At 42.9% G+C, this 56,574-nt stretch carries 63 protein-coding genes, 2 riboswitches and 1 other annotated feature (2 of these 66 running past the window's edge); of the genes, 17 read left to right on the top strand and 46 right to left on the bottom strand.

Annotated features, from left to right (window positions below):
* Positions 1–195, bottom strand: the 5' portion of a protein-coding gene (locus tag MHI23_RS06405) for a response regulator transcription factor (protein ID WP_024424649.1). 492 nt of this gene lie to the left of the window's left edge; only the first 195 of its 687 coding nucleotides appear in the window; it begins with the start codon at positions 193–195; the stop codon falls past the left edge of the window.
* A 442-nt stretch (positions 196–637) separates the two neighbouring features.
* Here MHI23_RS06405 and MHI23_RS06400 point away from each other — a divergent pair, with 442 nt between their 5' ends.
* The 3 genes from MHI23_RS06400 (at position 638) to MHI23_RS06390 (ending at position 4,950) form a co-directional block, all read left to right on the top strand.
* On the top strand, positions 638–1,597 hold the full coding sequence (locus MHI23_RS06400; protein WP_024424648.1) for a S8 family peptidase: 960 nt from the start codon (positions 638–640) through the stop codon (positions 1,595–1,597).
* 113 nt (positions 1,598–1,710) lie between these two features.
* Positions 1,711–1,902: riboswitch (cobalamin riboswitch) on the top strand.
* Positions 1,903–2,051: 149 nt separating this feature from the next.
* On the top strand, positions 2,052–4,340 hold the full coding sequence (metE, locus tag MHI23_RS06395; RefSeq protein ID WP_103132213.1) for a 5-methyltetrahydropteroyltriglutamate--homocysteine S-methyltransferase: 2,289 nt from the start codon (positions 2,052–2,054) through the stop codon (positions 4,338–4,340).
* 139 nt (positions 4,341–4,479) lie between these two features.
* Complete coding sequence (locus MHI23_RS06390) at positions 4,480–4,950, top strand: nucleoside deaminase (protein WP_075622897.1); 471 nt, start codon at positions 4,480–4,482, stop codon at positions 4,948–4,950.
* 84 nt (positions 4,951–5,034) lie between these two features.
* Here MHI23_RS06390 and MHI23_RS06385 read toward each other — a convergent pair whose 3' ends face one another.
* Positions 5,035–5,451 (bottom strand): organic hydroperoxide resistance protein, encoded by a 417-nt coding sequence (locus MHI23_RS06385; protein WP_034281509.1) that lies wholly within the window; start codon positions 5,449–5,451, stop codon positions 5,035–5,037.
* Positions 5,452–5,612: 161 nt separating this feature from the next.
* Between MHI23_RS06385 and MHI23_RS06380 the strand changes: the two genes are divergently transcribed.
* Complete coding sequence (locus MHI23_RS06380) at positions 5,613–6,059, top strand: MarR family transcriptional regulator (RefSeq protein ID WP_024424644.1); 447 nt, start codon at positions 5,613–5,615, stop codon at positions 6,057–6,059.
* 32 nt (positions 6,060–6,091) lie between these two features.
* Here the strand turns inward: MHI23_RS06380 and MHI23_RS06375 are convergent, their stop codons facing one another.
* From MHI23_RS06375 to purU, 6 genes are all read right to left on the bottom strand, one after another.
* Complete coding sequence (locus MHI23_RS06375; RefSeq protein ID WP_024424643.1) at positions 6,092–6,520, bottom strand: organic hydroperoxide resistance protein; 429 nt, start codon at positions 6,518–6,520, stop codon at positions 6,092–6,094.
* Positions 6,521–6,690: 170 nt separating this feature from the next.
* On the bottom strand, positions 6,691–6,825 hold the full coding sequence (locus tag MHI23_RS06370; RefSeq protein WP_024424642.1) for a hypothetical protein: 135 nt from the start codon (positions 6,823–6,825) through the stop codon (positions 6,691–6,693).
* On the bottom strand, positions 6,815–7,951 hold the full coding sequence (locus MHI23_RS06365) for a Rap family tetratricopeptide repeat protein (protein ID WP_056766262.1): 1,137 nt from the start codon (positions 7,949–7,951) through the stop codon (positions 6,815–6,817). Before MHI23_RS06365 ends, MHI23_RS06370 begins: the two co-directional genes overlap by 11 nt.
* A gap of 124 nt (positions 7,952–8,075) precedes the next feature.
* The gene (locus MHI23_RS06360; RefSeq protein ID WP_342492386.1) at positions 8,076–9,323 is read right to left on the bottom strand and encodes a glutamate-5-semialdehyde dehydrogenase; all 1,248 of its coding nucleotides are present in this window, start codon (positions 9,321–9,323) and stop codon (positions 8,076–8,078) included.
* A gap of 12 nt (positions 9,324–9,335) precedes the next feature.
* Complete coding sequence (gene proB / locus MHI23_RS06355) at positions 9,336–10,433, bottom strand: glutamate 5-kinase (RefSeq protein ID WP_024424639.1); 1,098 nt, start codon at positions 10,431–10,433, stop codon at positions 9,336–9,338.
* 55 nt (positions 10,434–10,488) lie between these two features.
* Positions 10,489–10,707, bottom strand: a binding site (T-box leader).
* A 43-nt stretch (positions 10,708–10,750) separates the two neighbouring features.
* A complete protein-coding gene (gene purU / locus MHI23_RS06350; RefSeq protein ID WP_024424638.1) occupies positions 10,751–11,653 on the bottom strand; it encodes a formyltetrahydrofolate deformylase in 903 nt (300 codons plus the stop codon).
* A gap of 161 nt (positions 11,654–11,814) precedes the next feature.
* Between purU and MHI23_RS06345 the strand changes: the two genes are divergently transcribed.
* The gene (locus MHI23_RS06345; protein ID WP_024424637.1) at positions 11,815–12,000 is read left to right on the top strand and encodes a hypothetical protein; all 186 of its coding nucleotides are present in this window, start codon (positions 11,815–11,817) and stop codon (positions 11,998–12,000) included.
* 136 nt (positions 12,001–12,136) lie between these two features.
* Here MHI23_RS06345 and MHI23_RS06340 read toward each other — a convergent pair whose 3' ends face one another.
* Both MHI23_RS06340 and MHI23_RS06335 read right to left on the bottom strand, forming a co-directional pair.
* Complete coding sequence (locus MHI23_RS06340; RefSeq protein WP_024424636.1) at positions 12,137–12,451, bottom strand: multidrug efflux SMR transporter; 315 nt, start codon at positions 12,449–12,451, stop codon at positions 12,137–12,139.
* Entirely contained in the window at positions 12,448–12,777 is a 330-nt protein-coding gene (locus MHI23_RS06335) for a multidrug efflux SMR transporter (RefSeq protein WP_025092310.1), read from the bottom strand. The genes MHI23_RS06340 and MHI23_RS06335 overlap by 4 nt, the downstream gene beginning before the upstream one ends.
* 67 nt (positions 12,778–12,844) lie before the next feature.
* A riboswitch (guanidine-I (ykkC/yxkD leader) is annotated at positions 12,845–12,954 on the bottom strand.
* Between the two features lie 222 nt (positions 12,955–13,176).
* Between MHI23_RS06335 and MHI23_RS06330 the strand changes: the two genes are divergently transcribed.
* Positions 13,177–13,311, top strand: coding sequence for a YrzI family small protein (locus MHI23_RS06330; protein WP_073204910.1), 135 nt, complete (start codon positions 13,177–13,179; stop codon positions 13,309–13,311).
* Between the two features lie 209 nt (positions 13,312–13,520).
* Positions 13,521–14,564: a trifunctional transcriptional activator/DNA repair protein Ada/methylated-DNA--[protein]-cysteine S-methyltransferase gene (locus MHI23_RS06325; RefSeq protein WP_125586327.1), complete on the top strand. Its 1,044-nt coding sequence runs from the start codon at positions 13,521–13,523 to the stop codon at positions 14,562–14,564.
* Positions 14,565–14,578: 14 nt separating this feature from the next.
* Here MHI23_RS06325 and MHI23_RS06320 read toward each other — a convergent pair whose 3' ends face one another.
* The 5 genes from MHI23_RS06320 to MHI23_RS06300 form a co-directional block, all read right to left on the bottom strand.
* On the bottom strand, positions 14,579–15,124 hold the full coding sequence (locus MHI23_RS06320; protein ID WP_024424633.1) for a GNAT family N-acetyltransferase: 546 nt from the start codon (positions 15,122–15,124) through the stop codon (positions 14,579–14,581).
* A 17-nt stretch (positions 15,125–15,141) separates the two neighbouring features.
* Positions 15,142–15,630, bottom strand: a complete 489-nt coding sequence (locus tag MHI23_RS06315) for a small multi-drug export protein (RefSeq protein ID WP_025092307.1) — start codon at positions 15,628–15,630, stop codon at positions 15,142–15,144.
* A 105-nt stretch (positions 15,631–15,735) separates the two neighbouring features.
* On the bottom strand, positions 15,736–16,494 hold the full coding sequence (locus MHI23_RS06310) for an NADH dehydrogenase (RefSeq protein ID WP_025092306.1): 759 nt from the start codon (positions 16,492–16,494) through the stop codon (positions 15,736–15,738).
* Positions 16,495–16,498: 4 nt separating this feature from the next.
* A complete protein-coding gene (locus MHI23_RS06305; protein ID WP_024424630.1) occupies positions 16,499–16,825 on the bottom strand; it encodes a PadR family transcriptional regulator in 327 nt (108 codons plus the stop codon).
* Positions 16,826–16,939: 114 nt separating this feature from the next.
* Positions 16,940–17,461: an acyl-CoA thioesterase gene (locus MHI23_RS06300; protein ID WP_008346212.1), complete on the bottom strand. Its 522-nt coding sequence runs from the start codon at positions 17,459–17,461 to the stop codon at positions 16,940–16,942.
* A gap of 179 nt (positions 17,462–17,640) precedes the next feature.
* Between MHI23_RS06300 and MHI23_RS06295 the strand changes: the two genes are divergently transcribed.
* Entirely contained in the window at positions 17,641–18,522 is an 882-nt protein-coding gene (locus MHI23_RS06295; RefSeq protein WP_217008557.1) for a dimethylarginine dimethylaminohydrolase family protein, read from the top strand.
* Between the two features lie 38 nt (positions 18,523–18,560).
* Here MHI23_RS06295 and MHI23_RS06290 read toward each other — a convergent pair whose 3' ends face one another.
* From MHI23_RS06290 to proG, 10 genes are all read right to left on the bottom strand, one after another.
* Entirely contained in the window at positions 18,561–19,529 is a 969-nt protein-coding gene (locus MHI23_RS06290) for an oligopeptide/dipeptide ABC transporter ATP-binding protein (RefSeq protein WP_024426800.1), read from the bottom strand.
* Positions 19,519–20,436, bottom strand: a complete 918-nt coding sequence (locus MHI23_RS06285; RefSeq protein WP_125586331.1) for a C40 family peptidase — start codon at positions 20,434–20,436, stop codon at positions 19,519–19,521. The genes MHI23_RS06290 and MHI23_RS06285 overlap by 11 nt, the downstream gene beginning before the upstream one ends.
* Complete coding sequence (locus MHI23_RS06280) at positions 20,436–21,515, bottom strand: dipeptide epimerase (protein WP_163115236.1); 1,080 nt, start codon at positions 21,513–21,515, stop codon at positions 20,436–20,438. The genes MHI23_RS06285 and MHI23_RS06280 overlap by 1 nt, the downstream gene beginning before the upstream one ends.
* Positions 21,512–22,453 (bottom strand): LD-carboxypeptidase, encoded by a 942-nt coding sequence (locus tag MHI23_RS06275; protein ID WP_039177981.1) that lies wholly within the window; start codon positions 22,451–22,453, stop codon positions 21,512–21,514. The genes MHI23_RS06280 and MHI23_RS06275 overlap by 4 nt, the downstream gene beginning before the upstream one ends.
* A 316-nt stretch (positions 22,454–22,769) precedes the next feature.
* Complete coding sequence (locus MHI23_RS06270) at positions 22,770–24,392, bottom strand: peptide ABC transporter substrate-binding protein (RefSeq protein ID WP_024426796.1); 1,623 nt, start codon at positions 24,390–24,392, stop codon at positions 22,770–22,772.
* On the bottom strand, positions 24,392–25,402 hold the full coding sequence (locus MHI23_RS06265) for an ABC transporter ATP-binding protein (RefSeq protein WP_342492385.1): 1,011 nt from the start codon (positions 25,400–25,402) through the stop codon (positions 24,392–24,394). Before MHI23_RS06265 ends, MHI23_RS06270 begins: the two co-directional genes overlap by 1 nt.
* Positions 25,403–25,408: 6 nt before the next feature.
* Entirely contained in the window at positions 25,409–26,371 is a 963-nt protein-coding gene (locus MHI23_RS06260; RefSeq protein WP_041085074.1) for an ABC transporter permease, read from the bottom strand.
* Complete coding sequence (locus tag MHI23_RS06255) at positions 26,368–27,303, bottom strand: ABC transporter permease (RefSeq protein ID WP_342492384.1); 936 nt, start codon at positions 27,301–27,303, stop codon at positions 26,368–26,370. The genes MHI23_RS06260 and MHI23_RS06255 overlap by 4 nt, the downstream gene beginning before the upstream one ends.
* An 18-nt stretch (positions 27,304–27,321) precedes the next feature.
* The gene (locus MHI23_RS06250; protein ID WP_041085075.1) at positions 27,322–28,146 is read right to left on the bottom strand and encodes a M55 family metallopeptidase; all 825 of its coding nucleotides are present in this window, start codon (positions 28,144–28,146) and stop codon (positions 27,322–27,324) included.
* 189 nt (positions 28,147–28,335) lie between these two features.
* Positions 28,336–29,160, bottom strand: a complete 825-nt coding sequence (gene proG / locus MHI23_RS06245) for a pyrroline-5-carboxylate reductase ProG (protein WP_342492383.1) — start codon at positions 29,158–29,160, stop codon at positions 28,336–28,338.
* A gap of 168 nt (positions 29,161–29,328) precedes the next feature.
* Between proG and MHI23_RS06240 the strand changes: the two genes are divergently transcribed.
* Entirely contained in the window at positions 29,329–30,615 is a 1,287-nt protein-coding gene (locus tag MHI23_RS06240; RefSeq protein WP_342492382.1) for a trypsin-like peptidase domain-containing protein, read from the top strand.
* A 32-nt stretch (positions 30,616–30,647) separates the two neighbouring features.
* Here MHI23_RS06240 and MHI23_RS06235 read toward each other — a convergent pair whose 3' ends face one another.
* A complete protein-coding gene (locus tag MHI23_RS06235; protein ID WP_342492381.1) occupies positions 30,648–31,604 on the bottom strand; it encodes a ring-cleaving dioxygenase in 957 nt (318 codons plus the stop codon).
* A gap of 329 nt (positions 31,605–31,933) precedes the next feature.
* Here MHI23_RS06235 and MHI23_RS06230 point away from each other — a divergent pair, with 329 nt between their 5' ends.
* Entirely contained in the window at positions 31,934–33,259 is a 1,326-nt protein-coding gene (locus MHI23_RS06230) for an amino acid permease (RefSeq protein ID WP_041085079.1), read from the top strand.
* A gap of 174 nt (positions 33,260–33,433) precedes the next feature.
* Here MHI23_RS06230 and MHI23_RS06225 read toward each other — a convergent pair whose 3' ends face one another.
* The 18 genes from MHI23_RS06225 to ggt all read right to left on the bottom strand — a co-directional run bounded on the left by MHI23_RS06225 (position 33,434) and on the right by ggt (position 50,776).
* Complete coding sequence (locus MHI23_RS06225; RefSeq protein ID WP_024426788.1) at positions 33,434–33,763, bottom strand: hypothetical protein; 330 nt, start codon at positions 33,761–33,763, stop codon at positions 33,434–33,436.
* Between the two features lie 63 nt (positions 33,764–33,826).
* Complete coding sequence (locus MHI23_RS06220; RefSeq protein ID WP_024426787.1) at positions 33,827–34,783, bottom strand: sugar-binding transcriptional regulator; 957 nt, start codon at positions 34,781–34,783, stop codon at positions 33,827–33,829.
* Between the two features lie 93 nt (positions 34,784–34,876).
* Positions 34,877–35,662 (bottom strand): SDR family oxidoreductase, encoded by a 786-nt coding sequence (locus MHI23_RS06215; protein ID WP_087975559.1) that lies wholly within the window; start codon positions 35,660–35,662, stop codon positions 34,877–34,879.
* The gene (locus MHI23_RS06210; RefSeq protein ID WP_229137058.1) at positions 35,640–36,341 is read right to left on the bottom strand and encodes an SDR family NAD(P)-dependent oxidoreductase; all 702 of its coding nucleotides are present in this window, start codon (positions 36,339–36,341) and stop codon (positions 35,640–35,642) included. Before MHI23_RS06210 ends, MHI23_RS06215 begins: the two co-directional genes overlap by 23 nt.
* Before the next feature lie 25 nt (positions 36,342–36,366).
* Entirely contained in the window at positions 36,367–37,749 is a 1,383-nt protein-coding gene (gene lpdA / locus MHI23_RS06205; RefSeq protein WP_087975561.1) for a dihydrolipoyl dehydrogenase, read from the bottom strand.
* Between the two features lie 12 nt (positions 37,750–37,761).
* Positions 37,762–39,087 (bottom strand): dihydrolipoamide acetyltransferase family protein, encoded by a 1,326-nt coding sequence (locus MHI23_RS06200; RefSeq protein WP_342492380.1) that lies wholly within the window; start codon positions 39,085–39,087, stop codon positions 37,762–37,764.
* Between the two features lie 17 nt (positions 39,088–39,104).
* Positions 39,105–40,100, bottom strand: a complete 996-nt coding sequence (locus tag MHI23_RS06195; protein WP_342492379.1) for an alpha-ketoacid dehydrogenase subunit beta — start codon at positions 40,098–40,100, stop codon at positions 39,105–39,107.
* Between the two features lie 16 nt (positions 40,101–40,116).
* A complete protein-coding gene (gene pdhA / locus MHI23_RS06190) occupies positions 40,117–41,100 on the bottom strand; it encodes a pyruvate dehydrogenase (acetyl-transferring) E1 component subunit alpha (protein WP_024424949.1) in 984 nt (327 codons plus the stop codon).
* Positions 41,101–41,280: 180 nt separating this feature from the next.
* Positions 41,281–42,312: an alcohol dehydrogenase catalytic domain-containing protein gene (locus tag MHI23_RS06185; RefSeq protein WP_311165241.1), complete on the bottom strand. Its 1,032-nt coding sequence runs from the start codon at positions 42,310–42,312 to the stop codon at positions 41,281–41,283.
* Positions 42,309–42,755 carry a hypothetical protein gene (locus MHI23_RS06180; RefSeq protein WP_024426781.1) on the bottom strand — a complete coding sequence of 149 codons (447 nt, stop codon included), beginning with the start codon at positions 42,753–42,755 and terminating at the stop codon, positions 42,309–42,311. The genes MHI23_RS06185 and MHI23_RS06180 overlap by 4 nt, the downstream gene beginning before the upstream one ends.
* 60 nt (positions 42,756–42,815) lie before the next feature.
* Positions 42,816–43,094, bottom strand: a complete 279-nt coding sequence (locus MHI23_RS06175) for a PTS sugar transporter subunit IIB (RefSeq protein WP_003212259.1) — start codon at positions 43,092–43,094, stop codon at positions 42,816–42,818.
* Positions 43,095–43,113: 19 nt separating this feature from the next.
* Positions 43,114–44,487, bottom strand: a complete 1,374-nt coding sequence (locus tag MHI23_RS06170) for a PTS transporter subunit IIC (protein WP_024426780.1) — start codon at positions 44,485–44,487, stop codon at positions 43,114–43,116.
* A 53-nt stretch (positions 44,488–44,540) separates the two neighbouring features.
* Positions 44,541–45,008 carry a PTS sugar transporter subunit IIA gene (locus tag MHI23_RS06165; RefSeq protein ID WP_056766231.1) on the bottom strand — a complete coding sequence of 156 codons (468 nt, stop codon included), beginning with the start codon at positions 45,006–45,008 and terminating at the stop codon, positions 44,541–44,543.
* A 240-nt stretch (positions 45,009–45,248) separates the two neighbouring features.
* Positions 45,249–45,980 (bottom strand): sulfate ABC transporter ATP-binding protein, encoded by a 732-nt coding sequence (gene cysA / locus MHI23_RS06160; protein ID WP_024424953.1) that lies wholly within the window; start codon positions 45,978–45,980, stop codon positions 45,249–45,251.
* 15 nt (positions 45,981–45,995) lie between these two features.
* Positions 45,996–46,865 carry a sulfate ABC transporter permease subunit CysW gene (gene cysW / locus MHI23_RS06155; RefSeq protein WP_024426779.1) on the bottom strand — a complete coding sequence of 290 codons (870 nt, stop codon included), beginning with the start codon at positions 46,863–46,865 and terminating at the stop codon, positions 45,996–45,998.
* A 5-nt stretch (positions 46,866–46,870) separates the two neighbouring features.
* Positions 46,871–47,716 carry a sulfate ABC transporter permease subunit CysT gene (gene cysT, locus MHI23_RS06150; RefSeq protein WP_342492378.1) on the bottom strand — a complete coding sequence of 282 codons (846 nt, stop codon included), beginning with the start codon at positions 47,714–47,716 and terminating at the stop codon, positions 46,871–46,873.
* Between the two features lie 11 nt (positions 47,717–47,727).
* Complete coding sequence (locus MHI23_RS06145; protein ID WP_342492377.1) at positions 47,728–48,765, bottom strand: sulfate ABC transporter substrate-binding protein; 1,038 nt, start codon at positions 48,763–48,765, stop codon at positions 47,728–47,730.
* Between the two features lie 259 nt (positions 48,766–49,024).
* A complete protein-coding gene (gene ggt, locus MHI23_RS06140) occupies positions 49,025–50,776 on the bottom strand; it encodes a gamma-glutamyltransferase (RefSeq protein WP_342492376.1) in 1,752 nt (583 codons plus the stop codon).
* 227 nt (positions 50,777–51,003) lie between these two features.
* Here ggt and MHI23_RS06135 point away from each other — a divergent pair, with 227 nt between their 5' ends.
* The 6 genes from MHI23_RS06135 (at position 51,004) to MHI23_RS06110 (ending at position 54,591) form a co-directional block, all read left to right on the top strand.
* Positions 51,004–51,462, top strand: a complete 459-nt coding sequence (locus MHI23_RS06135; protein WP_342492375.1) for an ASCH domain-containing protein — start codon at positions 51,004–51,006, stop codon at positions 51,460–51,462.
* Positions 51,463–51,668: 206 nt separating this feature from the next.
* Positions 51,669–52,286, top strand: coding sequence for a DUF47 domain-containing protein (locus MHI23_RS06130; RefSeq protein ID WP_024426775.1), 618 nt, complete (start codon positions 51,669–51,671; stop codon positions 52,284–52,286).
* Between the two features lie 15 nt (positions 52,287–52,301).
* Entirely contained in the window at positions 52,302–53,300 is a 999-nt protein-coding gene (locus MHI23_RS06125) for an inorganic phosphate transporter (protein ID WP_017359158.1), read from the top strand.
* 145 nt (positions 53,301–53,445) lie between these two features.
* On the top strand, positions 53,446–54,216 hold the full coding sequence (locus MHI23_RS06120; protein ID WP_024424960.1) for a type II toxin-antitoxin system SpoIISA family toxin: 771 nt from the start codon (positions 53,446–53,448) through the stop codon (positions 54,214–54,216).
* On the top strand, positions 54,185–54,361 hold the full coding sequence (locus MHI23_RS06115; RefSeq protein ID WP_080652934.1) for a type II toxin-antitoxin system SpoIISB family antitoxin: 177 nt from the start codon (positions 54,185–54,187) through the stop codon (positions 54,359–54,361). The genes MHI23_RS06120 and MHI23_RS06115 overlap by 32 nt, the downstream gene beginning before the upstream one ends.
* Before the next feature lie 98 nt (positions 54,362–54,459).
* Positions 54,460–54,591, top strand: a complete 132-nt coding sequence (locus tag MHI23_RS06110; protein WP_120207232.1) for a type II toxin-antitoxin system SpoIISB family antitoxin — start codon at positions 54,460–54,462, stop codon at positions 54,589–54,591.
* On the opposite strand, the gene MHI23_RS06105 is transcribed toward MHI23_RS06110, so the two are convergent.
* A complete protein-coding gene (locus MHI23_RS06105; protein ID WP_125586351.1) occupies positions 54,580–55,479 on the bottom strand; it encodes an N-acetylmuramoyl-L-alanine amidase in 900 nt (299 codons plus the stop codon). The two genes, MHI23_RS06110 and MHI23_RS06105, sit on opposite strands and share 12 nt — an antisense overlap.
* 310 nt (positions 55,480–55,789) lie before the next feature.
* Between MHI23_RS06105 and MHI23_RS06100 the strand changes: the two genes are divergently transcribed.
* Positions 55,790–56,338, top strand: coding sequence for an ImmA/IrrE family metallo-endopeptidase (locus tag MHI23_RS06100; protein ID WP_039177931.1), 549 nt, complete (start codon positions 55,790–55,792; stop codon positions 56,336–56,338).
* Between the two features lie 25 nt (positions 56,339–56,363).
* Here the strand turns inward: MHI23_RS06100 and MHI23_RS06095 are convergent, their stop codons facing one another.
* On the bottom strand, positions 56,364–56,574 hold the end of the coding sequence (locus MHI23_RS06095; RefSeq protein WP_342492374.1) for a poly-gamma-glutamate hydrolase family protein. It continues 413 nt past the right edge of the window; 211 of the gene's 624 nt are visible here — the last part of the coding sequence; its start codon lies off the right edge, out of view; it ends in the stop codon at positions 56,364–56,366.

The following is a 56,574-nucleotide window of genomic DNA, read 5'->3' as shown; positions in this document are numbered from 1 at the left end:
CACTTCAAGCCCGCTTAACTCTGGAAGCATGACATCAAGCAGAACCAAATCGAAGCTATCTTCTTCAAGAGCCTGAAGCCCGTCTATTCCTGTCTCTTTGACTGTCACCTCATATCCTTCATATTCAAGCTCAAGTGACAGCACCCTTGCGATTTTCTTTTCATCTTCGACTACGAGTATCTTCCCTTTGTTCATCTCTATCTCTCCTATCTAAAAGGCAAGCTTGTCTTTCCATTATTATATGTTGCCTTTCTTATTTGGAACAGTCACAATCTTCACATCTATTTTTTTATGAGGGAATTATTTTTGAGAAAAAACATTTAACTTGAGCCTTCTTCTCAAGTTGTTACTTCATCTCATTATTTTTTAGTCTGCCTCTTTTAGTTCTATTCACCCATTTTCATCTGTACAGGTGCAACCTCACTATGCAGCATTTCCTTCTTTTTCATATGATATCAAGAGTTTTCTTCAAAAGGCGAGCTCTTTCGTCAATATGTGAGGAGAACTGCACTTTTGATAATAGATTGATTATTTGAAAAATTATTACAATTGACCCTTTCCGATCAAAAGTTTCTTTTATACAATAACATTATGCAGCCTGAATCTACTTTGAAAACAAAATAAGGAGGGCTTTCTTATGAAAGGTGAAATTCGCTTAATTCCGTATGAAGTAAAAGCCAATGTGATGGAAGCGAAAGAGACGCCGGAAAGTATTCAGGAGATTAAAGCACCCGAACTTTGGTCAAGTGGCTTCAAAGGAAAAGGCATAACCATTGCTGTCCTTGATACAGGCTGTGACACAGAGCATCCCGACTTAAAAGATCAGATTATCGGTGGGAAGAACTTTACCGATGATGACGATGGAGATGCTGAAAATGTAAAAGACTATAATGGGCATGGTACCCATGTAGCAGGAACGATTGCCGCAACAGATCAAAATGGCGGAATTTTAGGGGTTGCCCCTGAAGCCAAGCTTCTCATCGTGAAAGTTCTTGGCGGTGAAAATGGCAGCGGAAAATATGAATGGATCATTGATGGCATCAACTATGCCGCAGAGCAGAAGGTGGATATTATCTCCATGTCTCTCGGTGGTCCAAGCAATGAGCCTGCCCTGCAGGAAGCCATTCAAAATGCGGTAAAAAGCGGTGTGCTTGTTGTGTGCGCAGCAGGAAATGAAGGGGACGGGGACGAGCGTACGGAAGAGTTCTCCTACCCAGCTGCATACAATGAAGTCATTGCCGTCGGTTCTGTTTCCCTTGCTAGAGAATCCTCTGAATTTTCTAACGCCAATAAAGAAATCGACCTCGTCGCTCCAGGAGAAGACATTTTATCCACTCTCCCTAACCATAAATATGGCAGGCTCACAGGGACTTCAATGGCTGCCCCTCACGTAAGCGGTGCACTAGCCATTATTAAAAATGCCGAAGAAGAAGCGTTCCAGCGCAAGCTGACAGAGCCTGAGGTTTATGCTCAGCTTGTCAGAAGAACCCTTCCATTAAAACAGTCGAAAGCCCTTGTAGGGAATGGATTTTTATATTTAACTGCGCCTGATGTCCTTTTAGAAAAAACATTGGAAGCAGATCTTTTATCTCTATAGCTTAAATAGAGGTCCTGAGAAAAGATAGAATTTTCTCAGGATTTTTTTAATTAAAATTATTCAAAATTTACTTTGACGAAATGAAGTGAACGTTATATAATCGAACACAATAAATTCATAGTTTGAGAGTCGGTAATTCGATTACACGTCGAATTTTAATTGGGAAGACCGGTGAAAATCCGGCGCGGTCCCGCCACTGTGAGTGAGGAGAGCTTTTCTCAGGAATCCACTGTCATTAGGATGGGAAGGATGAAAAGCTTGCAGATTCACCAGCCAGGATACCAGCCGCTCTATCACATCAAACCCCCTACGGTTGATAGGAGATGTCGGAAAAGCGTCAGTGATACTCACGCCTTATTTCGCACACACATTTTGTCTTTTAAACCAGACATTTACCTCATCAATCATGATCATGAGCGTAAATGTCTTTTTATATTTAGAGGAGGAATTGGAATTGACAATTGTTAAAACAAGTAATCTAGGCTTTCCGCGAATTGGTTTAAACAGAGAATGGAAAAAAGCACTTGAGTCTTACTGGAAAGGTCAAACAGACCGCGAAACCCTCTTAAGCACACTGGATGAACAATTTTTAACTGCCATTAAAACACAAATCGATCAACAAATTGATGTTGTTCCTTCTGGAGACTTTACCTTCTATGATCACGTGCTGGATACCGCTGTTATGTTCAATTGGATTCCAGAGCGCTTCCGCAGCTTAAAAGACCCACTAGATACATACTTCGCGATGGCAAGAGGAACAAAAGATGCCGTCTCAAGTGAAATGACAAAATGGTTTAATACAAACTATCACTACATCGTTCCAGAATACGAAAAAAGCACAGAATTTAAACTCACACACAACAAACCGCTTGAAGCTTACGAAAAGGTGAAAAAGGCGTTTGGTGTTGAAACAAAACCGGTTGTACTTGGTCTATATACATTTGTCTCACTTTCTAAAGGTTATGAAGCAAATGAAGTGAAAGAAATCCAGCAGCGTCTAGTGCCGCTTTATACTCAGCTTTTAAAAGAACTTAAAGAAGCAGGCGTCAAATGGGTTCAAATTGATGAACCTGCACTTGTCACAGCTTCAAGTGAAGACGTAAAAGCCGTAAAAGAAATCTATCAAACGATCAAAGAAGCCGTACCTGGGTTGAACATTCTTCTTCAAACATACTTTGATTCAGTAGATGCGTATGAAGAGCTTGTCACATATCCTGTTGAAGCAATCGGTCTTGATTTTGTCCATGATCAAGGGCGCAACCTTGATCAAGTGAAAAAGCACGGCTTCCCGAAAGATAAAATTTTAGCAGCAGGCGTCATTGATGGAAGAAATATTTGGAGATCAGATCTTGGCGAAAGATTATCCTTTATTTCTGAAGTCATTGCTGACGTTCAGCCGAAAGAAGTATGGCTGCAGCCATCAAGCAGCTTGCTGCATGTGCCAGTTGCCAAACACCCAAGCGAACAGCTTGAAGAAAAACTATTAAACGGACTGTCTTATGCCACTGAAAAGCTGGCTGAATTGACACTGCTAAAAGAAGGTTTAACAAAAGGAGCAGCTGCCATTGATGCTGATATTAACGAAGCAGCACAAGCACTTCTTACCTTAAAAGAGTTCGCAAAAGGAACAAATGCGGATCTAACAGCGGAACGCAACAATCTTTCATCGAAAGATTTTAAACGACCAGCTGCCTTTGAAGAACGCCTTCGTATCCAAAACGAATCTCTTGAGCTCCCGCTTCTTCCAACAACAACAATTGGCAGTTTCCCGCAGTCTGCCGAAGTGCGCAGTGCTCGTCAAAAGTGGCGCAAAAATGAGTGGACAGATGCAGAGTATGATGAGTTTATTAAGAAAGAAACAAAACGATGGATTGATATTCAAGAAGAAATTGGTCTGGATGTGCTCGTACATGGGGAATTTGAACGTACAGACATGGTTGAATACTTCGGCGAGAAGCTAGCCGGATTTGCCTTTACGAAATTTGCTTGGGTACAATCCTATGGCTCACGCTGCGTGAAGCCGCCAATCATTTATGGAGATGTAGAGTTTACAGAGCCAATGACAGTGAAAGAGACAGTTTATGCACAAAGTTTGACAAAGAAAAAAGTCAAGGGCATGCTGACAGGACCTGTTACCATCTTAAACTGGTCTTTCCCAAGAACGGATATCTCTCGCAAAGACATTGCTTTCCAAATCGCTTTCGCATTGCGTAAAGAGGTAGAAGCTTTAGAAGCAGCTGGTATTCAAGTGATCCAAGTGGATGAGCCTGCGCTAAGAGAAGGACTTCCGCTCAAAGAAAGTGATTGGGCAGAATATTTAAACTGGGCAGCAGAATCATTCCGTTTATCCACATCATCCGTTCAAAATGAAACACAAATTCATACACATATGTGCTACAGTAACTTCGAGGATATTGTCGATACAATCGAAGACTTGGATGCTGACGTGATTACAATTGAACATTCACGCAGTCATGGCGGATTCCTCGATTACTTAGAAAAACACCCGTATTTGAAAGGACTTGGACTAGGCGTTTATGACATCCATAGCCCGCGCGTTCCATCTGTTGAAGAAATGAGCGAAATTATTGATGATGCGCTGAACGTTTGTCCGACAGATCGCTTCTGGGTGAATCCCGATTGTGGTCTAAAAACTAGACAAGAGCCTGAAACCATTGCTGCTTTGAAAAACATGGTCACAGCTGCTGAAGTCGCTCGTAAAAAGCTGGCGCAGCACGCATAATTGAATGTCTCTCCCCTGCTGAACTCAGCAGGGGTTTTTTATGCGCAAATTGGCCTGTTCGATCTCCTACTATGATGATTTCTTTTCTAGCATGATTCGTTTATACTAGAGAAGTCAGTCGAACAAAGGGAGGAAGACAATGAATCACGAAGATTTTTTACAACGCGCAATTGATCTTGCAGTAGAAGGAGTCAATAGTGGTACTGGCGGCCCTTTTGGAGCAGTCATTGTCAAGGATGGTCAGATTATTGCAGAGGGCAGCAACAACGTGACAACGAGTAACGATCCAACCGCACATGCAGAAGTCACAGCCATTCGCAAAGCGTGCCAAACTCTACATACATACCAATTAGAAGATTGCATTCTATACACAAGCTGCGAGCCTTGTCCGATGTGCCTTGGCGCTATTTACTGGGCTAGACCAAAAGCTGTGTATTTTGCTGCTGGACATCAGGATGCAGCGGATGCTGGTTTTGATGACTCATTTATTTATGAAGAAATCAACAAAGAATACGAATCAAGAAATATACCATTTTATAAGCTGACACCTCAAAAAACCCTTGCGCCATTTGAAGCATGGGAAACATACGATAAAAAGAAAGAATATTAAAAAAAGACACCTGCTCGTAAGCAGGTGTTGCAATTGTTGACAAGGGCTAAAATGGAGTATATTTTAGCCCTTTGTCTTTCACTATTACTCCGCCACTTCAAGCTCTACTTCAATGTTCCCTCTTGTTGCTTTTGAATATGGACAGAATTCATGTGCAGCATGGACAAGCTCTTTCACTTTGTCATGATCATGACCTTTCGCAGATACAATCAGCTTTACGCCAAGCTTAAAGCCGCCGTCACTTTCATCTTTTAAAAGACTGACATGTCCTTCTACTTCCGATTCTATTTCTATCCCTTGCTTCTTCGCTACCTGCTCAAGTGCTCCTCCGAAACAAGCTGCATAGCCTGCTGCAAATAATTGCTCTGGGTTTGTACCAGTCTCTCCATCTTTCTTAGCGTTAGGCATGACAATGTTATGATCGAGCACACCATCCTCTGAACGAACATGTCCAGCTCTTCCATGCTGCGCCTTTACTTTTGCTGTGAATAATGGTTTCATCTTCATCTCCTCCTTCATCTATTCATCCTTTTCACGTTCTATTCATTTCTCAAACATTTATGGCACATTGAAGAATTTTTCATTTTTCGTCTGTATTTATTTTAAAAAGGAAGAAAATCTTATACAATGATAAGTATGACAAAAAATAGTTGGTGACTGACATGACAAATGAATTTGAACATATGAAGCTGGAAAATCAGCTTTGCTTCTTGTTATATGCAAGTTCACGAGAGATGACGAAGCAGTATAAACCGTTGTTAGAAGAATTAAACATTACGTATCCGCAATATTTGGCACTGCTTTTATTGTGGGAGCATGGAACATTAAATGTGAAAACGATGGGAGAGCTTCTCTATTTAGACTCCGGTACACTCACGCCCATGCTGAAACGAATGGAGCAAAATGGACTCATTATCCGAGAACGTTCGAAAGAGGATGAGCGGTCTGTACAAATTCGTTTAACGGAATATGGAGAGCAGCTAAAAGAAAAGGCCACTGCGATTCCGTCTCACATGCTGACTGGGACAGGCAGATCGGAAGAAGAGCTAAAAACACTGCGTGCCTCTTTACATGAGCTTTTGCAAAATTTAACACAATCAAAAGGCTGAGGGAATGTTCCCTCAGCCTTTTATAATGTCTATTATTGTGCGACAGCTACTAGTTCTACTTCGATGTTTCCTTGAGTTGCTTTTGAATATGGGCAAACGCCGTGTGCTTTATGAACAAGTTCTTCTAATGCTGACTGCTCAATTCCAGTTCCTTTTACCTCTAATTGAACGCCTAGTTTGAAGCCGCCATCTGAACTGTCTTTTAATAAGCTGACATGTGCTGTAACTTCACTTTCAAAGCGAATACGCTCTTGTCTTGCTACCATTTGAAGGGCTGAATCAAAACATGCAGAGTAGCCTGCTGCGAATAATTGCTCTGGATTTGTTGCTTTTTCAAGTTTTTTTGCTCTTGGTGTTCCAGGCATTGCTACATCATGTTCAAGTACACCATCTGTTGAAACAACCTTACCTTCTCTTCCTCCGACAGCTGATACCGTTGCTGTAAATAAAACGTCTGACATGAATATAACCCTCTTTCTCTCCAATAATGTTTTCTACAATTGAATTGTACACAATTTAAATTACAGAGTCAATCAATAAATACTCTTTTTTAAGATTTCCTGCCTGAACCCTTTTTATGAGTATGTCCGGAAATTGTTAGGCAGTAAAAAAAGCCCTTTAAAAAGGGCTTTTAGATCGTGTCATGCTGCGGATTCGGTTGTTCTAGCGTATGGTTTCTGTTATCTGGGTCGGCATTTGCTGCTGCCAGCCACAATGCCATAATGGTGATGCTTGTACAGACGACTGCCCATTTTTTAAAATTCATATAAACAATCCCCTCTCTGAATATAGATTCGAGCATGTTCCGCTTCCCCATAGAACATGGAAGATTTTTCATAATCCCCCATTTCATTATAATACTTTGCGGTATCTAATGCCAGCTCCTCTATATCTGGATATGCATAGGCAGACTCTAAAAAATGGAAAATCCGTTTAATATGCTCAGCATCTTGTCTTAAATACAATGCTTCTAGAAATATGGTTTTCTGAATATGAATGTCATCTTGAAGAGCTTCTGCTCTCTTCATACATTCTTCTCTGTAGTGTAATGCTTCTTCGTGTTTTCCTTGTTTGTATAATATCTGAGCGGCTGTATAAAGAGGGTCTATAGATCGACGAAGATGATCGGATTGATTTTGATCAAATAACGAGATGGATTCTTTCATTAATTCGAGTGCGCGGCCCAAGTCTCCCATTCGGTAATAACTGTTGCCCATATTAAACAAAGAGGAGGCAATAAAACGCACATTTTGAAACTCTCTTGATCTCGCAAGTGCTCTTTCGAGATGTGGTAATGCTTTTTCATGCCTTCTCATATCATCGTAGTTACCGGCCACAATAAATTCACACTGAATCGTGCGAAGCGCATACAGTTCATGCTGAACATAAACATCCAGCGCTAGTTTAGCATGGTGCATCGAGATATGAGTTTGTTTCATGTGATAATATATTTCTGACATTTTAAAATGAAATTCCGCACGTTCAATATCATCTGATACAAAAGAAAGCTTATGCTCTGCCTTTTGATAAGACGATATGGCAGCAATATACTCCCTCCGCCCGAATTCATACATGCCTCTAAAAAAATGATAGTAGTATTCAAGCATGCCTGTGACATGCGTTTGATGCTCATCTATTTCTTTCGAAAGCTCGGAAAAGTTGGCGCGAAGCTTTCCTTCCTTTAATGGCTTTAAATAATCGAGCATGACCTCATGCCTAAATTCCATTAAAGAAAAATAGAGAAGCAAATTCTGATCTTCTTCCATTGAATCAAGAGAGGTGCGAATTTCCTGCTTTAACAGTTCTGCTTGTTCGGAATCAAATCTGCGGATTAATTCATACCACTTGTTGATTTTCACTCCAATATCCGAAGAGGGAATGATTTTCGCCATACGTTGCCTTCTCCAATCTTCTCAAAATATAAAACATTACCATATTTTATCATACTTGACCGGAGAAATACAAAAATGAAAGGAAAAAGAGAGCCTGTTGTCACAAGACTCTCTTTTAAATTCGTTATTCTCTTATTTGTCCTTGACCACGAATGACAAATTTTTCAGACGTTAAGGCTGGCAGACCCATTGGCCCTCTTGCATGAAGTTTTTGCGTACTAATTCCTATTTCCGCTCCATAGCCAAATTCAAATCCATCTGTGAAACGAGTAGAGGCATTATGATAAACAGCGGCAGCATCGACTGCTGTTAAGAAAAGGGCTGCATGCTCATCGTTTTCCGTAATGATCGCCTCAGAGTGCTTAGAGCTATATGTTTGAATATGCTGAATCGCTTGTTCTATGTTTTCTACAATTTTAATACTGACGATCGGTGCTAAAAACTCCGTTGCATAGTCCTCAGTTGTCGCTAATGCAGCACTAGGAGCAAGCGCGCAAACGGCTTCATCACCGCGTATTTCTACCCCATTGGATTGAAGGGCTTCAAATAAAGAAGCACCGTAGTTGTTTGCCCATTTTTTATGAATGACAATGCTCTCGATCGCATTACAAACAGAAGGTCTTTGAGTTTTGGCATTCAGCACAATCCGCTCAGCCATTTCGTTTTTCGCTGTTTCATCAATGTAGATATGACAATTTCCTGCACCTGTCTCAAGCACCGGCACAGTTGACTCTCTCACGACAAGATCAATTAAATTCTTCCCGCCGCGCGGAATGAGGACATCCAGGTATTCATTTAAGGTGAACAGCGTTTTCGCCGTTTCACGGCCAGTATCTTCAATTAATTGCACACTGTCTACTGGAATATCCGTCGTATGAAGCGCTTCATGAATCACCTTTACAATCGCTTTATTACTATGAATAGCAGAGGAGCTTCCGCGCAGAATCACAGCATTCCCAGTTTTCAAGCAAAGGGTCGCAGCATCGACTGTCACGTTTGGTCTTGCTTCATAAATCATTCCAACCGTTCCAAGCGGTACACGAACCTTTTCGATGAACAGACCGTTTTCTTTTTGAATGGTTTCTAACGTTTCACCAATTGGGTCTTTTAGCTGAATGAGTTGAAGGGTCGCATCTGCTATGGCTTCAATTCTCTCTTCCGTGAGTGTGATCCGGTCAATGACAGATGGCGTGAACTGCTTTTCCTCAGCAGCCTGAACATCCTTTTGGTTCTCTTCTATTAAATAAGCTGAAGATGCTTTTAGTGCACTGGCAATGGCGTGCAGGGCAGCATTTTTTTGTTCCGTCGTTTTTAGAAGCAGCTGATCTTTGGCTGCACTTGCTTTTTTTGCTTTTTCAAGAACTTCATTCATCGTATTCCCTCCTCAATTTTGTACATGCTGTACCCAGTGATCTCGGTGTATGACCTCAGGCTTCTCTTTTGCAAGCTCGTCACTTCGCATTCCTTTAATGCCGAGAAGCTCGTCGGAGGCGTACAAGGTTTGTCCCTTACCAACTAATCCGTTTGGACCGACGACTTCTACGACTTCTCCTTTAGAAAAGTCACCAGCGACATCAATGACTCCTGCCGGAAGAAGACTTCTGCCATTATGCAAAATCGCCGCTTCTGCTCCTGCATCAATCATGATCTTCCCAGAGACCGGTGAGTGGAATTGAATCCATTGACGGCGGTTGTTCACGGCTGATAAATCTTGTTCACCGATATACGTTCCATCTCCTTGTCCCGCAAGAATGCGAAGCAGTTTGTCTTCCCCAGTGCCTGTGCCAATGAAGACTTTCACGCCAAGTGAAAGTGCCGTTTGTGCAGCAGACAGCTTCGATTTCATTCCGCCTGTTCCAACCTTTGAACCGGTGCTCTTTGCATATGAAAACAATTCTTCTGAAATGTGGGTCAGGACATCAAACCGCTTCGCCTCAGGATGCTCATTTGGATTTGCATCATAAATGCCATTGATGTCTGTTAATATGATCAATTGGTCTGCATGGATTAATCCACTGACAAGAGCTGACAGCATGTCATTATCCCCAAAGGTAAGCTCCTCGATGGAGACTGAATCATTTTCGTTTATGATCGGCAAAATCTTTCTTTCCAGCAGCTCCATCATCGTTGCGTAAGCATTTCGATATCTTGTTCGATCTGAAAAGTCATTACGTGTTAAAAGCATTTGAGCAGGTGTCATGTGAAACTGTGAAAAAAGCTCTGTATATTTCTGCATTAACAAGCCCTGACCAACGGCGGCAGCTGCCTGTTTCCCCTTTAAAGTCACAGGTCTTGATGGATAGCCTAAGCTGCCAAATCCTGCTGCAACGGCTCCTGATGAAATTAAAATGATTTCATGACCTGCTTCTTTGAGCTTTGCTATGGCTCTTACATGATCCTGCATCTTTTGTTCATCAATGGCTCCTTTTTGCTCTGTTAATGAACTGCTGCCAATTTTTATGACGATCCTTTGCTTTTTCATCCTTGATTCCCTCCGCTATACCTTTAGGCACAAAAAAATCCCTATTTCTCCTTATGTAAAGGACGAAAAGGGATTTTCCGTGGTACCACCTTCATTGAATAAGCATGCGATCTGCTTATTCCACTCAACTCCTGTAACGCCAGGCACGCGCTTAGATTTTTCCTCTAAGGCTCAAAGGGCAGGTTCAGCAGCTGTCTGCGGCAAATGTTTCAGCACATCATTTGCTCTCTTTACGCACCAGTTCCTGCTTACTATTCCTTTTCAACGCTCGTTAATTTTTTTATATTATCACCAATTGCTAAAGAAAAGTCAAGCGGTCAATTAAAGACAATCGTTTTATTCTCATGAACTATAATTCGATCTTCAAGGTGCCATTTGACAGCACGTGCAAGCACACTGCGCTCAATTGTCCGGCCAATATTTTTCAGGGCTTCCGCATCATCCCGGTGATCTACCCGCTCAATATCCTGTTCAATGATCGGGCCTTCGTCTAAATCATTGGTGACATAATGAGAAGTCGCACCAATTAATTTGACTCCCCGCTCATATGCCCGCTTGTATGGGTTTGCACCAATAAACGCTGGCAGGAAGGAATGATGAATATTAATGATTTTGTTCGGATGCTCTTCAATGAATCCAGGCGTTAAAATTTGCATGTATCTAGCAAGCACAACCACATCAATGTCGTACTCTTCTAATAAGGCGAGCTGCTCTTTTTCAGCTTCTTTGCGAATGTCTTTGTTCGCCTTTACAAAATGGAATGGGATTCCAAGCGATTCTACTGTATCTTTTGCCGTTTCATGATTGCTGATCACAACTGCGATTTCAGCCATTAAATTTCCGCTTTGCCATTCCCACAGAAGCTCATGCAGACAATGAAGCTCTTTTGAGACAAAGATTGCCAGCTTTTTAAGCTCACTTGCACGCGACATGCTCCACGTCATTTGAAATGAGGCTGCGATTGGCTCAAAACTATTTTTCAATTGATCCATATTCGCCGAGATGTCTTTCCAATCAAATTCAATTCTTAAAAAGAACCGGCCGCTTTCATGATCGGTTGTGTATTGGCTCGATTCAATGATGTTCGCTCCGTGCTCAAATAAAAAGGAAGAAACAGCTGATACAATACCAGGCTGATCTGGGCAGCTGACAAGTAATCTGCCTTTTTGCTCGTGCTTTTGTCTGTGTAATTCAAGTTTCTCTGTAATCAATGTTCTCATGTATCATGACCTCATTTGCGTTTTCATTCTAATGAAATATTATACTGGACTGGAAAGAGAAAAAGCAATGAAGAGTCCATTTTTTATTGAATATTCATTCAATTCTGCACCTAGCATGATATAATGTGAGTAGACCTTTTATCACAAAAGGAGTGATGGAGATGAAAAGCATGACTTTGTTTGGTAAAGTGAGCTTTTGGCTCGGCATCGTATGTCTGATCACAGGTATTTATCTTTTTATGGCCGGTGAGAGACTCATTCCTTTACTCACATTTGGTGTCTGTTTTCTTCTAGTGAGTCAGCTTTACCGCAAAAATGAAAACGATTCCAATCATCATTCGATGTAACAAAAAAGGGCTAAAATGATTTTTATTTTAGCCCTTTTTCTTCTTTTTCAGCATGATAGAAAACCATTACAGGCCTGACAAAGAATGTGTGGGTTTGTCTACATGCTGAGGCTGGCAGACAGATGACAGCCTTTTCTTATTCAATGATTTTTAACCCGACCGCCGCAGATAAAATCAGTGCGATAAAGAATATACGTTTTGCGTCCTTCGACTCACCGTAAAACAGCATGCCGACAATGGCTCCTCCAGCAGCTCCAATGCCAGTCCAAATGGCGTATGCCGTTCCCATCGGAATTGTATTCATCGCAAGAGAGAGCATGAGAAAGGACAGCGAAAATCCAGCTGCAATGAATAAAATCCATTTGACATGCCGGTCTTTCTGGAATTGATTCATCATGGTGACACAAAGCATTTCTAAAATGCCTGCACCAATGAGTAAAAGCCAGCTCATGATTCAGTCTCTCCTTTCTTTTCACCTGTGGTTAGTTTAAGCCCTAATACACCACTTAAAAGCACCATGATTAAAAGTAATTTCACCAGCTGTACTGGCTCTCCCAGTACCATACCTACTATGACAGTACCTGCTGTCCCAAGTCCGGTGAAAACGGCATAAAGTGTGCCAACTGGCAGTACAGTCGTGGCTTTCAGGAGTAAATAAAAGCTCACGACAATACAAACGATGGTTGCGGCCCATTCCAATAAAGAGTCAGCATATTTCAACCCCATCACCCAGCCAACTTCAAAGATGGCTGCAATCAATACATTTCCCCATTTCATCCGATTCTCTTCCTTTCTGAACGATTCCAAGCAATAAAAAAAGCCCGGAAATCGATCGTTTGATCAAATCTCCCGGGCTTTTATCCCTCCGTGTCCATACGGTCTATTGTCTAGACCCTATGTGTTTTCTCTCGGTCCAGACTGCGCCACCCGCACGGAACCCTAGAAAACCATTTCTTAATAAGCAGATCTGACTTAAAGCAGATTCTGTGTGTCAAAATTGTATCACACCCCGAAATACCGGTCTACCGCTTTGCTTTCCACATGCAAATATACTTGTTCATTTTTCGAAAGAATTTTTATGGAACCGCCGTATACTAAGTGTTAGAAGCAGGTCAACTGATAAAGAAGATTTGCGGGCTGTTTCGCGTGCTGCGGACTGAAGGGAAATGAGCGTATATGACAATCCATTTATTTTTTATGACATTGACGATTAAGCGTAAATACAAGGACATGGAGACCGTACTTTACGAACAAGAAGTTGAAGCATTTTATGAAGAAATGAAACAGAAGCAGCTAAAATATATGAACTAAAACAGGAATGAGAAAAGGAGGAGATTGACATGTTTATGATGCTTGATTGTTCCTTAAAGCACGGATACGTCAATGATCACATCGCTGATATAATGAAATCAGATTGTTGCGATGAACGTTCAACTTTAGGATGATGTATTTACAGATCATCCGTCGTACCCCAAACAATGCTGAAAAACATTTTATAGAAAATCAAGAGGTGGCTTCATATGATGATGACCGATGAACAAAAACATGAATTTTATCAAGCACTTGTTGACAAGAATCCGCAATATGACGGCACATTCTTTGCCTGTATTAAGACAACCGGTATCTTCTGTCATGCCACATGTACGGCCAGAAAGCCAAAATTTGAAAACTGTGAGTTTTTCTTTACAGCGGAGGAAGCACTGCTGGCAGGGTATCGCCCGTGCAAGCGCTGCACACCATTAACATACCCTAATAGCATTCCTGAAGAAGTCAAAACACTCGTTTCAGCAGTAGAAAAAAATCCTGAGAAACGCTGGAAGGAAGAGGACTTCCGCCAATTAGGGATTCACTCTGCCACAGCTCGAAGAAAGTTTAAAGACATTTACGGCATGACCTTTGTTCAATATGCAAGATCACGCCGAATGGGACTTGCCTTTAAAGAAATTTTGAACGGAAAAAAAGTAATCGATCAGCAGGTCACTTTCGGCTATGAATCTTCAAGTGCCTTCAATGATGCATTTACGAAAATCATGGGAAATCCCCCTAAAAAAGCGCAGATTCACATTCTCTATGCTAATTTTATTTCCACACCGATCGGGCGGATGATGAGTGTGACAGATGCCACACATGTGTATTTACTGGAGTTTATGGACAGGCGGGGACTCGAAAAAGAAATTGAAACATTAAGAAAGAAGCATCATGCCCGCATTTTAGTTGGAGAAACAAACGTCCATCAGCAATTAGCAAAGGAATTGGCCTTATATTTTGAGAAAAAGCTGACCAAGTTTACTGTACCGCTTTCTTTACATGGCACCCCTTTTCAAATGAAGGTGTGGGACCAGCTCTCACGCATTCCAGCAGGCGAAACGAGATCCTATCGAGATATAGCCACGAAACTAGGCGATCCGCATTTGGTTCGTGCCGTTGGTAATGCAAATGGTGCCAATCAATTGGCGATTATCATTCCCTGCCACCGCGTGATTCAAACAAGTGGTGAGCTTGGAGGCTACGGCGGAGGGATTGAACGGAAGAAATATTTGCTTCAGTTAGAACAGCGTGCATAAAAAAACGGCTCTGCTTATTCGGTAAGCGAGCCGTTTTCTCCGTTACGGGTGATGCTGTATACATCAATGATTTGGTCCCATTTTGAAATGGTTTTTTCTTTTTTCATGCCCATTTTTAAAGCGACCTTCACCGACGCTTCATTCTCAGGACGAATTAGGCTGACCATCCGTCTGACCTTCATTTCTTCAAATCCATAGGTAAGGCAGCCTTTTGCAGCCTCAGCAGCATAGCCATTCCCCCACGCCGCTTTCTTTAGCATATAGCCAATCTCAAGCTCGGTTTGTCCTTCAATGTTTTGCAGGACAATGCCGCTTTGTCCAAGTCGTTCATTTGTTTCTTTATCTTCAATGATCCATAGCGAGGTGTGGTACATGCGGTCATTTTTTTGATTCCATGCAATCCACTCTTTTGTCTGCTGTTCATCCTTCAAAGAAGGATAATACTTCATCACTTCTTCATCCTGAAACAGCTCGTCATATAAAAATGACGCATCATGTTCATTCATCGTTCTCAGTTTCAGGCGCTCTGTTTCAAATACTGTTCTTGTTTGAACTGTCATTGATGATCCCCCCTTTTTTACTTGCTAAAAATATCTCCGAACAACCCATTTGAATCTGGGGCAAAGTAATGGAAGCCCGCACCGGTTAAACTTGCAGCCAGCGCTGTCCACATCATTAAACTGACAGTCATCCACACCGCGACTTGCTTTCTTTTCGTTCCAAAGCTCATGCACATCAAGGCTGCTAAGTGACTGCCGATGATAAAAGGTCCTATGAGCGCTAACCCAGGCAGACCGTATCGTTCCCAAATTTTTCTCGCCCGCAGCTGCTTTTTCTCTCCTTTTTCATCACCTTTTTCCTCTTTTCTTTTTAACCACCATGCTTTAAACCGGTCCACAAACACAATGAGAAGCAAGACTGTCAAAAAGTTGCCGATGAATCCAATCACAGCCGTTGTCACAGGATGCAGCCCACTTAAGATTGCGAATGGAACGACACCAATCACTTCAAAAAAAGGCAAGGCAGCCAATACAAAAACGAGTACATATCCCCATACAATATCCAAAAACAGAACCCCTTTTCATTTTTGTCCTCTCCCCATTGTAATGAAAAATACAATTCCATTTCTACATTTTTTTAGAAAAAGAAAAGCACATCGGATAGGATGTGCTCAGTTTACATTCGTATTTTCATTTTTCTTATTTGTCCGGCGCAGTACAATGAATATAAGCCCTATTAAAATCACAATAGATAGCAGACTTTGCAGCAAAATCACACTTGGTGACGTCCAGCCAATCCATTCGAAGATGAGCTGCGGTCCGAAAAAGATAATCGGAATCAATGAAACGACATTCGCCTTTAAGATTGCATTAAATACAACGATACATAGCAGCATGAGCAAAATGACGCCCCACCTCTGGCCAGAAGTAAGGACAAGTAGTGGTGTGCCGACTTTTTGATCCAATAGTTTGATTGTCACCATCGCTGTCAGCTGAAAGATTCCTAACATCCAAAAGTAGAGAAATACCCGGCTGCTTGTTTGAAAGGCGGACGCTCTAAACATCACAATGATCATGATAACATTGGCCACTAAAACGAGCGGATATCCAATCAAAGCAAACCAAGAATAGGATAAGTTTTGGCTGATTGCATCTGCTAAAATCATGTAAAAAAGCGATCCAATTAAGAAAGCACTGACGAATGGCACCCAGTCTTTATGATTCCCTGACAGCTCTTTTGCCAGTTCATCAGCATAGCTCCGCGGATCTCCGCTGAACACATCCTCACCTGTTTTGCCGTCTTTTTCAGCCTCAACCGCATGTGCTGTCAGTTCGTCCATCAGCTCATCGATTTCATCCTGATTTTTTCCCTTTGATATGAGATAAAGTTGCAGCTCTAGTAGAATGTGTCTTGTTTCTTTTGATACCATAATCTCACTTCCCTTTTTGTAATAAGCGGTTTACATTTTTTGAAAGCTCATTCCAGCGGTCAATAAACTCTGTGAGCGCTTGTTCTCCCGCTTGTGTGAGCGTATAGTATTTCCTTTTCGGCCCGGTCGCTGACGCTTTTGTGACGGTGGTCACCAGCTGTTCCTTTTGCATACGCAGCAAAATCGGATAGATGCTGCCTTCACTTATTTGATCAAACCCATAATGCGCGAGCTTCTTCGTCATTTCATACCCATAAATTTCGCCCTCAGAAATAATCGACAGCAGGCAGCCTTCTAAAATTCCTTTTAGCATTTGTGTGGATGTTGTCATGATTGTTCCTCCGATTCCAGTACCTTGCATCACAAGATAGCTTTATCTTACCACACACTACCTTGCCATGCAAGATACCATTCCAGAAAAAAATCACCGCTTAAAGGGTGATTTTTACGCCCAAGGCTTATCTGTCCCAAGTGCGTCAGCAAGCGCCTTACTATGCTTGCGGCGGCTTTTTCTTTCCTCTGCCCGCTGCTTCGCTGTTTGATGAAGCATGATCTCTTCCTCTGTTTCCGGCATCACCTGCGGGACTCGTTTAGGCTTTCCGTTTTCATCTAATGAGACAAATGTTAGAAATGAAGTTGCTGCGAGTCTGCGCTCTCCAGACATCAAGTTTTCTTTAATGACTTTGACGAACACTTCCATAGAAGACGTGCCCACCCATGTGACATAGGATTCCAAGCATACGGACTCCTTTTGTCCAATCGGCTCTAAAAAGTCAACAGAATCCATTGAAGCTGTGACCGTTTCACTGCGGCTGTGTCTTGCTGCCGAGATGGAGGCAATGTCATCTATATAACTCATTAATTTCCCGCCAAATAACGTTTGGTGGTTATTCGTATCGAGAGGGAACACCCTGCTGGTTTTAACAACCTTCGATTCCTTGCAGTATTTGAAATTTTCTTCACTCATCATCATAGCTCCTTCTTGCTGTTTTCGTGGATGCGGAACGACTTTTATTAAACACTATTCTTTTAGGTTTGTCTAAACTTTTTGCTTTAGTCTTATGTGAGAGATTTTCTTTCGGAAATGTTTCAACCATGGCTAGAAGAAGGAATAATAGAACTATGAATGAACAAGGAGGCCATTTGATGGATTCTATGAGAGCAGAGCAATTATACAAAATGCCGCAATGCATGAGTGAATACGACGATTTAGAAGAAGTTCTTTTATGCAGTCCTATTTATATGGAAATCAAACAAATTATTAACGAAACCCAGAAACATTTTGCGAAAGAAAATATTTCTCAAATGAAAGCAGTCGCTCAGCATAAGCAATTGATTCAAACCCTTAAAGAGAATCAAGTACGGCCCATCCTGCTTCCGGCGAATGACCGCTTCCCTGAGCAAGTCTTCACTCGGGATATTGGGTTTACGATTGGACATACACTGTTTGTTTCAAGTATGGCCGCTCCGGTTCGGCAAGGGGAAGAACAATACCTAAAAGAATGGGCACAAGCAAAAGGGTGGTCAGCTGTCACTTTGACAGACGGAACGATTGAAGGCGGCGATGTGCTTGTGGATCAGAACCGTGTGTTTGTTGGCACGAGCAAAAGAACTAGTCCAGCCGCTATCTACCAGCTCAAAAAGGAGCTGCCGGATCATGACATCATTCCGATTCACCTTCCTCCTCACATTTTGCATCTTGATTGTGTGATGAATATTCTGTCTCATGACGAGATCATCATTTATCCTGAAGCGTTCAAGCAAAAGGATCTCCAGCTGCTCAAAACGTATTATGATTTGATTGAAATCAGCGAACAAGAGCAATTCACACTTGGACCAAATGTTTTATCCATTGGGCAGAAAAAAGTGATCAGCTTGCCCAGCAACCAAGAAACAAATGCTGCGTTAACCGCTCACGGATACACCGTTATTGAAGTTGACTTTTCTGAAATTATTAAATCTGGCGGCTCTTTCAGATGCTGCACATTGCCTATTCGGCGTTCATCTATTAAAAAAGCCAGCATGTAGAACAGCTTGTCTACTAACTGGCTTTTGTCTAGCTTATCCTATTTTCTATTATATAAATGACAGGCGACTTCATGTCCTTCTTCCACCGCTTGTAATGCCGGCTTTTTTTCAGCACACACATCCATTGCGGCAGGGCATCTTGTTCGAAATACACAGCCGCTTGGCGGGTTCACTGGACTTGGAATTTCTCCTTTTAAAATAAACCTTTTGCGCTTGTCCTCTACGTCAGGATCTGGAATGGGGATTGCAGACAGCAAGGCTTGTGTATATGGGTGAAGCGGTGTTTGATATAATGCATCGCTTGTCGTCAACTCGACGAGATGGCCTAAATACATCACACCGATCCGGTCACTAATATATTTCACCATTGACAAGTCATGTGCAATAAAGAGAAATGTTAATCCTTCCTCTTTTTGCAGTTTTTTCAGCAGATTCACGACCTGCGCTTGGACGGAGACGTCTAGTGCAGAAATCGGCTCATCTGCGACAATAAACTTTGGCGCTAAGGCAAGTGCTCTTGCAATGCCGATTCTCTGCCTTTGTCCCCCGCTAAATTCGTGCGGATAGCGGGTAGCAAAATCATAGCTTAATCCTACCGCTTCGAGCAGTTCTTTCACGCGGGCAATCCTTTTCTTTTGACTCCCATAAAGCTGATGAATCTCCATTGGCTCCAGCATAATATCTTTTACTGACAGTCTTGGATTTAACGAGGAATACGGATCTTGAAAGACCATTTGCATTTGCCGGTTGAAATCAAATGATTCTTTTTTAGAAAGGTGGTGAAGACTTTTCCCTTCATATAAGGCTTCACCATCTGTTGGTTCATAAAGACGCATGAGCACTTTTCCAAGTGTGGATTTGCCGCAACCAGACTCACCAACGAGACCAAAGGTTTCACCTTGTTTCAGCTGAAAAGAGACACCATCCAGCGCTTTTAAGGTTCTTCCTTTCGAAAGATGAAAATGTTTTTTGAGGTTGTTTACTTGTAAAAGTGGTTCAACTGTCATGATCACTCCTCCTCTCGCTTGGTAAATACCGCCTTGCACCTGCCCATTCCTTTTCATATGAAGTGCCAGAAAGGGAAAGAAGCTCAATTTGTCTGCCAGTTTTAGGCGAATGAAGCATCATCCCATCCCCAGCGTAGATCCCTACATGACGGACCGCTCCCTTTCCGTTTTCATTTGCAAAAAACAGCAAGTCACCTTGTTCTAAATGGCTTGATGTAACCGGTGTTCCTTGAACTGCTTGGTCACTTGCGTCTCTCGGCAAAAGATATCCGCACGCTTTGTACATGCTGTAAGCAAAGCCTGAACAATCATAGCCAAAGCTGCTCATGCCTCCCCATAAATAAGAAAGGCCAATAAATTGTTTTCCTGCGTCTACGACATCTTTGCCGGTCATAGAGAAAGCTTGCGATACTGGGCGTACATCCGCTTTGTTGATTTCTCTTATTCCTAATGGGGTGACAACATGAAATTGATCATCTGTTTCTTTGGCGGCTGCCAGCTCTGTTAAAAAGCTAATCTCCATATCAGGTTCCCCGTTTTGATAGAGCGTGGCTTTTTTCTGACAAACGATAAGAGATGCAGCTGACGCACTTCCCTCTGTTACTTGTTTTAATTGCTCAGCAGGCATATAGCCTGGATAGCCTTGCGGATGTTTCCGGCTGGCCTGCTGCGGTATGACGACTTTCATCCAGCCATCTGTCTCTTCTAATCCAATCACTCGTCCGCCAAGCAGTACTTGAGATTGAATCAAATTTTCTTCACATAAAGCCAGCTTTTCTTCATATGTTTGCTGGTCAATCCATTCTTTGATGTTGATGGAGTCCTGAAGTACCTTTCGATCGATTTCTCTCGGAGACTGCGGTGCTGTCCATACGTTAGCGACTGGAACCTTTGATTCGTATATCATCATGAGACTCCTTTCACCCCTTGAATGCCTAACCCATGATGCAGCGGTAAAAATATATTTTTTCCTTTGTACACGATTCCTCCGTCTATCATGTCTTCTTTCAGCATAAGCGGGGCATCAAAATCGCAGCGGGTGATATTCGGCTGGCTTGCGGCGAAATGTGCCGCTGCTGTAATGCCAAGCTTTGACTCAATCATACTGCCAACCATGCACTGAACACCGTATGCTTCGGCAAGGGCATTGATTTTTAATGCTTCTTTTATGCCGCCTGATTTCATTAATTTTAAATTGATCAGATCACAACTTCTCGTTTCAAGCACCTTGATGGCATCATGAAAACTGAAAATGCTTTCGTCTGCCATGATCAATGGATCAACTGCTTCTGTCACACGGCGCAGACCTTCGATATCTTCTTTCGGCACTGGCTGTTCTACTAGTTCAATATTCAGCGCTTCCATTTTTCGAATGGCTATGATCGCTTCCTTCCACGTCCAGCCCTGATTGGCGTCGAGCCTGATCTGAATGTCCGGCCCGACTTTTTCTCGAATCCGCTTGATCCGCTGAATATCCGTGTGTATATCATCTTTTCCTACTTTGATCTTTAACGTCTGAAAGCCTTCGGCTGCGTATTGCTTCGCATCTTCCGCCATCTCAAGCGGACGGTTTACACTGACCGTATAGTCGGTTTCGAGCTGATGACGATATCCGCCAAGGTATTGATAAAGCGGAAGTCCTGCCTGCTTTGCTAAGCCATCATAAATGGCCATATCGATTGCAGCCTTTGCGCTTGTGTTGCTTGCGAGCACGCGGTTCATAGCAGAAAAGATTTGCTCATACTCTGCCAAGGAAGCCCCGAGCAAAATGGGTCTGATTACTTCACAGATGGCATAGTCGATGCTTTCCAGCGTTTCTCCTGTAATCACCGATGTGGGAACTGCCTCTCCGTAGCTGACGTCACCTTGATCATATGTGATGATGACGATCAGAGATGCTGCGTCATACACCGTTCTTAAAGCGGTTTTGAAAGGCTTTTTTAGCGGTACACTCGTTCTGCATGTACGAACATCCACGATTTTCATTTGATCGCCTCTTTCGCTGCAACGCCTGGAGAAATGTGCAGTTTTTTCCCTGCCGCATCTAGTGCAGCCTGCACGCCCATCGGAATGGCAAAGTTCGGTGATGAATGACCGATCCGAAAGCCGCCGAGTGCAGGTTTCTTTTGCGGGACAATATAGGTTTCCCATAGCTGTTCCAAGGTTAAGGACTGGTCTTTCTTTTTTGGTTCACATTGATGAAAATCGCCAATGATGAATCCTGCCGCATCATCCAATTTCCCAGCAGAGGTAAGGTGCTGCATCATTCGATCGATTTTATAGGGCTCTTCGTCAATATCTTCAATGAACAACAGCTTCCCCTTCGTATCAATTTCAAAAGGTGTGCCAAGTGTTGTCACGATGAGGGCAAGATTCCCTCCTATGATGTCACCTGAAGCGGTGCCGGGGTAGAAGGTATGAAGAGGTGACAAGTGATGCGTATACGTAAAGGCCTTCGGCGTGAACAGCTGCAAAAAGGTATCCTTCGTATACGGATGGACCTCTTCAAGTCCCACATCAGAGGAAAGCATTGGTCCATGAAAAGTCACAAGACCCGTCTGCTGCTGGATGGCCGTATGTAAAAACGTAATGTCACTATAACCCCAAAAGATTTTTGGATTCCGGCGAATGAGATCATAGTCAATGGCTTCCGCAAGTCTGCCAGTTCCGTACCCTCCGCAGGCACAAATAACTGCTTTGACTTCTGGATCTTGAAACATGCCATGAAGATCTTCCACTCTTTCATGATCACGCCCTGCTAAATATCCGTACCGGGAATCGAGATACTTCCCTTTTTTCACCTTCAGCCCGAGGCTCTCTAAAAAGGCAATCCCTTTTGCTAATTTCAATTCATCAGGCGGGCTTGCTGGTGCGATAATCCCCACCGTATCCCCTGTCTGAAGCGCCGCTGGCAGCTGGTTCATGCCAATCCCCTCTTTCTCTTTATTTCTTACAATCTATGGGCATCTTCTCCATAACATGAACAAATAAAGGAACAGACGCTTTTGTTCAAAGCGTCCCATATTGTTGACAAAGGGCTAAAATGATCTTTATTTTAGCCCTTTGTCTTCTATTCAGCGTGACCTGAAAACCTTTGCAGCCCTAGGAAGGACGAGCATCGGAGCGGAGCGAATTTGACATTCGTGAGCACCGAAGCGCAGGACTGACAAAGAATGCGAGGGTTTGTCCGCGCGCTGAGACGCTTTTGTTCAAAGCGTCCGTATCCCTCATTCCCTTCAATTACTCTCCATCTACTTGTGCCCATTTCAAATCGATATACCCAACAGGGTGGCGGACAATTCCCTTCACGCCCTCTTTTTGCAAATGAACTTGGTTATAAAAATGAATTGGAATGATCGGTGCTTCTTCAATGAGAAGTGCCTCTGCATCATGAAGGATGCTGTTTCTTTTTTGTTCATCTGCTTCCTGGCTCGCCTTTTTAATCAGCTGATCATAGGTGTCGTTTGACCATCCAGTCCGGTTCATCGCATTCCCTGTTTGGAAGCTCTCTAGGAAATTGATCGGATCTGCATAGTCTGCTAAAAATGAACTTTGCGAGAATTGAAATTTCAGCGCCTTTTGATCTTCTGCAAATACATTGGCTTCCATGTTTGCAAGCTTCACGTCCACACCAAGCGCTTCTTTTAATTGCTGCTGGATGGCTTCAGCTTTTTTCTTGTTCTCAGGCTTTGTGCTATATGTTAATGTGACGGGCGGCAGCTTTGAATAGTTCTCTTCTTTCAGTCCTTTTTCTAATAGCTTCGCAGCTTCACTCGTATCTTGTTTGACAAGATCGCCGCCAGCTTCTCTGAAATCCTCACCCTTTGAATCTAGAATCCCCGGCGAAACGAAGGCGCGGGCTGGCTTTTCTTTATTCTTCGTTACATAATCCACGATATCTTGCGGGTTGATCGCCATTTGAAAGGCTTTGCGAATGTTCTTATTTTGAAAAGGTTCCATATTCACATTCAGACGATAAAAGAACAGTCCAGCCTGATCTTCAATTTGTACATCTTTATTTTTCAGCAAATTTTCACTTTGTTCTGCTGGGACGAAGGCAGTATCTAAGTCTCCCGATTGATACATTTGATAATCAGTGTTTCGATCGCTGATCATCAGCCACTTTACCTGATCCAGCTTGACTGATTTTTTGTCCCAATACGTCTCACTTTTTTCCATAGTGAAGCTCTCATCATGCTTCCATTCTGTCAGCTGAAACGGTCCATTCCCAACAAAGGTTTTGGCATCCTTTGCCCAGTTTGGATTCTTCTCTGCTACCTTCTCATTGACAGGGAAAAAGGCAGGGTTTGCGGTCATATTTAAGAACGATTTCTGCGGGTATGCCAGTGTGACCTTTAGCGTTTTGTCATTTTCAGCACTGACTTTTACATCCTCTTTCTTTCCTTTTCCGCTGTTAAATGCCTCTCCGCCTTCAATCATGTAAGCTAAGAACGATGCAGAAGAGCCTGTTTTCGGATCAAGCAGACGCTTCCACGCATATTCAAAGTCACTCGCTTTCACTGGATCACCATTCGACCACTTGATGCCGTCTCTTAAATGAAATGTGTACGTTTTTCCATCCTCTGAAATTTCCCATTTTTCCGCCATTGCAGGAGATGGTTCGTGCTTTTCATTCAGTCTTGTTAATCCCTCCATTAAGTTATTCAGACCTTGCCACGATACATTATTAAAACCAATCGGCGGGTCAAATGACGTCGGTTCGTTTTCGTTATTTAAGGTTAATACTTTCTTTTCATTCTTGTTGCTCGATGATCCTTTACCTGCTTGCTCATTGGCTGTACATCCTACGAGCAGCATGATGATGAACAAACAAACACTAATGATCCACCCTTTTTTCCTCATCAAAAACTCCCCCTTTGTGTTGAAGATAACATCGCTTGGTTCGCTCGCTCATCCTGGAGCCAGCAATGCACTGTATGGGTAGGTGACCGCTGCGTTTCGTGCGGCATGATATGATCACACACTTTCATGGCCACCGGGCAGCGTTCGGTATACGGACAGCCCTTTGGCGGAGCAAATAAATCAGGCGGGCTTCCTTCAATCGGAATCAATTCATCTTTCATATCAAGTCTTGGAACGGATTGCAGGAGCCCTTTTGTATAAGGGTGCTGCGGACTGTAAAAAATATCTCGCCTTGTTCCGACTTCAACCATTTTCCCTCCGTACATGACCGCTACCCGGTCGGCAACCTGGGCTACGACCCCTAAGTCATGTGTAATTAAAATAATGGTGACACCTGTTTTCCTTTGAATCTCTTTAAACAGCTCTAAAATTTGTGCCTGTATGGTGACATCCAGTGCGGTCGTTGGTTCATCTGCAATCAGCACCTTTGGCTCGCAAATCAGTGCCATTGCAATCATGAGCCGCTGCCTCATTCCCCCACTGAATTGGTGCGGGTATTGCTTTAATCTCTCCTTCGGCTGCGGAATACCAACCAAATCAAGCATCTGTATAGCGGCTTCTTTCACTTCTTTTTTCGTCAGCTTTTGATGCTCCTTCGCCGCCTCCATCAGCTGATCTCCTATTGTCAAGGTTGGGTTGAGTGCCGTCATCGGATCTTGGAAGATCATCGAGATATCGACACCTCGTATGGCGCGCATTTCTTTCTCGGATAATGACAGCAAGTTGCGGTCTTGAAACCAGATTTCTCCCTGATCGACATGTGCGCTGTATGCAGGCAGAAGCCTCATAATGCTTTGTGAAGTCACACTTTTTCCGCAGCCTGATTCTCCTACAATGGCTAAGGTTTCTTTTTCATATACATCGACATTCACTCCACGTACTGCTTGAACAGAACCGCCATATGTCCGAAAGCTGACGTGCAGATCGATGATTTGTAGAACTTTTTTCAAAGCGCTTCACCTCTTCATCTTTGGATCAAGTGCATCTTGCAAGCCATCACCTAAATTGTTAAAGCAAAACATCGTGAGTGAAATAAAAAATGCCGGGAAAAATAAACGCCACCAATGTCCATTGTCTGACAGCACAGTCGGCAAAGCGTCATTAGCCATCACACCCCAGCTTGCAAACGGCGCTTGAATACCTAAACCGAGAAAGCTTAGGAACGCTTCAGCAAATATCGCGGTCGGCACAGTGAGGGTCATCTGGACAATAATCGGCCCCATCGTATTCGGCAGCAGGTTGCGGCGAATGATCCGCAGGCTTTTGGCACCAAAGGTTTTTGAGGCAAGGACATATTCCTGGCTTTTCAGCTGAAGAACCTGACCTCTCACAATTCTTGCCATTCCAATCCATCCGGTGACAGTGAGCGCTACAATAATGGTGACTAGCCCTGGCCCCATGAGCACCATCAATAAAATGACGACGAGTAAATAAGGAAGTCCGTAGAGCACCTCGACAATCCGCATCATGACATGATCATAGCGTCCGCCTTTATAACCGGCTATGCCCCCATAAATCACACCGATGGCAAAATCAATCAGGGCTGCCATGACGCCCACAAATAACGAAATGCGTGCTCCGTACCAAGTACGTGTGAACACATCTCGCCCAAGCTCATCTGTGCCGAACCAGTGAGCAGCCGAGGGCGGCAGATTTTGCATCGAAAGACGCTGCTCTGTCACACTATTTGGCGCAAGCAATGGGCCTAAGATTGCCATGACAAAAAGAAAAATCAGGACCGATAGACTAAACATCGCAAGCTTATTTTGCTTCAGCCGCCTCCATGTATCAGCCCAATAGGAAAGAGAGGGTCTTTTAATGGCATGGGCTTCCGTTTTCTTTTGCTCTCGAGGAGAAAACCATTCGTCCGGGACTTCAGGATGCCTGTTCGGTGGATCATGCTGAAGGTGTATACTCATGCCTTTCCTCCTTTCTGATGCAGCTGAATCCTCGGATCAAGAAGACGATACGCCACATCGACAATGAAGAGAAGTGTGATTAAAATAATGCTGTAAAAAACAGTGGTTCCCATGATGACAGGATAATCACGGTTGTTAATGCTCTCGACAAAGTATTTTCCCATTCCAGGAATGGCAAATATTTTTTCAATGACAAAACTTCCTGTTAAAATACTTGCGACAAGTGTTCCAAGAATAGTTACAACGGGTAAAAGTGCATTCCGAAGCGCATGTTTAAATACAATTTTAAAGGGAGAAAGTCCTTTTGCTTTGGCCGTACGGATATAGTCTTGCGACAGCACTTCAATCATGCTCGATCTCGTTAACCTTGCGATAATGGCCATTGGTCCGACAGCAAGGGCGATTGTGGGCAGCACCATATGCATTGGACTTGTCCACATCGCTGTAGGAAAGAGCTTCAAATTGACAGCAAGCTGCTGAATTAATATGGTAGCAAAGATAAAGTTTGGAATGGATATACCGAAAACAGCAATGGTCATAGCGATGTAATCAATCAAACCATTATGCCGGAGGGCAGCCATGACCCCTAGCAGAATGCCAGAGATGACAGCAATCAATATTGAGATAAGACCAAGTTCTAATGAGACTGGGAAGCCTCTCGCCAATAGATCATTGACACTTTCAGAAGGCTTTTTAATGGAAGGACCAAAATCAAAGGTAACAATGGATTTTAAATAGATGACATATTGAACATAGAGTGGCTCGTCTAAGTGATAGTAGCTTTCGAGGTTTCGCTGGACGGTTTCGTTTGTATTTCGTTCTTCATTGAAAGGCGATCCTGGGATGACCTTCATTAAAATAAACGTTAAAGTCGTAATCGTTAAGATCGTGGCAATCATCGCAATAAAACGCTTGAGCAAAAAGCTGGCCATCTGCTGTCTCCCCCTCACTTAACAAAATGTTGTACGTGCGGCAAGCTCTGTCATGACAAGCATCGCTTGATAGGCTTCTAATATATTCTCTGCTTGGTACGTCACCGTCGTTGTTCCTTCTATGATGGCAGTACCCGGCATTAAATTCGCCCATTCAGCTTGTCCATAGTTGGCAAACTCAATTTTAAGCAGCGGCTGATCAGGAGGCGTCAGCGGCTTCATTTGATCAATCTGTGTCATCGCGGCTTCCACTTGCTGCGAGATTTGTTTATTGACTTTGGCAGGAGGTAAGCATTTCACAGCAGATCTTGAGATGGTCTCTTTCACCGCTACTGTTTTCACACCAGGCATCAGCTTTTCTGCCTCTAGTGCTGCTTGATCATCCCCGCAAACAAGAATCACTGGAACACCATAGTAGCCTGCAACATACGCATTAAAGCCCATTTCACCAATTGGATGATCATTTATGTAAAAATGTCTGACCCCAAAAATCATACTGTGCGACATCACACCTTTCATTGATGCTCTTGCATGATAGCCTAAAAAAACAGCTGCATCATAGGTTTGATCCAACCCTTGCACCATTGAATAAGGCTTTACATCACCTGATATGAGAACTGCCTCTTCATGCAGCTCTTCGATCAAAAGATTATTCATTTTAGAATGACTGTCATTCACCAAAATGTCGGTGGCACCATGCTGAATAAGCGCTTCTACACAGGCATTCACTTCACCTGTCATAATGCGTCTGCCCCGCTCATAGTTATGCTGGCGTGAATCAACAAATGTATGATCAGCTAGACCAGTAATTCCCTCCATATCGACAGATAGATAGAGCTTCATTCCCATCCCCCTTTAATTAAACATAAAATTTGTGTATATTTTTCTAAATTTTCTAAAAAATTATATGAGAACTTGATTGATTTTTCAATACAATGTCCGAAAATAAGGAATTTAGGCTCAGATAATACAGGTCAAAAGACTATTTTAGAAAGGATTTTTTTAACAAATAAAACACCACTAACTATGTCTTTAGTGGTGTTTATCCGCTTCATTGATCTGCGATTTCAGCTGTTCATATTTCTTTATGGTTTGTGTAAATAAATCATCAAACATCTGAGGTGCCTGCTGTTGAATGACCTCAGCACCTTCTCCTGTAATTCCCCCTTTTGTCGCCACTCTATCGACAGTTTCAGCAAAGGTGAGGCCTCGTTCTACGAGGATCTGGCCTGTCCCTAAAAGGGCATACGTTAAAAATTCATTCGCTTCCTCCAAGGAAAGATCACTATTTCTCACAGCCGCTTTCGCCATTTCTTCAAACAGAGCAGCGATAAAACCAGGAGATGAGCTTGTCAAATTGCTCGCCGCATCAAACCGGTCTTCCTCTACCTCCCTGACGATGCTAAAAGCTGAAAGCAGACGGTGTAAACGCTCTTTTTCCTCACGCCCTGCGGCTGCACCATGCGCAACAAGGGATACGCCTGTGCCAACAGCTGACGTGAGTGTTGGGATGTATCTAGACACTGGCTGTGTTGTATGCGCTTGTAACTTTTCTAATGTCACAGCTGCTGCTACTGACACAATATGTAACGCTCTCGCTGCGGAAGGCAGCTGATCTAGAACATCTAGTACAGCAAGCGGCGGCACGCAGACAAACAATATATCACATGACGCAGAAAGTTCGTCTAATGAACAAATGCTGATTTCTTTGTGCTTTTCTTTAAGCTGATGCAGGTGTTCCGTTTCACTTCTTGTATGGATCATGATTTGATGAGCATCTAGTACCCCATTTTCCAGCCACTTTTGCACCATCATCTCAGCCATACTTCCATATCCAATAATTCCGATTGTTTCCACAGTTTAAACTCCTCTATTTGCTAAGATTCACTACTTATTTTAACAATTTCCCACAATGTTTTCATTTTTATCCCACACTTTTTTCTTACGATAAAATCAGTCACCACCACATAAGGTAAAACACATTGAACACATACATGAAAAAATCAATGAAAGAGAGTGATTCGGATGACTCACAAAGATGACAAACAAACTATTGAACAACCTCAAAAACAGAAGAAGCCAAATGGCTGGTTTAAGCCATTCGTCAGCGGTGTTGTGGGCGGTACATTAGCGTTAGGCGTGTACGTTCTTACGCCATATGCTCAGCATTCATCAGACAGCAACGCAAATGATTCAGCAGCGAAAACAGAAGCAGTATCGACAAATCACACGAATTCGTCAAAAACAACAGCCATCCAAACATCAAATTCATCAAACAGTATTTCCAGCATGGTCGAAAATGTATCACCAGCAATTGTCGGCATTACAAACTACCAAGCACAAACTCAAACAGACACGAGCTTTGGCGATTTCAGTACCCCTTTCGATGAATCACAGCAAAACAAAAGCAGTCAAGAGGAAAAAACCGGTACAGGCTCAGGAGTGATTTTCAAAAAATCAGGCAATAAAGCCTATATCTTAACAAACAACCACGTCATTGAAGGGGCAAACAAACTCACCGTATCCTTACACGATGGTAAAACCATTGAAGGAAAACTGGTTGGAGCTGATCCGCTCACTGACCTAGCCGTTGTGGAAATTAGCAGCAGTCATGTGACGAAGGTGGCGGCATTAGGCAATTCCTCCTCACTGCGTGCTGGAGAAACTGTCATTGCAATCGGAAACCCGCTTGGTGAAGATCTTTCAAGAACGGTGACACAAGGAATTGTCAGCGGTGTCGACCGAACAGTCTCTATGAACACATCAGCAGGCGAAAGCAGCATTAATGTCATTCAAACAGATGCGGCCATTAATCCAGGTAACAGCGGCGGCCCGCTTCTGACGACAGACGGAAAGGTTGTGGGGATCACGAGTATGAAAATCTCTGAAACAGGTGTGGAAGGCATTGGGTTCGCGCTGCCAATCAATGATGTCAAACCAATCGCTGATCAGCTTCTCGCAAAAGGAAAAATTGAACGTCCATATATCGGTATCAGTATGCTGGATCTCGAACAAGTTCCAGATGTGTATCAGAAAGAAACACTCGGACTTAAAAGCAGTCAGCTCGATCAAGGCGTGTATGTCAAAGAAATCGCCGCTGGCTCACCTGCCGCCAAAGCAGGCTTAAAGTCAGAGGATGTCATTACCGCCATCAATGGAAAACAAATCAAAACTGGCAGCGAATTACGTCACGAGCTATACACGAATACAAAAGTAGGAGACACCGTGAGCATCACCCTCATTCGAAACGGAAAACAAGAAACGAAACAGGTCACATTAACACAATCTGAATCTAAGCAGATCAGTTCCTAATGAAAAAACAGCTCAGTTGATGAGCTGTTTTTTTATGACGACTGAATTGGCGTTAATCTTTGTTCAATTTCTGCTCGTTTATGCTCTAGGAACGGCGGAAGGGCTAATTGATCACCAAGTTCGTCCACCCCTTCATCCACTGTAAACCCAGGGCCATCTGTTGAAATTTCAAATAAAATACCATTTGGCTCTCTAAAGTAAAGAGCTTTAAAATAAAAACGTTCTACAACACCAGAGTTCGTAAAGCCTGCTTTTGATATTTTTTCATACCATTTTTCAAGCTCTTCTGCATCCTTCACACGGAATGCGACATGATGCACACTTCCTCTGCCGGAACGTTCAGAAGGCCCTTCTGTTTTTTCAATCACATGAATTTCTGTTCCAGCACCGCCATTTCCTGACTCAAAAATGGTCACGATCTCACCATCATTTGATTGTTCACGTGCTCTTTCAGTGAAACCAAGGATGTCTGTTAAGACACGGATCGTCTTATCAGCTTCTGCAACGGTTAATTCAACTGGACCTAAACCTCTAATTGCATACTCTGCAGGAATATCGAGATGCACTGGCGGTGATCCTTCTTCTTGTGCGTTCGGTTCTACTGTTAAAAACAGCTGCTGCCCTTCTGGGTCTTTAAAACGTAAGGCAGGTCTTCCGCCTCTCAAGGAAGCTGTTTCTTGCTGTACGCCTTTATCTTCAAACCGCTTTTCCCAAAACGTGAGTGCCTCTTCAGAAGAAACGAGAAGGCCTGTGCTTGTGATCGCATTTGTCCCTTCCAAACGGCGGGCAAGCATTGGAATCTCAAAGAATGTAAGCTCTGTTCCTGGTGAAGCGACCTCATCTCCATAAAACAAATGATACATAGATGGGTCATCCTGATTGACTGTTTTCTTTACAAGTTTCAAGCCAAGAATTTGGCGATAGAAATCAACATTCTTCTGAGCATTGGCTGTTAACGCAGATACGTGGTGAATCCCTTTGATTTTCATTATTTTCACTCCTATTTTAAATTATCTCGAATTCGAGATAATATCCTTATGAATAAAATAGTTCATTTTTCAAGAAAAGTCAACCATTTAACTGTACGTTTACTGGATGTTCGGTTTCCGGTCATTAAATTAACATTAAATCGAAAATAATCTTTCATTGTTCGTTTTTAACACTACATTTACCCTAATATCTCCAATAAACGAACACTTTCAATTACAAATACGAAAATCAGAAAATTTTTTTAATTCTTGTTTTCCTAAAATCGTATTACAATGAACAAAATACATGTCACAGTAACGTACGAAAGTGATGCAGGAGGTCGTGTGTAATGAACAAAGAACAACCAGCGTTAAAACAAGACATCGGCTTATTTTTCGCCCTATCTCTTGTCATCGGGACCATTATCGGATCAGGCGTCTTTATGAAGCCAGGCAACGTCCTTTCCTATTCAGGGAGCTCAGACATCGCCTTATTCGCTTGGCTGTTAGGTGGAATCTTAACACTTGCAGGCGGACTGACAGTCGCTGAAATTGGTACACAAATCCCGAGAACCGGCGGTTTGTACGCCTATCTTGAAGAAGTGTATGGTGAATTTTGGGGCTACTTATGCGGCTGGGTGCAGATTATTATTTACGGACCCGCCATCATTGGTGCACTTGGTCTTTATTTTGGTTCATTATTAGCCAATTTATTTTCCCTTTCGGCTTTGTGGTCTACAACGATCGGCATTATCACCGTTTTATTTTTATGTATCATCAACATCATGGGAACAAAATACGGCGGATTTGTTCAGGGGCTGACCACTATTGGAAAGCTTGTCCCAATTGCCGCTATAATTGTGTTTGGCATATGGAAGGGTAACGAAAACATCTTGATGGCTGTCAACGATAGTATCGCTCAAATGAACTTCGGTGCAGCGATTTTGGCTACGTTATTTGCTTATGATGGCTGGATTTTACTTGCTGCGCTTGGAGGAGAAATGAAAAACCCTGAGAAACTGCTTCCTCGTGCGATGGCAGGCGGAATTTTAATTGTGACGGCTTGTTATCTCTTTATAAATGTCGCACTTTTGCACGTGCTGCCAGCTGATCAAATCGTCCAGCTAGGTGAAAATGCGACGAGCACTGCTGCTACCATGCTCTTTGGACCAATTGGCGGGAAAATCATTAGTATTGGGATCATCATCAGCATCTTTGGCTGTTTGAACGGAAAGGTTCTTTCATTCCCTCGTGTGATTTTTGCGATGGCAGAACGAAAGCAGATTCCTTTCGCCAACGCGATTTCCCGTATTCACCCTACGTTTAAAACACCTTGGATCGCTGTATTTGTGCAAATTTTGATCGCCATTGTGTTTATGATCGTCAGTAATCCCGAGAAGCTGTCTGAAGTATCGATTTTCATGATTTACATCTTTTATGTCATGGCCTTTTTCGCCGTCTTTAAGCTGAGAAAACAAAACAGCGGAATGAAGCGTGCGTACAGTGTACCACTTTACCCACTGACACCAATCATTGCGATTATCGGTTCATTATTCGTCTTAATCAGCACCATGATCACCGATTGGAAAAGCTGCCTGATCTCCATGTTGATCGGAATGGCTGGACTGCCTATTTATTATTATATGAAAAAAACACAAAATAAAGCAGAGCACTAAGCAGTGCTCTGCTTTTTTTCCTTCTTCTCAGCGTAATAGAAAACCTTTGTAGTCTAGGAAAGACGAGTACCGGAGCGGAGAAAATGTGACATTCGTGAGCACAGGAACGGAGGACTGACAAAAAATGCGAGGGTTTGCCTACACGCTGAAGCAGAGCGCTAAAAGGTCTCTGCTTCATTTTTTATATTGTTTGATCACTTTGTATGATTCGTTTAAATATCTCATGAGCCGGTATGGCTTACTAAGCACGCGGATTGGGAGCCTTGAGATAAATCCATTCAGGTTCGACTTATATTCCTGCGTGATCCGCTTTGGCTTTGTCGCTATTTTCTCGTATACTTCCTTGTAAAATTCCTTCATGATGTCGACTTGCACACTGATCTTTTGATGACACTCTGTACACTCAACGCTTTTCATCTGATCATTCACATAAACGATGCTGTGGAGGGTCTCTTCTTGGCACCGAGTACAGTGTAGGTTTGCTTCCATTTCGGTTTTCTTCAAGATACACAGCTCCTTTCTCGTTTGATGTTGCTCTTGTTATACCATTCGAACGCTGCCAGCCTTTTATTGAACGGATGCTTCCTTTAAAATGGCTGCCGCCGTTAGTTCGTCTGTCACCAGTACTTGGATGAAGCCGCCATTTAAAGCCCCTAAAATGCTCTCAGCTTTATGGGTTCCTTCTACAACAGCGATGACCGTTTTGACGCTCTTTAATTGTTCCAGCGATAAGCCAATGACCTTTTGATTCAGTTCATCTTGGACAGGTTTTCCTTCTCCATCAAAGAAACGAAAGCCAATATCACCGACAGCCCCTGATTGCCTTAAACCAGATAAGTCCTCTTCTTTTAAATAACCGACTGTTTTTAAAGTTGACCCTTTATGCGGGTTGCCAATACCGATGAGGGCAATATCCACATTTCTGCCTTCTTCAAGCACAGCTTCTATGTCCTGCATCGCCATAAGCCGTTCTTTTAATTCTTCTGTTTCTAAAATCGCAGGGGCATATAAATAGGAACACGTGCCGTTCATTTTCTTTGCCAGCTCATATGCCAGCTGATTGGCATGAATGTCGACCGCCTGCCTGCCCATTCCGCCCTCTAAAGGAATGACCTTCACATCGTTTCTTCGTTCAAACGGATATTCTTTGACAAGTTCAGCAAGCGTCGTGCCCCATGAAATACCGATTTTCTCCGCATCTTTCATGTTTTTAGACAAATAATAGGCGCCTGCTTGACCGACTGCCCGCTTCACCATCTCAGACATTGTCCCGACACTTGGGACAACGACCGCATCTGTTAATTGAAAGGTTGTTTCTAGCTGCTTTTCAAGTTCCACCGTATGAATGCTTTCGTCTTTAATGTACACTTCAACGATTCCCACATCTTTTGCTTTTTGTAAGAGCTTTGAAATGACTGGTCTTGAGACATTGAGCTTTTTTGCAATTTCCTGCTGCGTCCACCCGTCTGTATAATAAAGATGAGCAACTTTGACGAGCTGTCGTCTTTCTTCCCAATTCAGCATGTGACATCATCCTTTTAATATACTATGATTACCAGTATACCAAACATTCGTTTCCAATTGGAACAATTGTTATGAAAATGACAAAAAGAGCGATTAACTCTCCGCTCTTTTTCCCTCAGTATATTTTGGCTGATACGTTCTCCCTCCGTCTAACAGGATCATTTGTCCGTGCAAATAGCTCCCCTCGCGACGTGTGAGAAATAAAGTGAGCCCTGCGATATCCTCAGGTGTTCCTAATCTTCCGATGGGAATGAGTGATTGCAGCTGCCGTTTCTCCTCTACAGTAGGATAGAGCGTATCAAGCATTTGAGATTCAATTACGCGGGGGGCAATCACATTGATGCGTATTTGATGCGAGCCTAGTTCCTTTACGAGCGAACGCATCAATCCAAAAGCCCCTGCTTTTGATGCATAATATTGAATACCGCCGCCTGAGCCGGTGATTGCAGATCCCGATCCAATAATGACAACACTGCCTTCCTGCCGCTCACACATATAGGGTGCCAACGCTTTGATGCAATAGTAAAGACCATATAAGTTCACAGCCAGTGTCTTTTTCCAAAGTGAAAAATCGACTTCTAAAAAAGGCAGTGATTTTGTCATTCCTGCTGAATACACAAGGTGAGCAATACCGCCCAGCTCCCTTTCAGCTGCTGATATCATTTGCTGAACACTTTCCCACGATGAAACGTCAGCTTGAATAGTCAGCAGCTGAGGATACTGTGTCTTTAAGAGCGAAAGTCCCTTTTCGTCTATATCTGACACGGCGACTTGGTGCCCTTCTTTTAAAAATCGCTCAGTAATTTCTTTTCCGATCCCTTGGGCTCCGCCAACGATGAGAACTGGTTTTTGAACATTAGCCAGCACTCTCACCCCCATCAAGCATAATCGCCACGCCATCTGTAAATGCACCATAGGAGGTACTGAGGAACACCGTCATATGGGCCACAGTCTCCTTGATTTGCTCTGTATCAGGAAACAAATGGAGAGGCGGCGGCAGCAGCGCAAGCACCCGGATACCTTTGTCTTTAAATTCTCTCGCTAACCCTTTTGTCATGGCATTCAGCATAGAATTTGATGTAGCATGCGAGATCCCGCCATCACCTGTGATACTGCCTGATGACGATATATTAATGATGCAGCCTTGCCTCTGATCAACCATATGCCATACGGCGGCCTGACTGGAAAGAAAGACGGTATTCACAGCCGATTCCACTTCACCCACCCACTCATCAGGGCTCACGTCATCAAGTTCCGCGTCCGCTCCTTGCTCTGCTTGATTGACCAAAATATCCAGTTTACCGCATGTATCAATCACTTGCCTCAGCATCCGTGTGGCATCACGCGGCGTTTCCAACGGGTTCTGAATGATACTCGCTTGACCGCCCATTTTTTGAATGTCTTCACGAATGGTTTTAGCCTTTGACTCATCATGAAACGTGTGTAAAAAAACATGTGCACCTGCCCGGGCTAAAGCCAGGCAGATGGCTTCTCCAAATCCATCTGTGCTACCTGTCACAAGTGCCGCTTTCTGATGAAGCTGGACGTGCACATGCATCTCCTCCCTATCCCTTGTTTGGCCATTATTTTCTCAGCTTACTCACGATATCAAGTGCTACTTCATAAAAACCTTCTGAGATGGTCGGATGCGGATGAATCATTTTCGCCATCTCTTCTGCTGTTCCTTCTAAATACATAAAGGAGGAAGCTTCTGAAATCATCTCTGTGACGTGCGGGCCAACCATCGTCGCACCAATCACTTCACCATAGGCTGTATCGTATACCAATTTAATAAAACCTGTTTGCTCGCCTGCCGCTAGTGCTTTACCGCTTGCCGCTAAATCAAATCGTTCTGCCCGCACGTTAAGTCCTTTGGCTTTTGCCTCTTTCTCAGTCAGACCAACACTTGCTACCTCTGGTAATGTATAAATACATCTAGGCATGATATCAGCATTCATTTTTTCAGACACACCGCAAATATTACTGACCGCAACAGCGGCCTCTGCCATCGCTGCGTGAGCCAGCTGATAGCCGCCAGCGACATCCCCAACTGCATAGACACCTTCCACACTTGTCTGCATCTTGTCATTCACTTTGATAAAAGGACCATCCAGCTGAAGGTCAAGCTGGCTGACGGCAGATACACTAGGTCTTCTTCCTACACAAACAAGCAGTCTTTCAGCCGTAAAGATATGCGTCTCTCCTTTATCGTCTGATGCATGAACCGCTTTGACTCCTTCGCTTTCCGTCACCTCTGTCACAGTGGTTTTCTTCGCGATATGGATGCCTTTTTTCTTTAATTCTCTTTCTAGCAGCTTAGATGCTTCCTCATCCTCTTGCGGAATAATAGACGGAGCCGCTTCGATAATCGTGACTTTTGATTGAAGACTCTGGAAGATACAAGCCAGCTCAAGTCCAATGACACCGCCGCCAATGATGACGACAGAAGCCGGAATATCTGGAATGTCAAAGATCGTATCACTTGTGTCAAATTGAATGTCTTTAAGGCCCGGTATTGGCGGAATGGCAGGTGAAGATCCAGTAGCAATGATGAGTTCTTTCGTTTCGATCGATTCTGCCCCATCTTGCTTTTCAATCTCAATCCGGTGCTTTGCAACAGCTGTACCTCTGCCGTTATATACATCAATCTTTCCTTGCTTTAATAAAAAGGCAATTCCGCCTCTGAGCTTTTCAATGACGTCATCTTTGCGCTTTCTCATTTTATCGAAGGAAAGGACCAAATCACCTGTTTCAATTCCCCAGCTTTTCGCCTTCTCAATTGATTCAATAACTTCTGCATGTTTGAGCAGCGTCTTTGAAGGAATACAGCCCCGATTTAAACAAGTACCGCCTAGAAAATCCTCTTCAATCAATGCGACCTTCCGTCCACGCTCAGCTGCTTGAAGGGCGGCAGTATACCCGCCAGGCCCTCCGCCAATGACTGTCAGATCATACGTTTTCGTCATCCGATTCATCTCCTACATTAGCAATTCAAATGGTTGTTCAAGCACTTTTTTAAGATCTGTTAAAAAGGCAGCCGCTGGTGCGCCATCTACTACTCGGTGATCAAACGATAAACTAACGCCCATCATCGGCCGCACCTGAATTTCTCCATCTACTACAACAGCTTTTTCTTGAATGCGCCCAACCCCTAAGATCGCCACTTCCGGCTGATTAATAATCGGGGTAAAGGTATCAATGGCATACACCCCTAAGTTACTAATGGTAAAAGTGGACCCTTTCAGCTGGTCTGGCAGCAGTTTTTGGTCACGTGCGCTTCGGCCGATTTCTTTCGCCTCTTTTGTCAGCTGTTTTAACCCTTTTTGGTTCGCATGAGAAATGACTGGAACCATTAAGCCATCTTTTACAGCGACAGCGAGACCAATGTGCACATCATCATGGAAATGGAGCTCATTTTGTTCAAACGTCATATTGATCTGCGGGTGGCGCGTGAGTACGTTGCTGACCGCATGAATGATAATTTCTGTAAACGACAGTCTGTAGCCTGTCTCTTTTTCAATCGCTGGCAATAGCTGTTTGCGTATTTCTTTCGCTTTTGTCATATCGATTTCACTTGTTAATGTCACGTGCGGTGCTGTAAAGGCACTTTGTGACATCCTATCAGCAATCACTTTTCTCATGCCAGCTAGTTTTTGTGTTTTCGCTGGAGAAGACTCTGCTGTTTGTGCAACTGCTGCCGTTACATCACTCTTCATAATTTTTCCGTGTGCACCAGATCCAGCAACATTCGCTAAATCGATTCCTTCACGAGCAGCCACTTTTTCTGCAAGCGGTGACACGCGCTGCTCTTTCTCACTAGAGTGGACGGCCGCCTCGACGTCCCGCTTTTGAACTCTGCCATTAGGTCCTGTGCCAGATACCTCGTGAATCGCTACATGATGATCCTTTGCCGTTTTTCTCGCCGCAGGTGTGGCACGTACTTTTTCATTAGGTGTTTTTGGGGCTTCAGCAGAACTGGAAGAAGCCGCGTCTGATGAGGACGATTCGCTACTGCCTGTTGAATCTTCATCTGATTGTGCTGGCGGTTCGCTTGGCACATGTTCATTTGCCTCTCCGATGTATCCAATGACAGCATTGACTGGAATTTGATCATCGGCTTCATAATATTTCTTTAGAAAAATACCATCATCATAGGCTTCCACCTCAATATTGATCTTGTCTGTCATAATTTCAAAAAGAGGCTCACCGATTTCAACCGAATCTCCTTCTTCTTTAAACCATTGAAGCAAGGTGCCGACTTCCATCGTACTGCTCAGCTTCGGCATAAATATCTCTTTTGGCATGATCTTCTCCCCTTTACTTAAGAGCGCACAAGCTCTTTTGCTGCTTCAATAATATCTGGCACTTGTGGAATGACCGCTTTTTCCAGCGTCGGGTTGTATGGTATTGGGACCGCAAGACCGCCAAGTCGTTTAATTGGAGCATCTAAGAAGTCAAAGGCTTCACTTTCCGCTATCATACTTGCAATCTCTCCGCCATAGCCGCCTCGTTTTACCGCTTCATGAACGACGATACATTTACCTGTTTTCTTCACAGATTCGATAATCGTTTCTTCATCTAATGGGACAAGTGTTCTTGGGTCAATGATTTCAACATCGATTCCCTCTGCTTCTAGTTCCTTCGCCGCTTCTAACGCTTTGTGTACCATAATTGCTGTTGCTACAATCGTGACGTCTTTCCCGCTTCTTTTCACATCTGCTTTCCCTAGAGGAATGGAATATTGCTCTTCAGGCACTTCACCGATTGTTTTATATAAAAGCTTGTGCTCGTAGAAAATGACAGGGTTGTCATCATCCATCGCCGCTTTTAAAAGTCCTTTTGCATCATAGGCTGTTGAAGGCTGAACCACTTTAAGTCCTGGAATATGCGCCATCCACGCTTCTAAGCTTTGGGAGTGCTGCGCCGCTGCACCCGTTCCTGATCCTGCTGGTGTTCTTACGACAAGCGGCACCTTTCCTTTTCCGCCAAACATGTATCGTGTTTTGGCTGCTTGGTTCACAAGCTGATCCATTGCGATTGTGATAAAGTCAGAGAATTGAAGTTCTAAAATCGGACGCATACCAGTTAAAGCCGCTCCGACTGCCCCACCTGCGATGGCAGCCTCTGAGATAGGTGTATTGCGAACGCGCTCTGGCCCGAATTCTTCAATCATGCCGCGCGTGACACCAAAAGCACCTCCATATACGCCGATATCTTCACCTAAAATGAAGACATCTTGGTTTTCTCTCATTTCCTGACTCATAGCCTCTCGAACGGCTTCTAAATATGAAATCTCTCTTACTGTTGTTTTTGTCACGTGATTCCCCTCCTAATTAGGCGTATACATCCTCTAATAGTGTGTCAATTGACGGTTCTTTACTGTTTTTGGCGAATTCGACAGACGCTTCAATTTCCTGCTTTGCTTCTTCCTGTAAGCTTGCTGCCTGCTCTTCTGTCAAAACATTCAGTTCAATCAAGAGAGACTTAAAGCGTTTGATTCCGTCTTTTTGTCTCCACTCTGTCTCTTCTTCACGTGTACGATATTTTTTCGCATCACTCTTAGAGTGACCCTTCCAGCGGTACGTTTTCATTTCAATGAGCGATGGGCCTTCTCCCGCTCTCGCACGGCTGACTGCTTCATCAACTGTGTTCATAATTTCGACCATGTCATTTCCATCAACCGTTTTCCCTGGCATTCCGTAGCTTTCTGCTCTTGTTGAAATGTCTTCAATGTTGATCATTTCTTTCACAGGGCCAGACATGCCGTACTGGTTGTTTTCACAAATAAACACAACTGGTAAATCCCAAATAGACGCAAGGTTTAATGCTTCATGGAAGCTGCCTTCATTTGTGGCGCCATCTCCGAAGAAACAAAGAACAACAAAGCCTTCCTGCTTCATTTTAGATGTGAGCGCTGCACCTGTTGCCAGCGGGATACCGCCGCCAACGATTCCATTTGCCCCAAGATTTCCTTTTTCTAAGTCCGCGATATGCATGGAGCCGCCTTTTCCTTTACAATAGCCGGTTTCACGTCCAAACAATTCAGCCATCATTTTATTAACCTCGGCCCCTTTTGCAATACAGTGACCGTGTCCCCTGTGTGTGCTGACGATCTTATCTTTATCTTCTAATACGGCAATCGATCCAACAGCTGACGCTTCCTGTCCAACACATAAATGAGTGGTGCCATGGATAAGTCCTTTTGCAAAGAATTGATCGACCTTTTCATCAAAATATCTCACTAACCACATTTGTTTATATAAATCTGCTAATTTCTCATGACTAATCTGTTCAGGCAAAGTGATTTGTTTTTGCATTTCTTCTCTCCCCTTTACATTTGTTCTTATGTGTTACATTTGTAATTATCATACGTTTAAGTGTCATCGAAGTCAAGCATTTCTCTCTCATTTTTAAGCGTTTTCATCTTTTGTCAGAAAAAAAGAGAAAGGCAAAGCCCTTTTCCAAAGAACTTCTCTTTCTCTTTTAATCTCATACACTCATTCATCTGGATACATCATGATTTTGACGCTCTCACCCTCAGGATGCCTCGCACATTCTATCGCCTGAAGCAGCTGGCTTAACGGATAACGATGCGTTACCATCTTTTCAGTGTTGACCACTTTTGCTTTCAAAAGCTCAAGGGCTTCACGATAATGATATGGATGCGAGGAATAGGCTCCTACTACCTTCACTTCATCATTGAAAAATCGTTCAGCAGGAATGGCCACATCTCCCTTTGGAAAATGAGCAAACACCAAAATCGTCCCGCCTCGCGCTACAGCCTGAAACGCCTCTTTTAAAAGCGCACTGCTCCCAACAGAAATAATAACGAGGTCTGCTCCCTTTCCATCTGTTTCTTTCATCACCCGGTTTTCAACCGGCTCAGCTGCTGGATGGAAAGCCACATCTGCACCTAAGCTCCTCGCTTGCAGCAGCCTGTTCTCATTCACATCTGTTATCATCACTTTCCCAGCCAAATAATATTTGGCGAGCTGCAATTGAATACAGCCAATTTGCCCCGCTCCAAGGATCAATACGGAATCTCCTGGGTGAACAGGAGCTCGTTCAAACCCATGCAGACAGCAGGCTACCGGTTCTACCATCGCCCCTTGCTCATACGATACGTCTTTTGGAAGCTTGCCCATCGTGTGCTTGACATGCAAAGCAGGTACACGGATATATTCTGAAAACCCGCCCGGCTCTACATTTGTGGCTGTAAACTGCGGACACATCGTATAAAACCCCTTTTGACAAAAGTCACAGGTGAAACAAGGCACATGATGCGCCACATAAACCCTGTCTCCCGTCTGGACATTTGTCACACGCTTGCCGGTCTCGACAATATCACCAGCGATTTCATGCCCTAACACCGTCCCAGGAGGTACTGTCTCATGCGTTGCTTTGTAAATATCCGTTCCGCATAAGCCGCAGGCCCGCAGCTTTAACAAAACTTCATCATCACCGATGACTGGCCGGTTCCGCTCCTCATACCGAATGTCCTCTGAAGAATAAAAGACAGCTGATTTCATGTAGCGGCATCCTCCTTTTCATCACCCTTCGCAAAATCCTGCAGTGTTTGAACAAGCTGCTTGTACTCACTCATCTCACTGGATATCCAGTAGCGCCCTCCGAATATACGAGCTGGCCCCACCCTGACATAGACTTTCCCGATATGAGGATAAGGCTTTAAAAAAAGCTTTCCTTTAATATCAGAAACTGCATATGTGTGCCATCTGCCAAAAGCCCCTATCTTCAGTTGATCTTCACTAATGATGACGTTAGTCGGCTGGTTCAGTCCTGTAATACTAGAGAGCATGAGAATAGGCAGCGTATAAACGCCTAACACAGCTAACGGGTCAGGTCCTGCTGACCATAACGTATAAAGAGACCAGAGAAAAAACAGACAGATGAGCACAGCCGGAAGAAAAATAGACAACATTGCAGACGTTCGGCTATAAGCATGATGCTGCATGAGACTTCCTCCTTTCGATCACTAGAAGGAGCCGCAAAAGCTCCTCCATGCAATAACTCTCTACTTGATATGATCGATGATTTTCTCGATATCATCTTCAATACCAAATCCAGTTAAAAAGGATAATGTTTGAATCACAGGTGTCCCTTTTGTATCACTCACAGGCGTTGTTGTCACAATTAAATCAGCACCCTCCGCTTTTTGCGGGACTTCAGATGCCTTACACTGTTCCACGACGACATCATATCCTTTTTCCTTTAACGTTTCTTCTACCTTTTTAGCCACAACCGTTGATGTTGCAACTGCCGTTCCGCATGATACTAATATTTTCTTCGCCATTAGAATCCCTCCAGCTCATTTATTGTTCTTTTTGATCTAAGCCCATTTCTTTCGCATACTGCTTTTTAATATCATTTCGCACCCAGTACCATAGAAGCGCATAAGCCAAAGCACAGATAATCGCTGCAATAAAGTAAGGGTTGCTCGGATCAAGAAGTCTCACCATGATCCAAGGAATAACGTGAGAACCAAGGTCAATACCTGAAATCATGTTTGCCCCTTCTGGGAAATCAAAGCCGACTGCTTTCCCCATTGTTGTCGCAAGCGGTGCAAGGTTCGTTGCGATAAAGAAGACAATCATTAATGTAAAAATACTGTTAATAAGACCGCGAATAATATTTCCACGAGCGGCTGCTACTGCCCAGACAACTGTAAATGGCAGAACCGATAAGTCAGCAAACGGGAGCATGCCATTGTATGGCAGGACAACTGCGAGCAAAATCGTAATCGGCACCATTAAAAGGGCTACCGCCATATTCGCTGGATGACCAATCACAATCGCTGTATCTAAACCAATATAGACATTTTTCCCTGGGAAACGCTTTTGAATATAAGAACGAGCGCCCTCAGAGATTGGAATCAGCCCTTCCATTAATAGCGCAACCATTCTTGGCATTAAGACAAGAACTGCTGCCATTTGAATACCGAGCGTCATCACACCTTTTGCATCATAGCCGCCAAGAAGACCAATAATGATACCAAGTATGAGACCCATCACAAGCGGTTCGCCAAAAATGCCAAAGCGTTTCTTCAATGTTTCTGGATCAGCATGAATTTTGTTTAAACCAGGGATCTTATCAATGATGCGGTTTGACGCATACATGAGCGGGGCAAAGTTGACCGTTTCAGCATGAGCCATCGATACGCCTTTTAATCCGAAATGGTGTTCGATTGTCGGCGCCGTCCAATCGGCTAATTTTAGCGTGATCGCAGAGACGATCAAGCCAACAGCAAGAGCCAAGAACATATTATGATAAGCGTAGTAAGTAACAGAGGCTGCGAAAATCAAATGCCAGAAGTTCCAAATATCCACATTCAGCGTTTTCGTAAAGTTTACGGACAATAAGATGACATTTAATAAAAGCACAAGAGGAATCATGAGCGGGGCAACGGGTGTACCAAAGGATATGGCAGCTCCAATCGGCCATCCAACATCCAAAATATCGAGCTTTAGCCCAAGGGAATTAACCATGGCTTTTGCTGCTGGCCCAAGTCCGCTCACGAGCAAATTAATGACAAGATTGACACCGACAAATCCAATTCCGATCGTAATACCGGCCCTGAAGGATTTCTTAAAGCCCTGCCTTAAAATCATACCGAAAAGCGTCATAATAATCGGGAGCATAATAGTTGGTCCAAGGTCTAATATAAAATCGACGGCTTGCTTGATCATACATCCACCTCCTGAATTTTTCAGATAAAGCGCTTACATATTTTCGTGAATGGCTATTGGTTTAATTCTTGCCGAAGCACGTCAACTGCTTCTTCATAAGATGTCATGTGTGAGAGCTTTGTCATCACCTCTTCTTTTCTAAAAAGTGTCATCAGCTTCTCCAGCATCACAAGCTGTTTGCTAGGCTCAGAGATTGCTAGGACAAACACAATTTTGGCTTGCACTGTTTCATCAGGGCTTCCCATCTTATGAAAAATGACAGGTTCCTTTAAAGTAGCTACACTAATCGCTGGTTTGTTCACATGCTCAGGATCTGTATGCGGAATCGCTACCCCAAAGGCTGCCAGTGGAAGGCCTGTAGGATATGTTTTTTCTCTTTCAAGCACTGCTGGTAAAAAGCTCGATTTAATGTACCCTCCAGCTTCTAACCGCCCTGCTAAATATGTGGTCACCTCCTCTCTCGAAGATGCTTCGAACTGCAGCTTAATCAGTTGTTCATCTAACTCAAACAAGCTGTTCAAACAACCACCCCTTTCATTTGGTATAAATATGAACACATGTAACAAAAGAAAGAACATTTTTAGAATAGAACCTTTTATAAAGCGCTTACAATTATGAATTCTGAAAAATGTTCAATGCTGTTACCTTTGTAAAGATATTATAATATTCAAAATTATAAGTCAATGTCCCTAGGGAAATTTAAATAAAAAAAAGACGCAGTCATCACCGCGTCTCTTCCTTCTAATCTTCTATACTGCTTGTTAAATGTGGCTTCCTATATCTAAAAATTCAGATACAAATAGATTGTCTGTCTGCACTGCCATTTCTTCCTTTGTGCCAATTTTTTCGATTCTTCCTTCATTCATCACCACAACACGATCAGCAATATCGAATGCTTCTTCTTGATCATGTGTCACAAAAATGGTGGTCATTTGAAAGTCACGATGAACTTTTTTCAGCCAATGCCTTAATTCTTTCCTCACCTTTGTATCAAGTGCACCAAAGGGTTCATCTAAGAGGAGTGCCTTCGGCTGAACGGCAAGTGCGCGCGCCAGTGCCACACGCTGCTTTTGCCCGCCTGACAGCTGATCTGGATACCGCTGCTCAAACTGCGTAAGCTGAACAACCTCTAAAAGCTCATGTACCCGCTCTTTGATGTCTTTTTTAGGCAGTCTTTCTCCTCTAGGTTTCATTTTCAGCCCATATGCCACATTATCAAAAACCGTCATATTTCGAAAAAGCGCATATTGCTGAAATACAAAACCGATCTGCCGTTTTCGTACTGGAATGTGTGTGTAATCCTGATCTCCAAATAAAATCTGTCCGTTATTGGCATAATCAAGACCTGCAATGATTCTTAATAAAGTCGTTTTCCCAGAGCCAGATGGTCCTAGTAAAGAGATTAATTCACCATTTCTTATCGATAAATCCACGTTTTGCAAAACCTTTGTCTGACCAAATTGTTTTGATATTTGTTTTGCTGTAATCCCCAAGGCCGATCCCTCCATTTATGTTGACCGCTTGCCAAGCCGGTGATCCCTCTGCTGAATGATTTGCTTAATGATTAAAGTAATGACTGCCACAAACGCCATGAGAGACGCCACAGCAAAAGCGGCTTGAAATTGGTACTCATTGTATAAAATTTCGATATGAAGCGGCATCGTATTGGTCATGCCTCGAATATGACCTGATACAACCGACACGGCACCAAATTCACCAATCGCTCTTGCCCCGGCTAAAATGACACCGTAAAAAAGAGCCCATTTGATATTCGGCAGTGTCACAAAGAAAAAAGTCTTCCATCCGTTTGCACCAAGTGTGAGCGATGCTTCCTCCTCATGAATGCCTTCATGCTGCATAAACGGGATTAATTCTCTGGCAATAAACGGAAATGTAACGAATATGGTGGCTAGGATCATGCCTGGTACAGAATAAATGACTTTCCATCCATTCGCCATAAGCCAAGGTCCTAAAAGCCCGTTTGAACCAAATAAAAGCACAAATACAAGTCCAGCAATCACAGGCGAAACGGCAAACGGGAGATCAATCACAGTCGTTAACAAACGTTTTCCGCGGAAATTAAATTTTGTGATAAGCCATGCAGCACTTACCCCAAAGATCATTTGAAGCGGCAAGGTGACGACGACAATGAAAACAGTCAATTTGATCGCCGCGAGTGTATCTGGATGTGAGATGGCCAGAAGGTATGAACTCCACCCTTTCTCAAATGCTTTTGAAAAAACGGCGATCAGCGGTATGAGTAAAAATAAAATCAAAAAAGCATACACGACCGTAATCAAGAGGATTTTCACCCCTTTAGATTCGGTTACAGGACTTTTATACTGAACATGGTGCTGATGACTAAGCTCTCTCTCCAATGGTTTCACCTCACGTATACTTGTTTTTTCCGCTCAACATACCACTGAATGCCGTGAATCAATAACAGGATGAAAAACGAAAGAAGCAGCATCAAGCATGCAATCGCTGCTGCACCATGATAATCATACTGTTCAAGCTTGGACATGATCATCAGCGGTGTAATTTCTGTTTTAAACGGAATATTTCCAGCAATAAACACAACAGAGCCATATTCACCTAGCGCTCTTGCAAACGCAAGTGAAAATCCAGTCATCACCGCAGGAAACAGGGCCGGCAGCAGTACGTGAAAAAAGGTCTGTCTCCTTGTCGCACCAAGAATCGCCGCAGCCTCTTCGACTTCCTGCTGAAGCCCTTCTATCACAGGCTGAACGGTTCGGATAACGAATGGAATGCCAATAAAAATCAGTGCCAAAATAATCCCAATCGGTGTGTACGCCACCTTTATATGCAGAAATTGACCAATCCATCCATTAGGAGAATAGAGGGTGGTCAGGGCAATACCCGCAACAGCTGTTGGGAGAGCAAAAGGCAAATCAATGAGAGCATCTAAGATTTTCTTTCCATGGAATGTGTACCTGGCGAGAACCCAGGCAATCAGTACACCAAACCCTGCATTGATGAGAGCAGCTGCAAAGGAAGTCGTCACGGTCAGCTGAAGAGACTTCAATACTCTTGCATCGGTAAACACCTTCCAAATCCCCTCTGCTCCTAATGAAGCCGTCCAAATAAATACCATGGATAAAGGAATGACGACAATCGCACTCACATAAACGAGCGTCACCCCAAGGCTCAGCCCAAATCCAGGCAATATACGTTTTCTTTTATTGGTGGCTGTATGTGCTTTCTTCATCACATCGCCCCCTATTTTTGTCCGCTGTATATTTGATCAAATAATCCGCCATCATCAAAAAATCTTTTCTGCGCCTTTCTCCACCCGCCAAACGCTTGATCAATCGTCACCATATCAATCTTTTTAAACTGGTCTTTATATTTGTTTAAGACTTCTTGATTTCTAGGGCGATAATAGTTTTTCGCCGCAATTTCCTGCCCTTTTTTAGAATATAAATAATCTAAATAAGCCTTCGCCACTTTCTCTGTTCCTTTACGTTTCACATTTTGATCAACGACCGCAACAGACGGCTCCGCTAGAATACTAATTGATGGGGTGACAATTTCAAATTTGTCTTTGCCTAGTTCGTGCTGCGTTAAATAGGCTTCATTCTCCCATGCAATTAACACATCCCCAAGTCCGCGTTCAACAAAGGTCGTTGTGGCTCCGCGTGCACCTGAATCAAGGACTTCGACATGTTCATATAGCTTTTTGACAAAATCCTTTGTTTTTTCTTCATTCCCATGAAATGTTTTATCGGCGTAGGCCCATGCAGCTAAGTAATTCCATCTCGCACCGCCGGACGTTTTCGGATTTGGCGTAATGATGGACACACCTGGCCGAATCAAGTCGTCCCAATCTTTAATATTTTTGGGATTCCCTTTCTTCACAAGAAACACAATGGTCGATGTATACGGTGTTGACTGATTTGGAAATTCTTTTTGCCAATCTTTTGAAAGCAGTCCGCGATCTGCAATCGCATCAATGTCATACCCTAAAGCCAGTGTTGCCACATCTGCCTCGAGTCCATCAATAATCGATCTTCCCTGCTTTCCTGATCCACCATGAGACTGCTTGATCGTGACATCCTCACCTGTTTTGTCTTTCCAATACGTCTGAAAGGCTTGATTGTATTCCTGATACAATTCACGTGTAGGATCATACGAAACATTTAACAGCTCAACCTTTCCCTTTTGGCTTGAGGCTTCGTTTGCGTTTGAGCATGCAGTACTCGTCACAGCCAAGACTAATATAATGGTCACGACCCAGACCCATTTCCACTTTTTCATGTTATCCCGCTCCCCCGTTATCAAAAATAGTGACACCAACCTTGCCGTTTCATACGCAAAAAAGACCCTTAGCCACCTGAAATACATCACAGTCCTGTACTTCAAATTGCCAAGAGCCTTCGGTTGTCCGATCAGCTATGTATGATTGATGTTAGTCTATATATTATTCAAACTATTCACAGGTGTCAACTCTGTTTTTCTTTTAAACAAAAAAAGAAACGCCATCTTGAAGAGGCGCTTCTTTTCCCGGGAAATGGTTTTAATCGGCAGAAAGCTTTAAATTGACACCAACAGCGGTTCCATTTCTCGAGGAGTCAGCTACTCCTGTAAATGTCCCTGCTTTCCGATCAATGAGTAAGGCTTGCACATTTCCTATATCAATAGGTGAACTGCCAAAACGATGACCCATATCATTTAGCTTCGTTCTTACATCAAGGGGAACACCTACTTCGTAACGGTAAGAAGTTGTACTGTTTGTATAAATCCGCGGCTCTTCCACCGCATCTTGCAGCTCCATGTCGTATTCAAGCAAGTTTAATATGGTTTGTGAAACAGAAGCAATAATAGTCGTTCCTCCAGGTGAGCCCACAGTCATGACCGGCTCGTTATCTTTAAATATGATGGTCGGGGTCATACTGGATAATGGACGCTTATTCGGCTGGACTTCATTTGCTCCGCCTGGTCTTGCGTCAAAATCTGTTAGTTCATTGTTTAAGAAAAAGCCATATTCCGGAACAAGAATCCCTGTACCAAATAACTGTTCAATGGTTGTTGTGAATGACACGACATTTCCCCACTGATCAGCAACAGTAAAATGAGTGGTCTCGCCAATGGTTTTATCTTCTGGCTGCGGGATAATTGGGGATGGATTTTTTTGCTCCTCATACGCCCATGGATCTCCTTCTTTCGGGTTTTTGTTCATTTGATCTAATTGAATGAGAGAAGCTCTTTTTGAAATGTAATCATCGTCTAGTAGTCCTTTTAGTGGAACATCTACGAATTCGGGGTCGCCTGCATATGCAGCACGGTCAGCATAGGAGAGATGCATTGTTTCAGCTAGCAGCTGATATTTTTCGAATGATTTGGGGTCATATTGTGATAGATTGAAGTGATCTAGTATTTTGAGTATTTGCAGCATAAACACACCGCCTGAGCTTGGTGGAGGCATACTTGCAAGCTGGTATCCTTTATAGTCCCCCCAGATAGGCTTGTCAGTCTTGACCTCATAACGATCAAGGTCATCAGTTGTCATCGTTCCGCCAAAATCTTGGACTGTCTTTGCAAGTGCTTTTGCTACTTTTCCTTCATAAAATGCTTTGCTTCCTTTTTTCGCAATGAGCTTAAATGTTTTTGCAAGACCTGGCTGTACAAGCAGATCGCCTTCTTTGAGCGGCTGATCATCTGGAAGAAAGATTGGCGCTGCGGCCGTTTTTTTCAGCTTTTCTTGATGATCTTCAATGGCTTTTGCTAGAACAGAATCGATTTCAAATCCATCCTCTGCAAGCTGAATGGAAGGCTCAATCAATTCCTTCATCGAACGGGTTCCCCACTTATCTAATGCTGCTTCGAGACCTTTTACTGTCCCTGGAACACCAACCGCATTACCGTGTGTGGATCGCTCAGCAAATGGGATGACTTTTCCCTCATCCGTTAAAAACATGTCAGGTGTTGCGCCCTGTGGTGCTCGTTCTCTACTATTGATGATGGATGTTTCTTTTGTCTTTCCATCATAAACCATCATAAAACCACCGCCGCCAATTCCAGACATCATTGGCTCTGTCACATTCAGTGCGTACTGGATGGCAACAGCAGCATCCACTGCGTTTCCACCTTTCTTCAATACATCAGCACCTACTTCTGATGCCAGTGGGTGAGCAGTAGCCACCATGCCATCTTTACCAACAGCTACTTTACTCCCATGAGATTCGTTCGCATTGACTTGGCTGACAGGCAGAAAAAACGAGAAAACAAACAGACATATGGACAAAACAGTTAGAGAAATGCGTTTCATGAACAACACCCCTTCCATATTCTTACTTTGACCTTACCGACTTCTTGACCAGAATACAATAGATTATTCTAAAATTTCAAAAATTTTCATCCTATCATCCTACATTTCCCAAATCAAACATTGTTTTTCAAAACATATGACACACTCACTCATTAGGAATAAAGACACACCATTTCCAACGATTCAGCTTCAAGGTATAATAAACACAACAAAGAGGGGGAAAAACATTGAACAACAAATGCAGATTATTTTGGGAAGACTATTGGAAAGAGAAATCAGAAAAAGCACCTGCTGACGCGTTTGTTTCGGCGTGGTCATTCGGCTCAGATCCTGATCATTTGCTTGATCTTGTAAAGCAAGGAAAAAAAACAGCCACTTGTTCTGGACACCTTTTTTATGAAAAGGAACAGGAGCCGCTTCCACAACCCGGACAATATGCGGTCATTTTGGACAGCCAAGAAGAGCCAAAAGCCATCATTGAAATTACACATGTTGATGTCATGCCAATGAATGAAGTCCCCGTATCATTTGCACAAGCTGAGGGTGAAGGCGACTTATCTTATGACTATTGGTACAGAGAACATAAAGAATTTTTCACAGAAGCACTCCAATCATACGGTTTAGAATTCAAAGAGGATATGCTTCTTGTTTGTGAACGGTTTAAGCTGATTCATTCAGCTTCTTAGCCTTTAAGCGGCGCCAAATATGGCCCGCTTTTTTCGTTGCTTTTCCCCTTTTAGAAAAAGGTGTGTTGAGATCACATCTTTAGGTCAGAATAAGATCAAATAGAAAAAGTGAAGAAATTTTCGACTACACCTGTTTTTTTTCGACAAAAGAATATATAATTATTTGATGTGTGCATTGTCTCATTTATACAATGGAGGGTTTTTACATGTTAAAAAGGAAAAAAGACAAGTTTTCCGTCTTGTTAACGGAAATTGCTAAAAATTTAGATGAAACTGCTGAGTATTTTGTTAGCTATAAAGTAACAAATCAAACCACTCTGAAAGAATTTTCTGACACATTGAAGGAATATGAGACAAAAGGTGATAATCATGTTCATACCATGATTAAAGAGCTGAACAAAGCCTTTATTACACCGATTGAACGTGAAGACATTCTTCAATTGACGAATAGCCTCGATGATGTTTTAGATGGAATTGAGCATTTTTCCGCAACATTAGAAATTTACTCAATTACAAGCTCTGACGAACATATCGACAAATTCAGCCACTACATCAGAGAGTGTGCGAAAGAAATTTTAATCACAATTGATCTACTAGCTGAAAATCGCTTGAAAGATATTCATCCGCACGCAATCAAGATCAAAGAGATTGAACATAATTGTGACAATCTTCATCGTAAATCATTAAAGAACTTGTTTGGAAAAGAAACAGATCCAATTAAAGTGATTCAATACAAAGAAATTTACGAAACACTTGAAGAAATCGCTGATTCCTGTCAAAGTGTTGCCAACAATCTAGAAACAATCATTATGAAGAATGCGTAACGGGGTTAGTTAAACATGGACACATTACTCATCCTTACCATACTTATTGTCATTTGTGCACTTGCTTTTGATTTCATTAACGGGTTCCACGATACAGCAAATGCCATTGCGACTTCAGTTTCAACGAAGGCATTAAAGCCTAGACATGCGATCATCATGGCAGCGTTCATGAACTTCTTAGGAGCAATGACATTTACAGGTGTGGCAAAATCCATTACAAAAGATATCGCAGATCCATTTACACTTCAAAACGGCTCTGTTGTGATTTTGGCTGCTTTAATTGCGGCCATCACATGGAACTTGCTTACTTGGTATTACGGGATTCCGAGTAGTTCTTCACATGCATTAATCGGATCAATTGCAGGAGCGGTTATTGCCTCTGCCGGTTTTGGCGCTTTAAACTATTCGGGATTCATTAAAATCATTCAAGCACTTTTGCTTTCACCTATCCTAGCTTTCGTATTGGGATATATCGTGTATACCATTATCAAAATTATTTTTAGAAACAACAATCTCGCAAAAACAAATAAACAATTCCGACGTGTTCAAATTTTAACAGCTGCACTGCAATCGTATACCCATGGGACAAACGATGCGCAAAAAGCGATGGGAATTATTACGATGGCTTTAATTGCAGGTAATTTGCATACAACAGACGACATTCCTTTCTGGGTACAATTCTCTTGTGCGCTTGCAATGGGACTCGGTACTTCTATCGGCGGCTGGAAGATTATCAAAACAGTCGGCGGTAAAATTATGAAAATTCGTCCAGTAAACGGAGTATCTGCCGACTTAACGGGTGCAGCTATTATCTTCGGTGCGACGTTTATTCACTTACCTGTTAGTACGACTCACGTTATCTCGTCTTCTATTCTAGGTGTAGGTTCTGCACACAGAGTCAAAGGGGTTAACTGGGGTACGGCAAAACGTATGCTTGTCACTTGGGTGATTACATTACCGATTTCAGGAACTCTAGGAGCTCTTATATACTTTGTGTTAAATGCGATTCTCTAATATCAAAGACCTGTCTAACAGGTCTTTTTTTATTTGCCCGCACACTTAAAACCCTTTTCCTGCAGGACATTTTTTCATGAAGCAGGGTTTCCAATCATATCCATAGAAATAAACAAGTATTCATCTGTCTATGGGAGAGAAGAACATGCTATTATTTTTTCAATTGACTGTATGGTTATTGCTAGGTGCTCTTGCAGTGTATGTATTTGCAGTTTGGCGCTTTGAACAAAAAGTAAAAGAAAAGATGTTTGCCATTCGTAAAACGTGGTATTGGATTTATGTAGCGGGTGCTGTTGTGTACTGGACAAATGACCCTTCTTCTATCTTCACCGATTGGATGCACTACTTGATCATTGCCGTATTTTTCGCATTAACTGATGCTTTCATCTTTCTTAGCTCCTATATTAAGAAACTCGGAAATCATGAGCTGGAAACCGACACCCATCAACTCCTTGAACAAAATAACGATCTCCTTCATTCTTACCTCAATAAACTAAAAACGTACCAATACCTATTGAAAAATGAACCGATCCATGTATATTATGGAAGTGTAGAGGCATATATAGAGGGAATTGAGCGGCTGATTTATTCTTTTGCCGACAAGATGAATATTCAAGCGGTGCTTTGTCCATACGATATGCAGGAACAAAAAGACGACCTGCTTCGGACACTTGACCAGCGAGCTCTTATTCAGGCGAAGCTTGACAGGCAGGAAGTATATTACGATGATTTCGGTCATTTGGTGCTCATCCCATTTTCTGTAGCAGATGCTCATTTTGTCATTAAGCTCACCTCCGATGAGATTGTCACGGAGTTCGACTATTTATTAATGACATCACTTACAACAATTTATGACCTAATCTTGCCTGACGAAGAGGAAGGTGATGAAGATGGACCACGCACTTCAAGGGGATAACAACAACCCTAAGAAAAACCCTTTTAAGATTTTAAAGAAAAAACGCCATATCAGTATGGCCGATTATAAGGTAAGCCCCCATACTGAGCGAATTTTTAAAAAGAATGAACAGCTTCTGGATGAGTATAAAAATAAAAAGGCTTGATTACACTAAAGGACGCGGAACGAAATCCGCGTCCTGCTTCCATTTTCACATAGACTTGCATACAATACACTATACGCTGCAACGATTGAGGTGCCAAAATGAAAAAGAAAATCAAACAACTGAGATATGTTCAGTTTGCCGAATATCAGCCGTCCCCATATACTAAGCGATTAATTGAAAAGAGTGAAACAGCCATCCAATCATACAAACAGAAACACTCACTGATTTAACAGTTTAAGCAGCTTCTCCTTCGTTTTAGGACCGTATACCCCATCACTTGTCAGACCGTTCACCAGCTGAAAGCGCGCTACGGCATTCGCCGTTTTTTCTCCGTAAACACCATCGATGCCTTTATCTGCAGCCGATTTATCAGGGTAAAAATAAACAGCAGCAAGCGCTTTTTGGACGAGGCGTACGTGCTCTCCCTTCGTTAGAGGCGAAGTCACCTTTAAAATCCCATCTGGCAGCTCATACATCATTTTTCCATCATTTCGATAAATTTTGAGAACCTGTCCAATTTGAATCTTGTTCGGGTCGCTAATGTTATTCCACTTCTGAAGATCTTGAACTGTGACGTCATGAGCTTTGGCAATACTCGTTAACGTATCCCCGCTTTTGACGACATACGTGATGACCGTTTCAGGGTCTCCTGCCGTTTCAATTCCTTTTTTAAATTCATTCCATGTAGCGAGAAGCAGACGCGGACATGCTTTTCCAGACCAGTGCTGATGTGTGACCACATTCGCTAGTGGAATATTATGCTCTTTCAGCAGCTTTTGAATGAGCCATTGCGCATGTTTGACCGCTTGTTGGAAATTCCCATCTTCATTTTCACAAATTTCAATCCCGATCGATTTTCTGTTCCCATTTCCATTTCCGTCCCCTGCATGCCAGCCATTTTCATTTAACGGCAGATGCTGAAAGATTTCATGATCATCCACTGTAAAGTGCCAGCTTTCCGCTGTCGTTGGGCGTTTCACATATGCCGCATGACTTTTTGCATCCGCTCCCTTTGACGTGTTTGCTGTGTTATGCACCGTCACATACATCGGTGTCATGGCGTATCCTGGGCGGTTCCCGTTTCCAACTGGAATAAAATCTTGATAAATTTCTACCATGTTCTGCACTCCCTTTTGCTAAATTGAATTGATCTTTCTCATCAATTGGTGGCGTTCGTAAGACAACTTGTGTTTGTTTTAGTGATAAGACTATGGTAAAATTTGAATTCAATCCACTCTTTTTAGTAATGGAAAACGCAAAAATGAAGAAAAAAACAGGAATTAATTCCATTTTTCCTTGATTTTATGTTAAAATTGTTAAAAATAAGCCGATATTAAAAGTAAGTAATAGCTTCATTAGCTATTTAGTCCTATATGGACTTTTCTTTTACGCCAAAAACAGAACATACGTTTGCTTGGAGGTTTTTAAATGACTGGTTTTTTAACCCATTTAGAAGAAGAGATTAAGCGGTTATATGCCAAATTACAAATAAGCGGTCCTGCTTATAGAGACATGCAAAGGATCGCTTCTGAATTTCATGTATGGGTCCACTATGAGGATACTGGCAGCATGATGATCAAACATCAAGGTCTTTACAGTATTATATTAAACAGATCTCTATCGTCAGAGGAACAATGGCAGGATTTTGCCCACGAGCTTTGTCATGTGCTGAAGCATGCAGGCAACCATTTCAAGATGCACAAACTCTTTCGAGAACTGCAAGAGTTTCAGGCTAAACAATTCATGTATCACTTTTGTGTACCGACCTTTATGCTGATGCAAATGAAGCTTCCAAACCTTCGGCAGCAAGCCATTTTGCAGATTGCGCAAACATTTCATGTCACCTGGGCTTTTGCTGAAAAGCGGCTTGCCTTATTCGAACAGCGGAAAGCAGGCATTCGCTTTCAACAAGAGTTTACATCTTATTTAATGAAAGCTGAAAAGGTCGCGGAAAAAGAAGCTGTTTATCAAACGTAAGCCTCTCTGCATAGGGCGACATGGTTTATCCATAAAGATTTAATACTTGCTTGAGTACATTTGTGTACCGATAAAATTGCTCATTTTGCGTTTCACGGCGATAGCGCCGTCTGAAGTCTTGAAAGAATGCTCTTCTTTGCGCCTGACTGATTTCAAGCTGTACACTTTTTCCGGTCAGACATTGATTATTGATATTGTGAGGATGTGTTCCAGAATAACGATCAGATTCAGATAGC

Source organism: Bacillus sp. FSL M7-0003 (genome assembly GCF_038628485.1).
Lineage (GTDB): Bacteria > Bacillota > Bacilli > Bacillales > Bacillaceae > Bacillus > Bacillus safensis.
The sequence above is the reverse complement of the archived record's forward strand: the minus strand, read 5'-3'. Positions and strand labels throughout refer to the sequence as shown.

Excerpts from the sequence above, each read along its gene's own strand:
- MHI23_RS06400 (WP_024424648.1), top strand. The coding sequence starts at position 638 with ATGAAAGGTGAAATTCGCTTAATTCCGTATGAAGTAAAAGCCAATGTG.
- MHI23_RS06390 (WP_075622897.1), top strand. The coding sequence starts at position 4,480 with ATGAATCACGAAGATTTTTTACAACGCGCAATTGATCTTGCAGTAGAA.
- MHI23_RS06385 (WP_034281509.1), bottom strand. The coding sequence starts at position 5,451 with ATGAAACCATTATTCACAGCAAAAGTAAAGGCGCAGCATGGAAGAGCT.
- MHI23_RS06380 (WP_024424644.1), top strand. The coding sequence starts at position 5,613 with ATGACAAATGAATTTGAACATATGAAGCTGGAAAATCAGCTTTGCTTC.
- MHI23_RS06375 (WP_024424643.1), bottom strand. The coding sequence starts at position 6,520 with ATGTCAGACGTTTTATTTACAGCAACGGTATCAGCTGTCGGAGGAAGA.
- MHI23_RS06370 (WP_024424642.1), bottom strand. The coding sequence starts at position 6,825 with ATGAATTTTAAAAAATGGGCAGTCGTCTGTACAAGCATCACCATTATG.
- MHI23_RS06365 (WP_056766262.1), bottom strand. The coding sequence starts at position 7,951 with ATGGCGAAAATCATTCCCTCTTCGGATATTGGAGTGAAAATCAACAAG.
- MHI23_RS06360 (WP_342492386.1), bottom strand. The coding sequence starts at position 9,323 with ATGAATGAAGTTCTTGAAAAAGCAAAAAAAGCAAGTGCAGCCAAAGAT.
- proB (WP_024424639.1), bottom strand. The coding sequence starts at position 10,433 with ATGAAAAAGCAAAGGATCGTCATAAAAATTGGCAGCAGTTCATTAACA.
- purU (WP_024424638.1), bottom strand. The coding sequence starts at position 11,653 with ATGAGAACATTGATTACAGAGAAACTTGAATTACACAGACAAAAGCAC.
- MHI23_RS06345 (WP_024424637.1), top strand. The coding sequence starts at position 11,815 with ATGAAAAGCATGACTTTGTTTGGTAAAGTGAGCTTTTGGCTCGGCATC.
- MHI23_RS06340 (WP_024424636.1), bottom strand. The coding sequence starts at position 12,451 with ATGAGCTGGCTTTTACTCATTGGTGCAGGCATTTTAGAAATGCTTTGT.
- MHI23_RS06335 (WP_025092310.1), bottom strand. The coding sequence starts at position 12,777 with ATGAAATGGGGAAATGTATTGATTGCAGCCATCTTTGAAGTTGGCTGG.
- MHI23_RS06330 (WP_073204910.1), top strand. The coding sequence starts at position 13,177 with ATGACAATCCATTTATTTTTTATGACATTGACGATTAAGCGTAAATAC.
- MHI23_RS06325 (WP_125586327.1), top strand. The coding sequence starts at position 13,521 with ATGATGATGACCGATGAACAAAAACATGAATTTTATCAAGCACTTGTT.
- MHI23_RS06320 (WP_024424633.1), bottom strand. The coding sequence starts at position 15,124 with ATGACAGTTCAAACAAGAACAGTATTTGAAACAGAGCGCCTGAAACTG.
- MHI23_RS06310 (WP_025092306.1), bottom strand. The coding sequence starts at position 16,494 with ATGGTATCAAAAGAAACAAGACACATTCTACTAGAGCTGCAACTTTAT.
- MHI23_RS06305 (WP_024424630.1), bottom strand. The coding sequence starts at position 16,825 with ATGACAACATCCACACAAATGCTAAAAGGAATTTTAGAAGGCTGCCTG.
- MHI23_RS06300 (WP_008346212.1), bottom strand. The coding sequence starts at position 17,461 with ATGAGTGAAGAAAATTTCAAATACTGCAAGGAATCGAAGGTTGTTAAA.
- MHI23_RS06295 (WP_217008557.1), top strand. The coding sequence starts at position 17,641 with ATGGATTCTATGAGAGCAGAGCAATTATACAAAATGCCGCAATGCATG.
- MHI23_RS06290 (WP_024426800.1), bottom strand. The coding sequence starts at position 19,529 with ATGACAGTTGAACCACTTTTACAAGTAAACAACCTCAAAAAACATTTT.
- MHI23_RS06285 (WP_125586331.1), bottom strand. The coding sequence starts at position 20,436 with ATGATATACGAATCAAAGGTTCCAGTCGCTAACGTATGGACAGCACCG.
- MHI23_RS06280 (WP_163115236.1), bottom strand. The coding sequence starts at position 21,515 with ATGAAAATCGTGGATGTTCGTACATGCAGAACGAGTGTACCGCTAAAA.
- MHI23_RS06275 (WP_039177981.1), bottom strand. The coding sequence starts at position 22,453 with ATGAACCAGCTGCCAGCGGCGCTTCAGACAGGGGATACGGTGGGGATT.
- MHI23_RS06270 (WP_024426796.1), bottom strand. The coding sequence starts at position 24,392 with ATGAGGAAAAAAGGGTGGATCATTAGTGTTTGTTTGTTCATCATCATG.
- MHI23_RS06260 (WP_041085074.1), bottom strand. The coding sequence starts at position 26,371 with ATGAGTATACACCTTCAGCATGATCCACCGAACAGGCATCCTGAAGTC.
- MHI23_RS06255 (WP_342492384.1), bottom strand. The coding sequence starts at position 27,303 with ATGGCCAGCTTTTTGCTCAAGCGTTTTATTGCGATGATTGCCACGATC.
- MHI23_RS06250 (WP_041085075.1), bottom strand. The coding sequence starts at position 28,146 with ATGAAGCTCTATCTATCTGTCGATATGGAGGGAATTACTGGTCTAGCT.
- MHI23_RS06240 (WP_342492382.1), top strand. The coding sequence starts at position 29,329 with ATGACTCACAAAGATGACAAACAAACTATTGAACAACCTCAAAAACAG.
- MHI23_RS06235 (WP_342492381.1), bottom strand. The coding sequence starts at position 31,604 with ATGAAAATCAAAGGGATTCACCACGTATCTGCGTTAACAGCCAATGCT.
- MHI23_RS06230 (WP_041085079.1), top strand. The coding sequence starts at position 31,934 with ATGAACAAAGAACAACCAGCGTTAAAACAAGACATCGGCTTATTTTTC.
- MHI23_RS06220 (WP_024426787.1), bottom strand. The coding sequence starts at position 34,783 with ATGCTGAATTGGGAAGAAAGACGACAGCTCGTCAAAGTTGCTCATCTT.
- MHI23_RS06215 (WP_087975559.1), bottom strand. The coding sequence starts at position 35,662 with ATGGGGGTGAGAGTGCTGGCTAATGTTCAAAAACCAGTTCTCATCGTT.
- MHI23_RS06210 (WP_229137058.1), bottom strand. The coding sequence starts at position 36,341 with ATGCATGTGCACGTCCAGCTTCATCAGAAAGCGGCACTTGTGACAGGT.
- lpdA (WP_087975561.1), bottom strand. The coding sequence starts at position 37,749 with ATGACGAAAACGTATGATCTGACAGTCATTGGCGGAGGGCCTGGCGGG.
- MHI23_RS06200 (WP_342492380.1), bottom strand. The coding sequence starts at position 39,087 with ATGCCAAAAGAGATATTTATGCCGAAGCTGAGCAGTACGATGGAAGTC.
- pdhA (WP_024424949.1), bottom strand. The coding sequence starts at position 41,100 with ATGCAAAAACAAATCACTTTGCCTGAACAGATTAGTCATGAGAAATTA.
- MHI23_RS06185 (WP_311165241.1), bottom strand. The coding sequence starts at position 42,312 with ATGAAATCAGCTGTCTTTTATTCTTCAGAGGACATTCGGTATGAGGAG.
- MHI23_RS06180 (WP_024426781.1), bottom strand. The coding sequence starts at position 42,755 with ATGCAGCATCATGCTTATAGCCGAACGTCTGCAATGTTGTCTATTTTT.
- MHI23_RS06175 (WP_003212259.1), bottom strand. The coding sequence starts at position 43,094 with ATGGCGAAGAAAATATTAGTATCATGCGGAACGGCAGTTGCAACATCA.
- MHI23_RS06170 (WP_024426780.1), bottom strand. The coding sequence starts at position 44,487 with ATGATCAAGCAAGCCGTCGATTTTATATTAGACCTTGGACCAACTATT.
- cysT (WP_342492378.1), bottom strand. The coding sequence starts at position 47,716 with ATGAAGAAAGCACATACAGCCACCAATAAAAGAAAACGTATATTGCCT.
- MHI23_RS06145 (WP_342492377.1), bottom strand. The coding sequence starts at position 48,765 with ATGAAAAAGTGGAAATGGGTCTGGGTCGTGACCATTATATTAGTCTTG.
- ggt (WP_342492376.1), bottom strand. The coding sequence starts at position 50,776 with ATGAAACGCATTTCTCTAACTGTTTTGTCCATATGTCTGTTTGTTTTC.
- MHI23_RS06130 (WP_024426775.1), top strand. The coding sequence starts at position 51,669 with ATGTTAAAAAGGAAAAAAGACAAGTTTTCCGTCTTGTTAACGGAAATT.
- MHI23_RS06125 (WP_017359158.1), top strand. The coding sequence starts at position 52,302 with ATGGACACATTACTCATCCTTACCATACTTATTGTCATTTGTGCACTT.
- MHI23_RS06120 (WP_024424960.1), top strand. The coding sequence starts at position 53,446 with ATGCTATTATTTTTTCAATTGACTGTATGGTTATTGCTAGGTGCTCTT.
- MHI23_RS06115 (WP_080652934.1), top strand. The coding sequence starts at position 54,185 with ATGAAGATGGACCACGCACTTCAAGGGGATAACAACAACCCTAAGAAA.
- MHI23_RS06110 (WP_120207232.1), top strand. The coding sequence starts at position 54,460 with ATGAAAAAGAAAATCAAACAACTGAGATATGTTCAGTTTGCCGAATAT.
- MHI23_RS06105 (WP_125586351.1), bottom strand. The coding sequence starts at position 55,479 with ATGGTAGAAATTTATCAAGATTTTATTCCAGTTGGAAACGGGAACCGC.
- MHI23_RS06100 (WP_039177931.1), top strand. The coding sequence starts at position 55,790 with ATGACTGGTTTTTTAACCCATTTAGAAGAAGAGATTAAGCGGTTATAT.